Here is a 57,671-nt window from a genome sequence, read left to right as displayed (position 1 = left end):
ATCATACTTTAATGAAGAATAAAATGTAAAGATTATTCTGCTATCTTCCATATCTGTTTTCAGTTCGAAAGACCGTGATTAAAATCATGGACAGATGCCGGACAAAATGCTACATTACAAGAAATTAATGAGATTGATTATCAGTCTCTTTTGGAGGGATTATTAATGGCCTCTTCATCCTGCTCTTTACTTCACTTACAACCGGGCTCGACAGGTTCCATTTATAGAATTGAAGGTATGAATCCTATTTTGCGGCGTCGTCTTGCAGATCTTGGGGTGTCTGAAGGCGTTAAGATTTCCCTGAAAGGTAAAGGACCCTTCATGGGCCCTATCACATTGGAGTGTAACGGGCAGCTGTTTGCCATTCGCCGGAAGGAAGCTTCCCGGATTGAGGTGAACGTATCATGAGCTCAGTCGCTCTTGTAGGCAACCCTAATACCGGAAAAACCTCGCTTTTTAACACGCTGACCTCCTCTTACGAATATGTGGGGAACTGGGCAGGTGTAACCGTCGAGAAAAAAGTGGGCAGCCTGAAGAACGGCGCCGGCAAGCTGATCGATCTGCCCGGGATTTACTCCCTTCATCCGCTCTCCCGCGATGAGGGCGTGGCTGCGCAGTATTTAATCGAGGAATCTCCGGAAGCCTTGGTTAATATCGTTGATGCTTCACAGCTGGAGCGCAATCTGCTCCTCACCCTGCAGCTCCTTGAGTATGGAAAGCCTACTGTGCTGGGCCTCAATATGATTGACGTTGCCAAAGCGCGCGGTATTCAGGTCAGCCCTGAAATCCTGCAGAAGCAGCTGGGCATTCCAGTCCTTCCGCTTATCGCCAGAACCGGCAAAGGCAGCGGTGAAGTGCTTACTGTCCTGAAGGAAACCTCCAGCATTCCGCCGGTAAGCTTCCGGCTTGATTACGGGGAGCTTGTTGAGCAGGCCATTCAGGCTATCGAGCATGAGCTCAAGCAGACTGCCGGCTTGCCGAACCACCGCTGGATTGCTCTTCAGCTGATGGAGCAGAATCCGGTAGTCCTGGAGCTGCTGCGCAAACGCTTTGATACCGGACGCCTGCTCGGCATTTGTGATGCTGTGCAGAGCGAGCTGCAAAGCCGAAAGCTGGCCCTGACGCTGCCGCAATGGATCCGTTCAACCCGCAAGGAATATATTCATTCCTTATGCCTTGAAGCGATGGATACAACTGCCCAGAAACCGCATACTCTGACGGAAAGACTGGACTCCATTCTTACTCACCGTTATTTTGGACTTCCTTTGTTCCTTGTATTTATGTATGCCATGTTCAAAGCCACCTTTGACTGGGTTGGCGGTCCCCTCTCCGATATTGTTGACGGCTTTATAGCCGGCCCGTTCAGTGACGGTGCCAACTCTCTGCTCCAGAGCATCGGGGCTTCAGAATTCACCCATGCGCTGATTGTGGACGGTATTATCGGCGGTGTGGGCGGTGTAATAGTATTCGTTCCGCAGATCTTTATCCTGTTCCTGATGATATCCTTCCTGGAAGACTCGGGATACATGGCCCGTGTGTGTCTGCTCATGGACAGTACTATGGAACGGATGGGGCTGAACGGAAAGGCCTTTATTCCTTTTATTATTGGCTTCGGCTGCAACGTTCCGGCGATAATGGCTGCGCGCAGCATCGAACAGCCTAAAGACCGGATGCTGACAACCCTGCTGATGCCGCTGATGTCCTGCTCCGCCCGGCTGCCGGTTTATCTCCTGTTCGCAGCTGTATTCTTCCCGGCCCAGCAAGCTACCGCAGTACTGGCAATGTATGTGATGGGCGTTGTCTTCGCTCTGATATTGTGCAAGCTGTTCTCGAAGCACTTGTTCAAGAATGAGTCCTCCGTCTTTATCATTGAACTTCCTCCTTACCGCATGCCGCAGCTGAAGACACTCGGCCGCAGCACCTGGGAGAAAGGAAAGGGGTTCCTGCGCAAAGCAGGAACGATCATCCTGGCAGGCTCAGTCATTATCTGGCTGATGTCCTATGCAGGTCCAACCGGCTTCAATGTGGATATGGATCACAGCTTCCTGGCCAAATTCGGCGGGCTGATCGCACCGGTCCTGCAGCCGCTCGGCTTCGGAACCTGGCAGGCCGGATCGACGCTGGTTCCCGGCTTCCTGGCCAAAGAGGTGGTTGTATCCACGATGAATATCATTTACCACACTCCGGATAACGCCGGTCTGGAAAATCAAATAGCACAAGTGTTTACACCGCTTAGCTCCATCAGCTTCATGGCCTTTATCCTGCTTTATATCCCATGCTTGGCCACTGTAGGGGTAATCAAGAAGGAGACAGCGTCCTGGAAGTGGACTTTCTTTTCTATGGGCTATTCACTGGCGCTGGCGTATCTGGTGTCGCTTATTATTTTTCAAGGCGGACGGTTACTAGGATGGTCGTAAAGACCTGGGATGGTCATTAAGAAAGCGGGGAATAAATAATGATAGTCAATATCGTGATCGTAGCTGCGGTTTTCGGTTATTCCGGATGGATGATCTACCGACATGTACAGAAAGGCAAGCAAGGAGCCTGTGCGGGCTGTGACAAAAGCAAGAGCTGCTCGGCAGCCTCGCTGGATTCGCCCTTCTCCTGCAGCTCAGGGGCGGCTGACGGCAAACTCTAGGGCTTCCAACTTCATACATCAGGTTTAAACGCTTTGGTATCGGGGTATGTTTGTTATAAGCAATTGCAGCTAGACCACTACCTAAGGAGGAATAACAATGAATACGAAAAAAACGTTATTTACTACCGCAGCATTGGGAGCAGTATATTTGCTTAGAAACAAAGACACCCGGAACAAATTAATGAATGGCATCCAGTCCTTCACTAATCAGGTTAAGGCTAAACGTAACGGCTGAACCGACTCAGCCCGCATGCAGGAAGTCGTCAATCACAGCTAATGCACGCTAATAAGCCGTAAAGTCCGTCCCCCGGACTTTACGGCTTTTTGTTGGCAATTGTTCCCCTTCCTTCTCTACCTGCGCCCAGGAAGGCCCGGACCGGATTCACCGCTGAGTCCCAGCAGATATTCCAGCAGCGTCCGGACCATGACTCCCGTGGCCCCCTTGGGATTGACGCCCCGCTCCTTGGACAGAAATGCCGTACCAGCTATATCCAGATGAATCCACGGAGTCCCTTCGGCAAACTCGCCGATAAACAGCCCTGCTGTGGAAGCCCCGCCGAATCGGCCGGCAGCATTACGGATGTCGGCCACCTCGCTTCTCAGCATCTCTCGGAACTCGGGGTATACCGGAAGCTGCCAGATCTGCTCCCCTGACCTCTTGGAGGCATCCAGCAGCTCCTGTAAAAACTGTTCGTCGTTAGTAACTGCACCTGTAGCAATATCCCCCAGGATAGACAGAACAACCCCTGTAAGCGTAGCTACGTTAATAAGCCGTTCTGCTCCCCATTCCCGGGCATAGGTCAATGCATCACCGAGCACCACCCTGCCCTCGGCATCAGTGTTCAATACCTCAACTGTCTTTCCGCTCAGCGTAGGGATGATATCACCCGGTTTGAATGCTCCTGCAGAAGGCATATTCTCAGCCGCAGGAATGACCATGACTACATTGATCTGCGGACGCAATCTGCCGAGCGCTTCAATGACACCGAGCACAGCCGCTGCCCCCCCCATATCGCTGATCATATCCTCCATACCCGGGGCCCGCTTGAGCGAAATACCGCCGGTATCAAAGGTGATCCCTTTGCCTATAATACCTGTCACATTACTCCATTCACTGGCTCCCTGATAGCGGATGACAATCATCCGCGGGGGATGTACACTGCCCTTGCCTACAGCAAATAGTCCCCCCATCCCCTTCTGCTGAATCTCCCGTTCATCCAGCACCTCTGCCGGCAGTCCATGCCGCTCAGCTATTTCTATGGCAGCCGCCGCAAGCCCGGACGGGGTCAGCAGATTCCCCGGGAGATTAGTCAGCTCACGGGCCAGATTGGTTGCATCCGCAAAAGCCGATCCCCGCTGTATTCCCATACGCCAGCTCTGTTCCAGCGCATCTTCTGCAGGGAGCTGCGGCTGCATTTTAACTATTGACAGCCCCTTATAAGAAGCCTGCTCCTGCTTGTAATGCTTCCTGCGGTATTCGCCAAGCATCAGCCCTTCTGTCAGTGCCTGTGCCGCCGTTATCCCCTGAGCCAGCAGATATTCAGGAACCTCAACGGTAAGCACTGCCGCCTTCATCCGGACAGCCACCCGGGAGATATGTGCTGCAAGCACTCTGAGCTCACCCGCACCAGGAATTTCCTTTCCGCTTCCGGCCAGAATAACTGCAGAGTATTGGGATGGATCCGCTAGCGGGAGTATATAAGTCTGATTCAGCTTGCCCGCAAAAAGCCCTGCTTTGGCTACAGGCTCGATACCCTTTTTCCATTCTGCCGCAAGGCTGCCACCATCCAGCTCGGCCTCGGATACAATAATACATAACACTTCACCTTCTGGCCCGGCAGACAGGCCTCCGATATTCCATTCAATATTCATGGTCTTTCCTCCCGCTATTCATGAAGCCTGCGGATCCTGATCACGCAGATAAGGCTGACTTCCCGCACTAGCCGTGCAACACAGGAATCAGCCTCTTTAAGATCATTATATTATAATGCATGGCTCGCTCAGATAACAGCCCGTCTATTGTATAAGCGGCAGGGAGATGACGAAGCGTGTGCCCACATTAATTCTGCTGCTGACCGAAATGCAGCCTCCGTGGTTCTTAATAATCCGGTCACTGACGGACAGCCCGAGTCCCGTCCCATTCTCCTTGGTAGTGAAAAAGGGATTAAACAGCCGGTCAAGCGTACAAATATCCATTCCTTTCCCGTTATCAGAGATGAAGATGCGGACCTCTGCACCTTCTCTGCGGGCCCCGACCTCAATTTTGCCTATACAATCATCCGCTCTCTCTGTAATCGCTTCCATCGCATTTCTTATCATATTCAATACTACCTGTTTCATTTGTTTGGCATCTCCGGATATGATCATATTATCATGAAACGGATGGAGATCAATCTGGCAGCCCTTCATCAAGGCCTCGCTCTCCGTAAGCAGGACCACCTCTTTGAGCAATGCCGAAACAGGAATCAGGCTTACCTGCGGGGCAGAGGGTTTGGATGATGTCAGAAACTCATGAATAATGTCATTGGCCCGGTCAATTTCTGCGAGAATAATCTTGGCATATTCCTCCTTGCCCAGCTGATGCAGGTGGGGGTGCAGGAGTTGGATAAATCCGCGGATTGCCGTCAGCGGATTCCGGATCTCATGTGCAATAGAGGCGGATAATTTGCCCAGCATAGCAAGACTATCATTCTGGTAGGCGGTCTGCTCGATCAGCTTATAATCGGAAATTTCCTTAAACGTATACAGGTAGCTTCCCTTCATCTGTTCACCGGTATGCAGAGTCACCCGCCAGTAACGGCCATATTCATCTACAAATTCGTAATTCGGCTTACCCTTCTGCACCATTTCCCGGTATCCGCGCAGTACCTGCTTTTTCTTAAAGCGGTTCAGCTGAATATTCGCCAGCAGGTGAGTCATTGTGCAGCCCAGAAGGGAATGGCGAGGCAGCTCAAGTATGCCGTACATTTGTTTATTTAAAAAGGTCAAAACTCCATCTTCATCAAACAGCATAATTCCGCTGTCAATGTGCTCCAGCACATCCTCATATGTAGAGTTCATCATCATGGATTGAAACGTTCTCGGCAAAAGCAGGCTTTCCTGAAATTGGCTTATCACGATACGAAGTTCCCCCTTTTACTGCATTTGGCATAGACGCTTAAGCGACATCAAATTACTATGTAAATGAGTATATGACGAAGCCGCCAGAACATTCGGAAATCGTATTATATTATCCAACCGTTTCAACTATATTCCAATCATATCCAAGAGAAGAAGACAACGCAATCGGAGAAACTGTCGAATGGCAAAAAACTTGTTAAAATGATTCTAAAGGCATACTAATTTTATCGTAATTCTCACATAGCAGCGGAAAACCCGGTTTTATTTATAAATTCACGCCAAAGAGGCCCCGCTTATGCGGAGCCTCTTTGGCTATTGGACCGTAACCGGCCATAACGAAATGGAGAATGCAAATCCGGGTAGAAGGATGTCGGCCGGACTAACGTGCGAATCAGGCCTTCTGCTGCAGCCGGAGACGCCGCTGGCTCATTACAGCCAGACGTTTTTTAAGCTCCCGCTCCCATTTGCTGTCCCCGATCTGCTTGGCAACAGCCAGGAGGTCAAGCGCCATGTCGATCTGGCTCCGGATAATGGCCAGCGGGTCTTCGCTCTCCATGTTAATGACATTCTCAAAGATCGCTTCCTCGTCTTCCATCACATAATCCTGAAAATCAACGTCAGTAACACCATCGCCATGAGCATATTCCGCAAGAATCTCATACTCATTCTCGACTTTGTAATGTACCTCTACCCGGTGGCATACCGGGCAAAACAGCAGGGGAACATTATGGACTTGCGTGCGATAATGTTTAAGGGTTCCCTTCGTTCCAACCATACTCGCTCCACAGCAAAAGCTCATTATTGTTCACCCTCCTTGGTTAAGTTCCATTGATTTCTTATTATTGTATTACAAAATGATACCGGAGATTCCTCTCCTACAGGCATTATATTAACCTCAGCGCCTATTTTCAAACAACAATCCTGGAAGTTACAGGCATTTTGTTGCAAAAAACCCCCTTGGCGGAAAAAGCTTCCGGCAAGGAGGTTATAACTAATCTCTCAAAGAGCAGACAACCCTTACAGGTTCTTGTCGCCCGGTTTCCAGTTCATGGCGCACAGACCGCCGGATTGCAGAGCCTGCAGTACACGGAGTGTCTCTTCCACGCTGCGACCCACATCGTTGTGGTTAACTACCTGGTATTTCAGTTCGCCGTCCGGATCGATGATGAACAGCCCGCGGAGAGCCACGCCTTCCTCTTCGATCAGTACGCCGTAATCACTGGCCACCTTCTTAGTGATATCCGAAGCCAGCGGGAAGTTTACCTGCCCAAGGCCGTTCATATCACGAGGTGTCGTGATCCATGCTTTGTGGCTGTGAACAGAGTCAACGCTCACGCCGAGAATTTCGGTATCCAGATCAGCGAATTCTGCTGCTGCATCGCTGAGTGCTGTGATTTCAGTCGGACATACAAATGTGAAATCAAGCGGATAAAAGAAGAATACAAGCCATTTGCCGCGGTAGTCGGACAAGCTAACTTTACCAAAATCTTTACCGTCGCCAGTTACTGTTTCCATTGTGAAATCCGGCGCCGGTTTGCCTACCAAACGTTCTGCCATTGCTTAATTTCCTCCTTTAATTATGTAAGAAAAACAACCACTAGCATGATCCCCTGCCGAGGGAATGAGGCAATATGCTTTACTGATTGAATGAATTGGCCACTTACTTGTTGCTATAGACCAAATGGTATCATCGCACTAAATTAAAGTCAATATTACACTCATTACTTTTTTATAATTATTATAAATAAGCAACATTCTGTGAAGTTTATTGTCTTTCTGCTTCAAAGAAGGAATCTAGCGGCAGATTTACGCTTTGCGGATTGCCGCAACAATCAGGTCACCCATTTCGGTAGTGCTGATCGCCTTGCTCTTATCTACAGCGATATCGCTGGTACGGTGTCCGGCATCCAGCACCTCTGCCACAGCAGCTTCAATAGCTGCAGCTGCATCCTCGTAGCCGAAGGTCATGCGGAACATCAGAGCCAGCGACAGGATGGTCGCAATCGGGTTAGCCAGGCCCTGACCTGCGATGTCAGGCGCAGAGCCGTGTACCGGCTCATACAAGCCGTAGCTGCCCTCACCCAGTGATGCAGAAGCCAGCATGCCGATCGATCCGGTCAGCATTGCTGCCTCGTCACTCAGAATATCACCGAACATATTCTCGGTCACAATGACGTCGAAGCTGGACGGACGGCGCAGCAGCTGCATTGCACAGTTGTCAACCAGCACGTGTTCCAGCTCCACCTGCGGATATTCAGGAGCGATCCGGTTAACAACCTCACGCCACAGGCGGGAAGTTTCCAGTACATTCGCTTTGTCCACGCTGGCCAGCTTGTTGCGGCGTTTACCTGCAATTTCAAACGCCTGGCGCACGATGCGCTCCACTTCCGTTACATTGTATACGCAAGTATCTACTGCTTCTTCGCCGTGTTCCCCCTGCCGGCGCAGCTTGTCACCGAAGTAGATGCCTCCGGTCAGCTCACGCACAACCATCAGGTCTGTGCCTTCCAGAACTTCCGGCTTCAGGGTCGATGCATCCTTCAGGCAGTCAAACACATTGGCAGGACGCAGATTGGAGAACAGTCCCAGTGCTTTGCGGATACCGAGAAGTCCGGTTTCCGGCCGCAGCTCTTTCGGGTTGTTGTCCCACTTCGGTCCGCCGACAGCTCCCAGCAGCACAGCATCTGCACTGCGGCAGATTTCCAGCGTATCTTCCGGAAGCGGAGTTCCCCGCTCGTCTATGGCGATTCCGCCAAACAGGGCATGCTCTGTTTCAAAGGAATACCCAAATACCTCTTCCGCTTTTCTCAATACTTTTTCCGCTTCAGCCACAACCTCAGGTCCGATACCGTCCCCGGCGATTACGGCGATTTTTTTAACGTCGCTCATTTCCGTCACTCCTTAAATGATCTGCTGTACGCAGGCATAGTTCTTCTGTATATTGTTGTAACATAACGGGCGCCAAAGGACAAAGATATAGATTCTATGAAAGTGATAGGCAGAGCCTATAGGATTCTACTTTTCCTTGCGTTATTTGCTCTTCATTCCCGGGTTGGATACAATAAACATGCTGTTGTTTTCCATGAAGCACTGGTCTATTTCATAAAAGGAGTGAATGTGAAATGCAGTATACAAAGCTCGGAAAATCCGGTTTGAAGGTCAGCCGCCTCTGCCTCGGCACGATGAATTTCGGTCCGATTACGGACGAGAAGGAAGCCTTCCGCATTATGGACGCTGCACTTGATGCAGGAGTGAATTTCTTCGATACCGCCAACATTTACGGCTGGGGTGAAAACTCCGGGCTTACGGAGACCATTATCGGCCGCTGGTTCAAGCAGGGCGGCGGACGCCGCGAGAAAGTAGTGCTTGCTACCAAGGTATACGGTGCCATGAGCGACAAGCTTGACGGTCCTAACGATGAAAGCGGTCTCTCCTCCTATATAATCCGCCGCCACCTGGAAGGCTCCCTGCAGCGCCTGCAGACCGATCACATTGAGCTGTACCAGATGCACCATGTTGACCGCAGTGTGTCCTGGGACGAGCTATGGGGCGCATTTGAGCTTGCCGTGAACCAGGGCAAAGTCGGCTACATCGGCTCCAGCAATTTCGCGGGGTGGGACATTGCCATTGCCCAGTCCGAGGCGAAGGCACGCGGCTTCCTCGGCCTGGTATCCGAGCAGCATAAATACAGCCTGACCTGCCGCCTGCCTGAGCTTGAGGTGCTTCCGGCAGCGCAGAATCTCGGTCTAGGCGTTATCCCATGGAGCCCGCTCGACGGGGGATTGCTTGGCCGTAACGCCCTTATGAAGATTGAGGGCAGCCGCAGCGGCGGCAATGCCGAACGCATAGAACAGCATAAGAGCCAGCTTGAAGCCTTTGCTGAGTTAAGCCGTGAGCTTGGAGAGCCGCAGGACAATATCGCCCTGGCCTGGCTGCTGGCTAATCCTGCTGTAACAGCGCCTATTATCGGCCCGCGCACACTGGAGCAGTTCGAAAGCGCACTGCGCTGCCTTGAGGTTGTGCTGGAAGAGAGCGTGCTGAAGCGGCTGGACGAAATTTTCCCGGGTCCAGGTGGAGCAGCACCGAAGGCGTATGCCTGGTAACAAACCTGACTATTAGCGCACTCCCTTATCCTTATAGAGATCAGCAAAAAAAGGAGCAGCACCATGGGACAATGTCCGGGCGGCTGCTCCTTTTGTTATTCGGCTGTATCTACAGTAATTGCACCGTTACTGGTTGACAGGGAAACTTCATGTTTTCCAGTCCCCAGCACGGCTGTACCCTGGTTATCTTCATCGCGGTTCCAGTTAACATTTCCCTTCAATCCGCCGTTGCTCGTCTCCGCACTGATCTCAGCGTCTGTTGCCGCCGGCAGGCTGACGGTTATTTTGCCGTTGCTGGAGTCCAGCTCCCAATCGCCTGTAACTGCAGAGTTAACGGTGATTCTGCCGTTGCTGCTCTCTGCCGACACTGAGCCGTCAATATTGGTAAGCGTGATTGCACCATTGGAGCTGGACAGCTCGGTTTCCCCCTGCACATTCTGAACGGAAATGGTCCCGTTGCTGGTGTGGGCATCAACACCGCCGGTGATATCATGGATATCCAGTGTACCGTTGCTCGTATCGACCTCAATGCCTGCCGCAAGATTGGCTGCTTCAACTGCCCCGTCGCTGGTCTCAACTTCGACCGCCAGATTCGTGGGAAGGCTGATATTCAAATACGGTTCTTTAGTATAGACGCCGAAGTGAATGTTTGACAGCCAGTTCGTCTCCAGATCCAGCTTCAGAACAAGCGTATCCCCATCTTCAGATACCTTCCACTTCTTCTCCATAGCGTCCGCTGCTTCAGTTTCGTTTTTGCCGGGAAGCTCAAGCTTGCCCTCATAATTAAGGGTGTTCCCGTCTGTCCCTTGAATCATAACCTTTCCGCTGGGCAGCTCAATCTTCACGCGCTTGATCTTGGACTGAATGTCCACAGTACCGCTAAGCGGGGTCAGCTGCGTCCGGCCGAAAATTCCGCCAAGTGTTCCGCCAGCCAGCACGGTCTGCCCGCCGCTTGCCAGCACCAGCACGATAATCAGCAGAATGGCCCAGCCGCTGACACGGGTTTTGACATCGGAGCGGATGAACAGCCGGATCAGCATTTCCAGTCCGAACAGAATAAGTAATGCCGGCCACAAATAACCCAGGGTGTCGTACGAAACCACATCATATTGAGCCAGAACTATTAATACACCCACTGCGATGCAGCCGATTGCGGCAGAGAAGCTGCCGATTTTCCATCTCCCCATGGATGAAATCCCCATTTCCTATACTTTTGAATTTTTTTTGAGCATCCTGAAGCCGTATCCGATCAGGGCCAGCGACAGCAGAATGGACCCGATATTCATATCGGTAAGAATACGCCAGAGCCACGGAAAAGCGGTAGCCACCAGCAGCAGGAAGCCTGCCGCCACACAGCCGATACCCAGCCATACAGGATTTACATCACCCTGCGGATACTCCGATACCGGAGGCAAGCCCATGCTCCACGGGGCTCCATAGCTGTCCGGATGGAACATCATCCGCTCATGCTCGGCGATCGTCAGCTTCATCCAGGCCGCTTTTTGCAGGGCATCAAATAATTGATAGAACCAGAGAGCGGCAAGTGCGAACGGGAACACCGTCGGCATGGATGGAATAAATATGATACATGCCGAAGCTCCGATCATATATTGCAGTCCAAGCTTTTTGAATCCCAGATATAAATGTCCCAAGCCCGGTACAAGCGCCAGGAAAAAGGTAAGCCAGCGTTTTTTCTTAATCATGCTATATCCTCCTAAAAATTTGGTGAGTACTACTTCTTCACTTTGTCTTCTTTCAAAACGTATTTCGTATGCCAAAGCTGATTATGCTTCTATTTATGGCTGCCTTGGGCATTAAACCATGCTGTAACGGATGTCGACATCTGCCCGTTGATCTCGGTGATGCCGTAGGCCAGATTCTCAAATACTCCGAACTGCAGCAGCAGAAACGTAAGGCCCACCGCAACTCCGTAGTGCATCCAGGATGTGCCTGGTGCAGTACGGCGCCGGGCGGCGGTTGCTCTTACTGCGCGCTCACGGCGGCCTGCTTCAAGCTGTCCAATATGCTCCATTACGTCATTCGTTATATCGGGAAAATCCCATGGCTCCGGCGTTTCTAGTCCGGCTTCCATCTCATTCCACAGTGCGGATAGCGCCCTAGCCTCCTCCAGCCATGATGAGCAGCCGGGACAAGCTTCGATGTGCAGACGGAGATTCAGCTCCATCTCCGGAGACAGTGTGCCTTCGATATAATGCGGCATCCATTCTTTGACTGTTGCACAATTCATCGCCATTCCTCCCCGCTTTTTCGCATCATCTGTCTGGCTCTGTAGAGCTGTGATTCTACTGTTTTGACCGAGACGCCCTTCTGTTCGGCAATTTCCTGATAGGAGTGGTGCTGAAAATAATACAGCTGCACGACCGACCGGTACGGTTCCGTGAGGCTGTTCAGATTCTGATCCAGCTCCTCTGAGGCTTCCTTGCTCAGTGCCGCCTGCTCCGGCGTCTGCGAGGTAATCCAGTCATTCTCTGTATAATCCGCCGTACTGCGGTGGCGCCATTCCCTGTCATTGGCCCGTTTCCAGTCCAGACAGGTCCTGTATGCAATCCGGTACAGCCAGGTAGAGAATGAAGACTGTCCCCTGAAGGAGGGGAGCGCCTTGTAGGCTTTAATGAAGACTTCCTGGGCCATATCCTTGGCCGACTCGGCTTCTCCCGTTATTTTGATGCACACTCGGTATACCATGCCCTGATAACGCGTCACCAGATGTCCAAAAGCCTGGCTCTGCCCGTTAAGCACGGCTGAAATCCATTCCGCCTCTTCCAAGTCGTTCTCCCCTCCTTCTTCATAACGTTAGACGCCAGGCAATCCGGTTCCCCTGCAGGTCATAACGTTTTTTTTCAAAAAAGATTTCTTATACCTAGTTTACCGTAGAATCGCCTGCAAAAGTCCGTAAACATTCTTGAATATAAGCACAAAAAAACAACCCAACCGAAGCGTTTCATCAGATGGGTTGTTTCATTGCTATGAATGTTATTTATCGTTTGAAAAGATTATTCCTGTTTGTTGCGCGTTCTGAATCTTACGGCCAGGAAGATACCGAGAACCATAAGTCCTCCGCCTGTCAGATAGATTGGAAGCGGACTCTCTTCGCCTGTTTTGGGAAGATTGCCGGGCAGACTGTTATTGTCATTATCCGAATTAGCACTATTATCTGTACCAGCGTCATTATCAGGTACCGAACCGAGCGGAACTTCATCAATATCAACTTCAATGATAATCTCCTGCTCATTGCCATCCTCGTCAGTTACAGTGACGATGAACTTATCCTTTCCGGTAAAGCCTGGATCAGGGGTATAAGTCCATTTCCCATCCGGTGTAACCACAACCGTACCATGTGACGGCTCTTCACTGATGCTCGGAATGCCGCCCAGCGGAATCTCCCCATCAATCGGGATATCCGCAATGGTAGTAGCTGTTGTAGCTTGCGGTGTCGGGGCACTGCTCACGGCAGGTGTTCCCGGACTCACAGTTGGTCCTGGTGTTGTCAGGCCTGGTGTTGCCGTTAGACCTGGTGTTGCCGTTGCAGAAGGTCCAGGTGTAACGATTGCCCCCGGTACCGTAGAAGCAGTTGGTGTCGAAGCCGGAGTACCCGGATTTGACGATGCTGGTGCCGGTGTAGCCGTTGCCGTTGGCGCAGCTGTCGGTGCCGGTGTTGCAGGTACTGCCTTGTTGGTAATCTGCTGCTGCACATTTGGTGTAGCCACAGTCAGATTAGCACTGCGCTCGGTTCCATTCAGCACATAGCCAACCGGGGCCACCGTTTCCTTGAAGGTGTATGCTCCAAGCTTCAGATCCTTAAACTCAACAACACCGTTCGCGTCTGTTGTAGCTGTTGCGACCACAACGTCGCTGGAGTTGTAAAGCTTGAACTCTGCTCCTGAGAGCTTCTTCGTCGTATCATCCTGATCGACCTTTGTCAGCTTAAGCGAGCCCAGGATCTCTTTGTTGGTAATCTGCTGCTGCACATTTGGCAACGCCACAGTCAGGTTCGCGCTGCGCTCGGTTCCATTCAGCACGTAGCCAACCGGGGCCACCGTTTCCTTGAAGGTGTAGGTTCCCAGCTTCAGATCCTTAAATTCTACAACGCCGTTCGCGTCTGTTGTAGCTGTTGCTACCACAACGTCGCTGGCATCATATAATTTGAATTCTGCTCCTGCAAGCTTCTTGGCCGTGTTGTCCTCATCTACTTTGGTCAGCTTAATCGAGCCTAAAAGTTCATTATTGGTAATTTGCTGCACAATTTGCACAGCCGAAATAATATTAACGCTGCGTTCAGCCGAATCCAGCACGTAGCCAACCGGAGCCACCGTTTCCTTGAACGTATAGGCGCCAAGCTTCAAATCCTTAAACTCCACAACGCCGTTCGCGTCTGTAGTAGCCGTTGCTACCAAAGCCTTACTGGCGTCATAAAGCTGGAATTCTGCTCCTGCCAGCTTTTTCGCCGGGTTAGCCGAGTCTACCTTTGTCAGCTTAAGCGAGCCGAGCACTATTTTATCATTAGTAACGGTTAAAGTTTTTTGTTGTGCCGGATCAATGGTTACAGCAGTACTGCCGGCAGTAATTACATATCCGTCCGGAGCCTTCGTCTCCTTAAGAGTGTAGCTTCCACCCATTAACTTGGTGAAAATCACCTCACCGCTGGCATTCGTGGTTCCAGAACCAATCAATGTATTGGCTGAGTTATAGAGTTCAAAGACTGCTCCTGCCAGTTTAGTAGCCGCATTGTCTTTTGCCACCTTGGTTACCTTGAGCGAGCCGTTGAAATCATTGGTCACTGTTAACAGAACTGGTGTGGAGGAATTGATAGTCACCGTACGCTCTGTAGTATCGACCGCATAACCGGCTGGTGCCTTGGTTTCCTTCAATATATATTTTCCCGCACGCAAATCCTTGAACTCCAGGTTACCGCCGGAATCGCTGGTCGCATACTTCGTTTCCTTCAGTTCACTACCTACGATCCGGCCCAGGGAAAATTCGGCACCAGGCAAAATTAGCGATTGATTCGCATTGGTCTTTAGTACCTTAAGCGACCCTCTCACCCCGCTGCCCGTACCGCCCGTATCAACGATAGTAAAGCTGTTGCTGTATGAAAAAGGCTTGCTTACTGCTTTTGAGCCCGTTCCGGTGAAAGAAACTGCGTTGGTTACCGCTACAGTTCCTACAGCCGTAATAACAGTCTGGTACTTAAGCACGTATGGTTCGGATATCGTATTCTTAAAAGTCAGCTTAAAGATGTCCTTACCGCTGGAGTCTGTCAGGAATTCAATTGTATAGTCTGTTCCCTGGGCCAGTTTATCTGATGTTGCTGTTACTGCCCCGCTTGAGTTCACCGTTGTCTCAAAAAGCTGGAAGCTGGCTGGCAGCAGCACCTGATTTGTACTCGGTGTATCCACTACCTGAGCATTGCCCACCACAGACTGATTCGCGTTAATGGTCATGGTCCAGTTTATAATCGTCTGATCCGAGGAATCTCTGGTTCCGGTCTTAGTCACATATTGGCCGCCGTTCGGAACACTTACCTCTGGAGAAGTTAAGGTTTCCGACACCGCATTGGACTGTGCATCATTCAAAATTGCAGTATTGGTTACCTTATCCAGATTAATATCTCCGGCTATGAACTCTGTCTGGAAAACTACATAGAAAGCATAGTCGATATCGTTCTTAAATTTAACCTTAAGCTTACGTCCATCACTGGTTACGCCCGCTTCATACTCTGCAGCATTCACCAGGCTTCCCTGTACCGGATCCCCGTTAGAAGTATAAGTAAGCTCATATACCTTTACCGAGCCGGCATCTCCCCCCGCCATCTGCTGGCTTGTAGGCAGCGTGTCTACCAGCTCTGCACCAGCGGCCAGCGCCCTTTTGTTATAGTTCGCGCCGACTTTCCAGGTGATCGTCTTGCTTGTCGCATCATAACTGCCTGACTTGAGGCCATTCTTGATGACTTCGATTCGTGGAATGAATGTTTGAGCTGACGTTTGTGTACCTGTTGTTGTTTTTTCATCCCACACAATGGAAGCAGTATTCCTAAAGTAGCTGGAGGCGGTTTTTAATTTGTAATAATCGAATTCAGTGCTGTATGTGATCGTATAGGCCTGAGTAATGGGCTTCAAAAATTTGATCTGGAAGCCATCATTTACACTGAAATCTCCAGAACCTAAATTAGTGAATGTATAATCAACGTTTTCTACCAGCGCAGGAGAAATAACCGGTTTTCCGCTCAGCTTCAACCCTGCATTATCAAACTTGTCTGTAAGCAGCAGATTGGTCATCCTTCTGTTGTCTTCATTAACCTTAATCGTCCAGTTCACTGTTTTGTTTAAATAATTTACACCTGAAGGTGACTGTTTGTTTAGAATCCGTTGGGAAGTAGAAGCAGAAGCTTGAACAGTCTGACCGTTGTATGTAACTTTATTTACAATACTTTCACCGGAATATACCCGGTCCGCTACCTTGGTATCGTAGACAATCCGGTATGCTGACTGGATATCATTGTTGAACTGGATTTTAAAGCCTGCTGTAGTCGCTGTATCCGGCAGTGTGGTCACAGTATAATCTGTGCCTGCGGTCAACTGGCCATCATCAGTACCACTTCCATTTTGGTCCAGCTTCACTTTGAAAATTTTCAGCGATGCGGGAACATAATCCTGGCTAATGTTAAAATAGTCGGTTAGCACAGCTTTATCCGCGGTAATTGTTTTTTCATCATAATTAAATTTAATTTGCCAGCTAATCGTTTCCGTTGTTGAATTATAGCTGCCTGCGGTCTTCTCCAGCGGTTTCCCGTAACTGACTCCAACGGCTGGAGACGTTCCGCTTTGGGATGCCCCGTTGCCATTTAGAGTAGCTGTGTTAGTAAAACCGGATTTACTCGTATCTGTAATGCTGGTAGAGAACTTCACCCGGTAGGCTTCATTTATCGTATCATTAAATTTCAGGCTCAAATTCCTCGCAGTACTTGCAGACGTATCATACAGTGCCGGATCGAGCTGTCCCCCTTGACTTACGTTTCCCTTTACATCGACATTCAGACCATATACAGCTATGGAGACCGTATTCAAATCCAGACCTGCTGGAATGGTATCTGTAACGGATGCATTAGCGAGCCTGCTTAGAGATGTATTCACGTCCACAGTCCACTCAATCGTGCTTGCATTATATTTCTGCGGCAGCGGAACACCGGATTTGCTGACAGCCTTTCCGTTATTGGGCTGAATCTGGAGAGTAATTGTGTTACTCGCATTCCCTGCGATCGGAAAAGGAAGCACCTGCGTCGTACTGCCGGTAACGGTAGTCGAGCTTAGCTTGGATTCTACCCAAAAGCTTCCTTTTATATCAAACAGGCCATCAATATTTTTATTAAATTTAAATACGACTTTATTATCAGAGCCTACCGTATAAGTGCCGACACCATCAGCAAATTCACTGTTAACCAGTGTGCCCGAATAAGTTTGATCAATTTTTAACTGGGACGGAAGAGTATAGGTATACGTAGCGCCCTCTCCATATTTGGCATCCGGAAGCTCATAGGTCAAATTCAGCTTAACTGTAGAATCCAGCTTGTACACGTTCGTTGTAACCTGCGTGCCGTTCTCATAGACGGATAGGGTTACGCTTTTAACAATATCCTCTGTAATTTGAGTTTCTGCCGCATCTGCATTGACATTTGAAAAGAAACCTATTGCGGTTGCAAATGCTGTTACCAGCATAACTGCGCCAAGCCAAATGGCCCATTTGTTTTGTCTTATTACTCTCAAGATTTTCCCTCTCGCTCATCTTTTATTAAGAACAGTGTTGGATAACTACTGCGTTTCCTCCTACAAAATCCCTATAACTCGATCTTCACACAAAAAAAATGCGCGTTAGCGCAATAGCGTCAAGATACATTGTAACTATTTTCGCTGACAAACCACTGATAGATGATCTTCAGATGTCACACCCGTTTCAGCAGCACAAAAAAAGCCACACACCCGCAAAGAACACTTTGCAGAATGTATGGCTTTCATTAACTCAATTCATTTTCTTCTATAAAATAGTCTTACAGCTGTGCATGATCACGGCGCGTGTACGTCTTACGCTTCTCCAGCAGCTTGTTGAGCGCATCCAGATAAGCCCGGGCACTGGCCTCAAGAATATCCGTGCTTAGTCCGCGCCCTTGTGCAGCTACTTCCCCCTGGGACAGCACCACATGTACCTCACCCTGTGCATCCTTGCCGCGGCTTACAGCTTTGATGGAATAATCACCCAGGGTAACTTCCTCGCTTGTAGCCAGATCGATCGCATTATAAATGGCATCCACCGAACCGTTCCCCTCGGCAACTGCTACGATCGGCTCAGCTTCCTGGCCTTTAATGACTACCTTTGCTGTAGGAACGGACTCATTGCCGTAAGTGACATAAATGGTCTGCAGACTGAAAATTTCCGGCGTATCGCCAAGCTTTTCCTCCAGCAGGGCCAGAATATCTTCATCAGAGACCTCTTTTTTCTTATCAGCCAGATCCTTGAATTTCGCAAAAGCGGTATTCACTTCTTCCTCCGGCAGATCATATCCCAGATCATTAAGTTTATCCCGGAAGGCGTGACGGCCGGAATGCTTGCCCAGCACCAGCTTACTCTCTTTGAGCCCGATTGTTTCCGGCGTCATAATCTCATAAGTGGTCTTCTCCTTGAGCATGCCGTCCTGATGGATACCGGACTCATGTGCAAAAGCATTGGCCCCGACAATCGCCTTATTGCCCGGAACGGCCATCCCGGTCAGTCTGCTGACCAGACGGCTGGTACGGGAGATTTCCGAGAGCACCAGAGAAGTCTTCGCTCCGAAAAATTCGCTGCGCGTCTCCAGCGCCAGAGCCACTTCTTCAATCGCCGTATTACCGGCGCGTTCCCCGATACCGTTGATGGTACCTTCGATCTGATCCGCACCGTTCTGAATGGCCGCCAGTGTATTGGCAGTAGCCATTCCCAGGTCATTATGACAGTGGGCACTCAGCTGGACCTTCTCAATGTCAGGCACCGTATCCTTCAGGAATTTAAAGATGGCCCCATATTCGGAAGGGTTCAGGTAACCGACCGTATCGGGAATATTGACCACATTCGCTCCCTCACGGATCGCCATGGCCACCATTTCCGCCATGAAATCACGCTCGGTCCGTCCGGCATCCTCCAAGGAAAACTCCAGCTTGGAAAAATACTTTTTCGCGTAACGGATCGCAGATTGTGCGGTTTCAAGCACCTGGGCTTTTTCCATACGCAGCTTGTGCTGCCGGTGAATCGGCGAGGTGGCCAGAAAAATATGAATGCAAGGGTCCTGCGCGCCTTTCAGTGCTTCTCTGACCGCGTCAATATCAGTCTCTCTGGAGCGCGAAAGTCCGATAACAGTAACATCCTTTACTGCTTTCGCTACGGCGTTGACTGCTGCCAGATCGCCCGGTGAAGCTGCGGGGAAGCCTGCCTCCATCCGGTCAATGCCAAGCTTTTCAAGCTGGTAGGCGATTTCCACCTTCTCACGTGTATTCAGGTTCACACCCGGCGACTGCTCCCCGTCACGCAGCGTCGTGTCGAACACATAGATTTTCCGCAAGCTGAGCACCTCCTGAAAATTGTGCTAAAACCCTCAAATGCGGCCCGCAAAGTTACGGCCGCATCTGAGGATTACACTATTGTGTCTTACCAATTAAGTATATGAGCCTATTTCTTAATCCAGTGCATCATTTCACGCAGCTGGCTGCCGACTACCTCTACCGGATGAGCAGCTTCATTGCGGCGGGTAGCAGTCAGGAAGGCACGGCCGGACTGGTTCTCCAGGATAAAGTCACGGGCAAATTTACCCTGCTGGATATCAGTCAGTACAGCTTTCATTGCTTTTTTAGTTTCGTCAGTAACAATGCGCGGTCCAGTTACATAGTCACCGTACTCGGCAGTGTTGGAGATGGAATCACGCATAGTAGCAAGTCCGCCTTCATACACCAGGTCAACAATCAGCTTCAGCTCATGCAGACACTCGAAGTAAGCCATTTCAGGAGCATATCCTGCTTCAGTCAAGGTTTCGAAGCCGGCTTTGATCAGTGCGGATACACCGCCGCAAAGTACAGCCTGCTCACCGAACAGATCCGTTTCGGTTTCTTCACGGAAGGAGGTTTCGATAACTCCTGCACGTGTACAGCCGATACCTTTAGCATAAGCAAGTCCGATTGCCTTGGCATTTCCAGTAGCGTCCTGTTCGATTGCGATCAGACCAGGAACGCCGAAGCCTTCTACATAAGTACGGCGAACCATGTGGCCCGGAGATTTAGGTGCAACCAGCAGTACGTCAGAATCCTTAGGAGCAACGATCTGACCGAAATGTACGTTGAAGCCGTGGGAGAACATCAGAGCTGCGCCCTTTTTGAGGTTAGGCTCAATATCATTCTTATATACGGATGCCTGTGTTTCGTCAGGCAACAGAATTTGTACTACGTCAGCACGGGATACTGCTTCAGCTACAGGCAATACTTCAAAGCCGTCATTCTTGGCGGTTTCAAAGGATTTCCCTTCACGCAGGCCGATGACAACCTGAAGACCACTGTCGCGCAGGTTCTGTGCCTGGGCATGTCCCTGGCTGCCGTACCCGATTACTGCAACTGTCTTTCCTTTTAATACGCTAAGTTCTGCATCCTGTTCATAGTACGTTGTCACTGCCATTGTCAATATCCTCCTTTAATTTGGGACCCATCGTAAAGAGCGGGTACTTCAAGAGCGCCTGGGGCCTGCCGATTCCGCAGCTTCGTGCTGCTCCTCAAGTCCCCGCTCTTTCGCGGGCAATTCATTATAATATTATCAAATTAATGCACACAAGCAGCAATCCGTTAAAGCTGTAAATTATACCGATTAGGCATTCCCGCGGATCATTGCGGTAACTCCGGTGCGGGACAGTTCTTTGATGCCGTATGGCTTCAGCAATTCAATCATCGCATCGATCTTTTGTGTATCGCCTACGACCTGGACCAATAGGCTGTTCGTACCGATATCGACAACAGAAGCACGGAACGTCTCAACTACCCCCATAATTTCAGGACGCTCAGCCGGCTCGGCTTTGACTTTGATCAGGGCCAGTTCGCGGGCAACCATTGGTTTGGAGCCAAGATCTACAACCTTGATGACATCAATCAGCTTGTAAAGCTGCTTCTCGATCTGTTCCAGCGTGTGCTGGTCGCCGAGTGTAACGATGACCATCCGGGACAATCCGATTTCTTCGGATTGCCCGACCGTAATGCTCTCGATATTGAAGCCGCGACGTCCGAACAAGCCTGATACCCGCTGCAGCACACCCGGCTGGTCATTCACAAGCACAGAAATCGTGTGTTTCATCACTGTCATTCATCCCCCATAAGCATTTGATCAATGGTTGAGCCCTGAGTTACCATCGGGTAGACATTTTCGTCCTTTGGAACAACGAATTCTACCAGAACGGGTCCCGGCGTTTCCAGTGCTTCTTTCCACGCTGCGCCTGCTTCTTCTTTATTCGTTGCCCGCAGTCCTTTTACACCGTAGGCTTCAGCCAGCTTAACAAAATCCGGGCTGCCGGCGAGGTCTGTGTAGCTGTAGCGTTTCTCATAAATGAGATTCTGCCACTGGCGTACCATACCCAGAACCTGGTTGTTAATGACTACGATTTTGACCGGAATATTATTGATTGCACAGATCGCGAGCTCCTGGGAACACATCTGCATTCCACCGTCTCCATTAATGGAAACTACCAGCCGCTCAGGCTGAGCCATTTGTGCGCCGATTGCTGACGGGAAACCGAAGCCCATTGTTCCAAGACCTCCGGAAGTAATCCATGAGCGCGGGTGATTAAATTTATAGTACTGTGCAGCCCACATCTGATGCTGGCCAACGTCAGTAGTTACAATGGCTTCGCCTTTGGTAGTCTCATTGATCATTTCAATAACCCATTGCGGCTTGAGCTCTGTATCCGAATCGTTGTAGCGGAGTGGCTTCTCAAGCTTCCACTGGGCGATTTGCGTTCTCCAGGCATCCGCCTTGGCAGCGCGGGTAAGGTCAGGAATCAGCATTTCCAGCACCGTTTTTACATCGCCTACAATCGGAATATCAGGTGTAACGTTCTTTCCGATTTCCGCGGGATCAATGTCGATGTGTACAATCTTCGCTTTTGGAGCAAAGCCGTCCAGCTTACCGGTTACGCGGTCATCAAACCGGGCACCGATGTTAATCAGCAAGTCACATTGCTGTATGGCATTATTGGCTGTATAGGTACCATGCATACCAGGCATTCCCATCCAGAGGTCGTCTGCACTAGGGAAGCAGCCAAGTCCGAGCAGAGTTGTTGTAATCGGGATTTCGGTCCGTTTTACAAACTCGGTCATCGCTTCATGCGCTCCGGAGTAAATAACGCCGCCGCCTGCGATAATAATCGGACGTTCGGCTGCCGAGATGGCCCGGATCAGCTTATCCAGCTGAAGCTTATTAGGAACGGTACGCGGGTTATAGCCGCGGAGGTTGACTCCCTGGTTCTGTACCGGTGTGAACAGCGTTTTTGCCGCCGATACATCCTTCGGAATGTCGATCAGTACCGGACCCTTGCGTCCTGTATTGGCGATATGGAACGCTTCATGAATGATGCGCGGCAGATCTTCGACATCCCTTACGAGGTAGCTGTGCTTGGTGATCGGCATTGTGATTCCTGTGATATCCGCTTCCTGGAATGCATCTGTTCCAATCAGGCTGGAGAAGACATTTCCTGTGATTACTACGAGCGGAACCGAGTCCATAAAAGCCGTTGCAATACCGGTAACGAGATTCGTTGCTCCCGGACCTGAGGTTGCGATACAGACGCCCGGCTTCCCGCTTGCTCTGGCATAACCGTCAGCGGCATGAATCGCGCCTTGTTCGTGGCGGGTCAGAATATGCTTGAAATCATCGAATCCGTGCAGGGCATCGTAGATGTACAATACCGCTCCGCCCGGATAGCCGAATACCGTGTCTACACCTTCCAGTACCAGACTGCGCAGCAGGATTTCAGAGCCTGTTATCACCTCGGGATTTTTCCATTTCTCACGTAATTCTTCTGTAGACCGCACTTCCGGTGTTTGCGCGCTCATCAGTATTCCTCCCTTCGATTGTTAACATTCATTATGCAAATGACGGACCGTCCTTTATTCAGCAGCAGGGGCTTAAAACCAAAAAAACCTTCCGCCTCCCACGCGCCAAAGCAAAGCGCGTGAGGGACGAAAGGTTTAGCTTCCGTGGTACCACCCATGTTTGCATTGCATCTCACGATGCAACGCCTTATCAGGTAACAAAAATCCATCGATGTAGGCAGGGCCCAAATCTTTGTAACCTGAAGTCCGTAACGCGGACCAAACGATTCCCCCTAATAATTCCACCGCTCTAACTGATGGACCTTTCAGGAAAACAGCTCCGAGGTGAGCTCGTATATAAGGGATTTCGGTGGAGGTTGCAGCAGATCCTCACACTCTCTGAGCAAAAGAGCCCTTAAAACTTCGTCCTCATCATTGCCGATACAAGTATGTTCGTTAAAATGTTTAGACACATTATATGATTCCTCACATGGATAAGTCAATACCCATATTTCCTAATCTGTCACAAAACGTTGTTCTGCCCTTGCCGTAACGCCCACACCCCTGCAGGCATATGATGTACGACAATGCGTGGAAAGGGGGGCGCGCGATGATTCGTTACCGCAGACCCAGGCAGGATGACAGCGTCATTATGGACTTGATTGAGAAGCAGCTCGTCCCGTTGTCACATCTGCCGCAGACTATTATCAACCAGGTCAGAAAGGACCTGCCCCGCCGCCTGAGCCAGGGTGTAACCCTGGTTGCTTGTCCGGACTATGAGAGCGACCCGCTTGGGTTCGTCCATTTCATGCTGCACGGTGATCTGCTATACATTGATATGCTGGCCATAGCTCCGGAAGCGCGCCGCAAGCACTGGGGCAATCTGCTGATGGACCGGGCTGAACGATTTGCATTATCCCGCGGCTGTAAACGGGCCAAGGTGGCTGTGGACACCGGAAATACAGCAGGTATCTCCTTCTATGAAAAAATGGGCTACAGCGTAGCCCGTTATCAGCCGCAGAATTATTGCTATGAGTTCGAGAAGCAATTTAACTGAAATTTAAAAGAATCCGATCGGCGGGTACGGCTTACCTCCGTAATAACCCGGTCCATAGCCGCCATAACCTGGCCCTGGTCCGTAGCCGTAAGGTACGCCGCCGTAGCCATAACTGCCGCCGTAGCCGGCATATGGTGCAGTACCTACAGCAAGCAGATCAAACAGCACCAGCGGAATCAGTGCATTGGTTTGCACTTTTTTACCGCTGACCCGCTGAAGAATAAGACGGTTGCCCGACACACGCACCAGTTTGCCTGTTACCTTGGAGCCGTCTTTTTTTACAGCAACGATATGTTTGCCGACAAGCTTCATAACCATTTTCTTTGTAACCGGCTGTGCCATAATATTCCTCCTCAAAAGTTTTGTTAGCTGCGCTTCTTAGAAATAACTTCGTGCAAAACTCACTTCGGAAGCATACGCTTAGTTTTGTTAGCTGAGATTCAATCACAGTCTATTCGGGCAGAATGCCGTTCGCCTGTACAGCTGTCCCGGCATTCCGGGCGTACCGGCGGAGTATGCGAAATTATGCCGGAAAACGCAAAAAAAAAGCGTACATCCAGGAATGCCTGGACGTACGCTTTTGATGCTGCGCAGAAGAACAGCCTCGTTTATTTTAACGTTTACCCGGATCGTACGGTTCACCCAATGCTTTTGGAGCGGAGGAGCGGCCAACGGCGCTCACCAGTACGATAATAGTGAGTACGTAAGGAATCATGAAAATAAATTCCTGCGGAATGTTTTTGGACCATTCAAACAACTGTACGTAGTTGCGGATTGCCTGCGAGAAGCCGAAGAATACAGCAGCCCCAAAGGCGCCCAGCGGATTCCATTTACCGAAGATCATTGCGGCAATCGCAATAAAGCCCTGTCCGGAAATGGTGTTGTGTGCAAACGTGCCTGTGGTCGTAAGCGTGATTGTCGCTCCTCCGATTCCAGCCAGCAGCCCGCTCAGCATAACGCCGACATATCTCATCCGTTTTACGTTAACACCCAGAGTATCAGCCGCACTCGGATGTTCACCGACAGCACGGAGGCGCAGTCCGAACGGAGTTTTAAACAGGACGAAGTAAATCACGATGACGAGAATGATCGCCAGGTAGGTTGTCGGGTAGGAATTGAAAATTCCTTCACCGATCACCGGAATTTTGGACAGCACAGGAACAGACACCTTCTTGAAGCCGTCGATCAGCGGGGACTCGCCAGCCCCGTCGAAAAACAGCTTAACCATGTACAGCGTGCTCCCTGCAGCAAGAAAGTTGATTACCGTACCACTGATTGTCTGATCCGCCTTAAAGGTGATAGAAGCGACTGCATGGATCAGCGAGCCGATAACCCCGACGGCCATAGCGCAGAGTACACCAACCCATGGCGCCCATGCTCCCAGCCCGGCATCCTGGGCATAATGCCCCCCTACCGCTGCTGCAAAGGCACCGAACATCATCAAGCCTTCAAGACCGATATTGACCACACCGGAACGTTCAGAGAAGATGCCGCCAAGAGCAGCGAAAATGAGCGCCGTGGAAAAAACAAGCGTCGTATTGAGCAATTGTCCTAACGTCAGCAGATCCATCTATGACACCTTCTCTTTCTTCCGCTTGAGATAAAAGGGCTTAAGCACCCAGCGGACAATTCCTTGTGCTGCAATAAAGAATATAATCGAACCGATTACGATGCGGATCAGCTCCGGCGGAACATCCGCCCCAAAGCTCATACCCGCAGCACCGTAAGTAAGCATACCATACAAAATCGCCGCAAGAATAACACCCAGCGGGTGTGTCAGTCCCAGCAGGGCTACAGCGATACCGTTGAACCCGTAGCCTGGAGATGCAGCAAATACAGACTGGTAATGGAATACGCCCAGCACTTCACCTGCACCTGCAAGTCCGGCAAAGGCACCGCTGATGAACATGGCCTTAACAACATTACGGCCTACATTCATCCCGGCGTATTCAGCAGCATTCGGGTTGAGACCTACTGCACGCATTTCGTACCCCTGCTTGGTTTTCCACAGGTAGACATAGAAGAAAATTGCCGCACAAATTGCAATTGCCGTTCCCCAGTGAACACGGGCATTGTCGAATACCCCGTTCAGGAATGTCATGGACAACGAAGCCGGAATATCTTCGGAACGGTTCTGTCCTTTGAGGAGCAGGAAGTTCCGCACAATATAATTCGACAGATACAGCGCAATCCAGTTCAGCATAATTGTAGTTATAACTTCGTTAATGCCGCGCTTTGCCTTCAGGTAACCGGCAATACCGGCCCACAATCCCCCGGCAAGTCCGGCTGCGATTACAGCAAGCGGAACAAGCAAAAATGACGGTAAACCGGCCAGCTGGATCCCGACAAGGGTTGCTGCCGTCATGCCAATAAGCACCTGTCCGTCAGCACCAATGTTAAACATCCCTGAGCGGAATGCGAAGGCAACAGCAAGACCGGTGAACATCAGCGGAGTCATCTCGCGGATGGCCTCACCAAAGTCATACGGACTGCCGAATACCCGTTTGAACAGTGCGGAGTAAGCGGCGACAGGGTCATAGCCGCCGATCAGCATAACAATGGCCCCGACCAGGAAGCCCATTACAATCGCAACCAGAGGCACAATATAGCTGTCCGTTGCGAAGATTTTTTTAAGTCTATGCACCCGCATTTCCTCCCCGCTTCAAGCTGCCCGCCATCATCAGACCAAGCTCCTGGTCATTCGTATCCTGCGGGAATACTTCGCCGACAATCTGTCCTTCATAAATAACAGCAATTCTGTCGGATACATTCATGATCTCATCCAGCTCAAAGGAAATCAGCAGTACCGCCTTGCCTTGGTCACGCTGGGCAATCAGCTGCTTCTGCACGAATTCAATCGCCCCTACATCAAGACCGCGCGTAGGCTGTGCCGCAATAAGCAGTGTCGGATTTTTATCTATTTCCCGCGCAATAATCGCTTTTTGCTGATTACCGCCGGACAAGGAGCGGGCTTTTGTCTCAATTGAAGGTGTCCGTACATCAAATTGTTTAATTAAGTCCTCAGCATGATTGTTAATGACATCCATCTTGAGGAAGCCGCCCTGGTTGTAAGGGCTCTTATAATAAGTTTCGAGCACCATGTTCTCACTGACGCTGAAATCCAGTACCAGACCGTGTTTGTGACGGTCTTCCGGAATATGGGACACGTTCATTTCAGAGATTTTACGCGGTGAGAGGTTGGCAATCTCCTGCCCTGAAACCGTAATGGACCCGGAATCGATTTTGCGCAGGCCGGTAATAGCCTGAATCAGCTCGCTTTGCCCGTTTCCGTCTACGCCGGCAATCCCCAGGATCTCCCCTGCCCTAACATCAAAGCTGAGGCCATTCAGGACAGGTACCCCATCCTTGCTCTTGCTGTTGACATTCGTCAGTTTAAGCACACTTTCTCCTACATGCGGAACCTGCTTGTCCACTTTGAAGGTTACTCCGCGGCCGACCATTTTCTCAGCCAGCTCATTCGGATTCGTTCCGGAAGTTGTAACGGTATCAATAACCTTCCCTCTGCGGATAATGGTTACCCGGTCAGAAATCTGCATAATTTCTTTAAGTTTATGCGTAATCAGGATGATAGACTTACCCTCTGCAACGAGCCGCTTCATAATCGCCATTAATTCTGTTATTTCCTGTGGCGTCAGCACAGCGGTAGGCTCGTCGAATATAAGTATATCCGCACCGCGGTACAAAGTTTTCATAATCTCTACCCGTTGCTGCATGCCAACCGAAATATCATGAATCCGGGCATTCGGATCAACCTGGAGGCCATACTGCTCAGACAGCTTACGAACCTGTTCCGCTGCGGATTTATAGTCGATTTTAAGGCCCTTCTTCGGTTCCATCCCAAGAACGATATTCTCGGTCACCGTAAAAGGCTCAACAAGCTTGAAATGCTGGTGAACCATACCAATGCCAAGCTCAATAGCTTTATTGGGGCTATCGATAATAACCGGTTTCCCGTCGATTTCAATGCTGCCTTCATCGGGCTGGTATAGTCCGAATACGATATTCATCAAGGTTGACTTGCCTGCCCCGTTCTCACCAAGCAGTGCATGAATCTCCCCTTTTTGGAGCGTCAGACTAATGGAGTCGTTCGCGACAATACCGGGAAAGCGTTTTGTGATTTGCTTCAACTCTACGACAGGAGCCGCAGCACTCATGGAATCACCCTCATCACAGAATATATAAAACCATACAGGCACGGTTAACCGCCCTGGACAGGGCGGCTATCTGTACCTGACAAAAACCGGTGCATTAACAGGGAACAAGGCCAGCTTAAAGACCGGCCTTGTTTCTTGCTCTATGCTGTTACGCAAAAGAATTAAGACAGATATTACTCGGCAGGAACAACGATTGTTCCGTCGATGATTTGTTTTTTGTATTCTTCAACCTTAGCCAGGATTTCAGCGGAAACGTTAGCCTTGGATGTTTCAGGAAGGCCTACGCCGTTGTCTTTCAGAGTCAGTACTGTTGTAGTACCGCCTTTGAATGTTCCGTCAACCACTTGCTGGGAAACCTTTTTAACCGCTTCGTCAACGCGTTTGATCATGGAAGTCAGCGTTACATCATCACCAAACTCCAGAGATTGGTCTTTATCTACGCCGATAACCCAAACTTTGTCGCCGCCTGCATCATTGCGGGACTTAGCTTCATTGAATACACCATTACCAGTTGCGCCTGCAGCCGGGAAGATGATGTCATTGCCAGCGTTGTACAGTGTAGCAGCCAGGGACTTACCAGTATCCGGCTTGTCATAGGCACCTGCATAAGTGATGCTTACAGTTGCATCAGGATTAACCGCTTCTACGCCGGCTTTGAAACCAACTTCAAAACGTTTGATAACCGGGCTTTCCATACCGCCGATGAAGCCTACTTTGTTGGTTTTTGTAGTCAAACCTGCAACTACACCAACCAGGAAGGAACCTTCGTTCTCAGCGAATGTTACGGATTCAACGTTAGGAGCGTCAACCACGCTGTCGATGATTGCCAGGTTGGCATCCGGATTTTCTTGAGCAACCTTAAGCAATGCGTCACCAAGATCAAAACCGATACCCCAAGTCAGGTTGTAGCCACCTTTTACAAACTGGTTAAGGTTCGGCTCGTAGTCTGCACTGGAGTTACTTTGCAGATATTTAATTTCAACGCCGGCTTCTGTCTTAAGGGCTTCAAGAGCTTCCCAAGCAGACTGGTTAAACGATTTATCGTTTACTCCGCCTACGTCAGTTACAAGACCGATCTTTACATCGGACTTAGGAGCATCTGTTGCTGCAGGTGCATTAGTAGCTGTCCCGGCGTTGCCACCTGTTTCTCCGTTAGCGGCATTGCCCGAGTTCGCGTTATTGTTTCCGCATCCTGCCAGGATAGCTGTGCAAGCGGTCAACATAACGAGCGACGTTTTCAAAAACTTTTTCATCGATTGTGATCCCCCTTAAAAAATTGGATGTCTTCTGTCTTCTGCTTGGACATACCATTAGATCAAATTATACCCTCAAAAAAACTTAAAATCCAGTCTATAAATGACCTCAGGTCAATAATAATTTGCATTTTTTCACAAGAAACCGCTTTCTATGACACGGTACGTCATGTTAGCCGTCATGTTGTGTTAGAATACCTCGAATGTCTTTATTCAGGGTCCGTTGTCTATAATATTATTGCATGACAATCCGTTTTCTATTATCATGAATGCTTACATATTGTATGAAAAGGGAGTACTGAAACCATGGAAGAACATAACGAGCCTCAAACCGTCCCGCCCTTCAAGTACAGCCGCGAATCCCGCGTCTTCAAGACTGGCCGCGTCTTTCCAAACGATGTCAATAACCACAAGACGTTGTTCGGAGGCAAGCTGATGAGCACTATAGATGAAGTTGCTTCAATCTCAGCCATGCGCCACTGCCGTAAAAATGTCGTCACGGCCTCTACCGATTCCGTAGACTTCCTGCGGCCGATCCGGCCGTCCGATTCTGTCTGCTTCGAATCCTTCGTCTCCTGGACAGGCCGTACCAGCATCGAGGTATTTGTCAAAATCATCTCCGAGAACCTCTACACCGGCGAACGGGCCGTCGCTGCCACTTCGTTCCTGACCTTTGTAGCCGTCGAGGAGGACGGCACACCGGCGCCTGTACCAGCCATCATTCCGGAAACCGATGAAGAGAAGCTGATCAGCGAATCTGCAGGCGAGCGGTCCGAGCTGCGGAAGATCAGACGCGCAAGCAGCAAAAAACTCGCATCACAGCTCAGCACAACCAAGTACTGGGAATAACAGTCCGCAGGCCATAGCCGCACAAAAAAGCACCGTCACACGGGTTCCCCCGCAGGCGGTGCTTTTCGGTTAATCATAACACTTACGCGTTGATCTTCTCTTTGGCTACAACAGCCAGGGAGTTGAATGCGTTCAGGTCATTTACTGCCAGGTCAGCCAGCATCTTGCGGTTCACTTCTACGCCAGCCAGTTTCAGGCCGTGTACAAGCTTGCTGTAGGACAGGCCGTTTTGACGGGCTGCTGCATTGATACGAACGATCCACAGTTTGCGGAAGTTACGTTTAGTCTGACGACGGTCACGGTATGCGTAAACCATCGATTTCATTACTTGCTCTTTAGCAGTTTTGAAAATGCGGTGCTTGGAACCGAAATAACCCTTAGCCAGCTTCAATACTTTTTTATGTCTACGACGAACTACAAATCCGCCTTTAACTCTTGCCATATTAATAAACCTCCCAAAAATGTGTAATCAAACTATTTCAAGTTAGCAAGTCCTTGTTTCAAACGTCTAACGTCACCGGCAGCCATAACCGGATTGCCGTTCAGTACGCGCTTAGCGCGTTTGGACTTGTGGGACAGCAAGTGGTTCTTGTGGGCTTTGTAGCGCAGAACTTTACCGGATCCGGTGATCTTGAAGCGGCCTTTCAGGCTGCTGTGTGTTTTCATTTTAGGCATGGTGTTTCCTCCTTGATTATTATGCGGCGCCAAATTGCTAAGCAAGTGACTCCAGAATTATTGAGGCTTAGGAGCCAGAATCATAATCATGCTGCGTCCTTCCAGCTTAGGCTGGCGCTCAACAACAGATATGTCAGCCACTTCATTCTTAACGCGCTCCAGGATCTTCTGGCCGATATTCGCGTGAGTGATCTCACGTCCGCGGAAACGCACGGAGCACTTCACTTTATCGCCTTCGCCCAGGAACTTGACCACATTGCGGAACTTGGTCTGATAATCATGTTCCTCAATGTTGGCACGGAACCAGACTTCCTTGATGTCCACGATCTTCTGATTCTTGCGCGCTTCCTTCTCTTTCTTCTGCATTTCATAACGGAACTTGCCGTAATCCATGATGCGGCATACCGGCGGTTTCGCCTGCGGTGCTACGTTGACTAAATCGAGGTTAAGATCAATCGCCATCTGCAGCGCCTCGCGGATCGGCTTGATCCCGATTTGCTCACCTTCCGCTCCAACCAGCCGAACCTCTTTGGCCCGAATTTCATCATTGATCATATGTTCCTTACTGATAACTCTCCACCTCCGGATCTTCTTAGACAATGTATTTGCGGTTCTCCATAAAAAAGGGGCGCCGGTAACTCCCGACACCCCGTGTTTGATCAACGTTCATGAACTATAACATTCATAAAGCATTGAGATCAAAACCAGCTGACGTATTGCCAGTCAGGTGAGAAGCCGGTGCTTCTGCTTGCAATCCCTATGTTTTGCATACTTGAATACTATACATCATCATTCATAGCACTGTCAATACTTTTAACAAATTTTAAACCTGCTTGCTCTGCACTTCCTCAAGCCGGACCACCCGCGTGTGCTTGGTATGGCTCCACTGCTTGTTGTTCTGTGTGAAGAATGCATAGAACGTAATCGGATACCATGACAGCAGGTAAATCGGGAAGACCAGCAGGTACAGATACACCTTCTTGAACTTCACCTTTTCCAGCGCCATCGACAGAAGGAAGGTCAGAATATTGGCTCCGACCGCGAGATAGCTTAGCCAGATCGGCAGATGCCCGTAGATGTTGGCAATGTGCGGACCATCGAACAATGCAGTGTCGATCCACATCACTGCCGTCATCAGAAACGTCAGCAGGACAATGTAGACATTGGCTCCGTACAGGGCCAGGTCAAACTTCGTCAGGCTGCGTTCCTTGATGCTCTGCCACAGCAGCGGGAAGAAATACCTGCGGGCCACGGTGAAGTGCCCCTGCATCCAGCGCAGGCGCTGTCTGGAGGAGGCCTTAAAGGTAAGTGGCTTCTCATCGAACACCTTGGCGTCGTAGTTGAACTTCGGATAGACGCCCTTGGAGGCACTGCGCATAGTGAATTCCAAATCCTCTACCAGGCTGGTAGCTCCCCAGCCCATTTCCTTCAGCAGGGCTGTTTCGAAGCACATTCCGGTACCGCCCAGGAAGTTCGCCATCTGCAGATTGTGGCGCGAGAGCTGCCACAGGCGGTTGATGTACCAGTAGGAGACACCATAGGCTGCAGTGATCCAGGAATCCTCCGGATTCTTTGTATCAATGTAGCCCTGAATGACACGCGCGCCGGAGCAGAGGTCATTGTTCATCTCCATCAGAAATTCCGTGTGAGCCAGGTTGTCGGCGTCGAACATAACTACTGCGTCATACTGGCGCGGCATGGCCCAAAGCTCCTTGAGCATCCATTCAATGGCATACCCCTTGCCCCGCAGGTTGTTGTTGGTGCGGACACAGGCGTTCATGCCGTGCTCCCTTACGATCTTTGCCGTCCCGTCGGTGCAGTTGTCGCAGATGACAAATACATCGTACAGATCCTGGGGATAATTAAGCTGTTTCAAATTCTCCATCAGTGCGCCGACGACTTCTTCCTCATTGTGCGCGGCCACCAGTACTGCAAAAGACTTTTCCGGTGCAAAATGTTCCTTTTTCTTTTTCCTGTGCAGTCCGAACAGCGAGAACGTGAACTGATAAACTGCGATTGCCGCCAAGATCACTTGGAGCGTAACAAACAATGCGTCTGCCATGACCTTTTGATGCCCCCTTTTCCACTCTTGATATGCCACTTTTTATGTCTATGGCATGTTAAACGATGTTGCTGACCCTTTTATTGCATCCCTTACAATAGACAAGCGCTTACCCTTTTTTTGCGGCCAGGCGTTCATTTATTTATATCCCGTTTAAAAGATGTTGTAGGGTTTTCCGTAGTGTGACGGATTCCTAATTTTCTCTGTTACCTTTTAAACGCGTCCGGTCCGCTTGAATCATTGTACGGTGTCAGGGGTTCCCAAGTCAAAACTGACAAATTCCGCGCTTCACCAGAGCTTTTCCTTGAAATGGACTACCTTTAAAACGTATGATAAAGACAGCTTGGGGTATTAATTTGGATTGGCGGCAGAAGCGCCAGCTATCCTTAGCCGGACTATCGGAGGGACAAGATATGAGACATTTATTCATGAAATTACTTCTCTGGGAGCGCCGTCTTTTCAAATGGATCAACGGCCGCCTGCATAACCCTTTTCTGAACTTCTGGCTCTTCTATCTTACCCATCTGGGCGGCGCGACAAGCGCTATCGGCATCAATGTGCTGATCTGGGCCTTTGCTCCCCAGCCGCTCAGAACGACAGGCCTTCAGGCCCTCACGGCACTGGCTGTCAGCCATCTGCCCGTGGCCATCGCCAAAAAGCTGTACCCGCGCATGCGGCCCTATCTGGCTCTGCCAGGGACAAATACGTTTCACAATCCGCTAAAGGATCATTCTTTTCCTTCAGGCCATACTACAGCTATCTTCGCCTCTACGGTTCCTTATATGGCGGCTTACCCTGCCCTTACCGTCGTTCTGCTGCCGCTGGCATGCATTGTCGGGTTCTCACGCATTTATCTCGGGCTGCACTACCCGTCTGATGTAATGGCAGGAGCTGTAATCGGCAGCGGCGTTGCGGCTGGCACGGTTGTTCTGTGGTTCTGAAGCCCGCCTTGCCAAACCATTTTGGGAACAGGTGAATCAAACATTGCGCAAAAAAAGAGTATTGCTGCTGTCGGAAGGCTTCGGCGCAGGGCATACGCAGGCAGCCTACGCGCTGTCGAGCAGCCTGCGTAAACTGTCGCCGCATATCCAAACCAGGGTGCTGGAGCTGGGGAACTTTCTCAATCCCAAAATGGCTCCGCTTATAGTGTCGGCCTACCGCAAGACGGTAACCTCGCAGCCCAGGCTGATGGGGTACGTGTACCGTCACCAGAAATCATTTAACCGTCTTACCACGCTTGCCCTGCACCGCATATTTTATACACATACACAAAATATTGTGAGACAGCTGAAGCCCGATATTATCGTCTGCACGCATTTCATCCCGAGCGCCGTAGTCTCCAGATTGAAACGGCTGGACCCGGGCTTCAAGGCGCCGCTGGTCACGGTCATTACCGATTACGATGCCCATGCCAGCTGGATCAGCCCGGAGGTGGACCGTTATTTCGTCTCCACTCCCGAGGTCAAAGCCAAGCTGCGCCGGCGAGGCGTATCCGCCGCCAAAATCCGGGTGACCGGCATGCCGGTTCATCCGAGCTTCTGGGAGCATCCCGGGCGGCAGGAGATTCTGGAGCAGTTCAGCCTTCAGGATCTGCCGACTGTACTGGTCATGGGCGGCGGCTGGGGCATGATGAACGACCGCGTGGTCAACGAGGGGCTGGCCGGCTGGCGTGAAAAGGTACAGATTGTCTTTTGTCTCGGAAGAAACGAGAAGCTGCTGGATGAAATGAAGGCAGATCCCGCGTACCGGCATCCGAACATCTCACTGATTGGCTTCACCCGCGACATTGACAAGCTGATGGAGGTCTCCGACCTGCTGGTTACGAAGCCCGGCGGGATGACCTGCAGCGAAGGCCTGGCCAAGGGCATTCCAATGCTGTTTCATAATCCGCTGCCGGGACAGGAGGAGGAGAATGTCCGTTACTTCACCTCAGCCGGTCTTGGAGAGCCGATCTCCTCCCTGGCGGTAGTCGACAAGTGGATGGAGCGGCTGCTGTACCACTACGATGATGTGCAGGCCAAGCGCAAAAGCCATCTGGAGGCGATTGCCAAATTCCATCCGCTGCAAAGCGCCCAGAGCATTATTGATATGCTGGACTAGGACAGACCAGAACAAGGGGCATACATACAAATGCTGTCCCGCAATAATCAGCTCTCTTTAAAATCAAAAAAAAACGGCAGTTACAGGAAATTTCCCGTAACTGCCGTTTTTGTAAGGCCTCCCGATAGTTACCTGAACCGCCCCGGCTGCTACAGCCGGTATTTATCCAGTCGGGTTGCCTGATAGTTCGCCAGTGCTTCTGCACCGACAATGGCCTCACAGCGGTGAATGTTTACGCCGCGGTTATAAAATTTGGTCTCATATTCTGTCATTACATGCTCTTCATTGATGATGCCGTCCGTATGCAGATCCAGGGAGATGTTCTTCATCTGCAGACCGAAATCGGCAAACGCATTCAGCGAGAACTCGAACAGGCTGCGCGAATCCGTCTTCAGATGGATTTCACCGAGCGGGCTGAGCAGGCCGCGGTACTTGTCGAGGAAGCGCGGATGGGTCAAGCGCCGGCGGGCATGCTTGCTTTTCGGCCAGGGATCACTGAAGTTCAGATAGATCCGCTCTAGCTCGCCTGGTGCAAATACTTCCTCCGCATAGTCGATGTTCGCAAGTGCCACCTTCAGATTGGGCGGGGTCTCATGTCCCGCAGGCTCCCAAACCAGTCTTGCCTTTTCCGCCGCACGGCGGATCAGCTCATCATACATATCAACGCCGATAAAATTAATACCGGGATATTTGAAGCTCATCTGGCTGATAAACTGTCCCTTGCCCATCCCGAACTCCACATGAATCGGGTTATCGTTGCCGAACACTTCCGACCAGCGCCCTTTAAGGCTGCGTGGATCGAGGACGACCAGGTCGGTCTGCTCCTCCAGACTTTCACGTATTCCTTTTCTTCCGCGTAAACGCATAGTATTCCTCCGCTTGTTCTCTTATACATTACTTGAAACATTGTGCCGAACTTGTCCGCAAAAGTAAAGTGATTTACCTGAAAAACAGCAAAAAGGAATTCTCCGGGGGGCAGGAAGCGGCCGCTGGAGAATCCCTTTTCTGTTGCTTGTTGTATTTGGAATTGGGGTCCATTTTCAACAGTTCATAGTCTACCTTGCCGGCGAGTCAAAATCAAATTTCTTCTCGAATGCGTTTCTGATCTTGCGCTGTGCTTCGGTCTTGATCTTATGATTTCCGTTAAATTCAACGCCGGTAAGCGCCAGGGCCTCATCGGGAGTCAGCTGTACATCAATTGAACCTTTACCTTCAGCATAAGCTGTTTGAGAATTCATCGTGATCACCTCTTGGGTTTAGTATGGGCGGGACGACACGAAAGTATGAATTCAGGGATAGAGTTTTTAAGTTGCTGCAATCGTTTTTTACAATTTAAATATAACATAAGGTGTAAGCATTAACAAGCGAAACAGCGGGTTTTCCCTGCCTAATTTTAACGTTTTTTCCCGGTGCCATTGTTACGCTTGACGCTGAATTTTGTTACAATAGACGGGTTAGCAAGTTGAAGCGGCTTTGTCGTCCTTCAGGGAAGGCGGCAACCGTTTCTGCGAGAAATATCAGACCTGTATACGTCCTTAGACTTATACTCTCTGATAATTAATGAATAGGCAGTACTTCCTTCACCGGACCCGTGCCTGTTCGAAACAAATATAAGGATATGCCGGCCTGGCAGAGGATGCCCGGCTCTCCAAATAAACATTCTTATATTTAGGAAAGGAGCTTTACCGTGAGTCTTGTACAGTCCTCCACTCCGCTGATGTGGGGAGATAAACGGTTCCATACGTGGAACTACGAAATGCGCGGGGTTATGGATACCAAGGTGTTCAAGGTTATGCTGGACGCGGGCTTTACCTGTCCGAACCGTGACGGCTCCATCGCCAAGGGGGGCTGCACCTTCTGCAGCGCCAGAGGCTCCGGCGATTTCGCCGGCAGCCGCCGCGACGATCTGGTCACCCAGTTTAACAAGGTGCGCGACCGCCAGCACCTGAAATGGCCGAACGCCAAGTATATCGGTTACTTTCAGGCTTATACCAATACGTACGCACCGGTAGAGGAGCTGCGGGAATACTACGAGGTTATTCTGCAGCAGCCTGGCGTTGTCGGCTTGTCCATCGCTACGCGGCCGGACTGTCTGCCGGATGATGTTGTGGAGTATCTTGCGGAGCTGAACAAGCGCACCTACCTCTGGATCGAAATGGGACTGCAGACCATTCATAACTCCACTTCGGATCTGATCAACCGTGCGCATGATTCCCAGTGCTACATCGACGCTGTCGCCAAGCTGCGTGCCCACGGCATCCGCGTCTGCACCCATATCATCCACGGGCTTCCCCAGGAGACCCACGAAATGATGCTGGAAACCGTATCTGCCGTAGCCGCCATGGACGTGCAGGGAATCAAGATTCACCTGCTGCATCTCATGCGCAAGACCCCGATGGTCAAGCAGTACGAGGCCGGCCTGCTGCGCTTCCTGGAGCAGGACGAATACGTGAAGCTGATCGTAGACTCGCTGGAGCTGCTTCCGCCGGAGATGATTGTCCACCGCCTGACCGGCGATGCACCGCGCGAGGCCCTGATCGGGCCGCTCTGGAGCCTGAAGAAATGGGAAGTGCTGAACGCAATCGATGCCGAGCTGGTTGCACGGGACAGCTGGCAGGGTAAGTACTGGAGGAAGAGCTGATGGGCTTCCTGTCCGTTCTCAGCTTTGCGCATAAAGTAACGGCGGAGCGCCTGGCCTCCGGCGGCCTCGCCATTGACGCCACCGTGGGCACCGGTGCGGATACGCTTTTTCTCGCGAGGTGCGCAGGGCCGCGCGGCGCAGTGTACGGGTTTGACATCCAGCCTGCGGCGCTTGCGCTTGCGGAGGAGCGCCTGCGGCTGGCCCGGGAGGAAGCGCCGGCAGCGCTTGCTCCCGTGACGCTGCTTGCGCGAAGCCACGCAGCGATGGAAGAGGCCGTGCCGCCGCAGTGGCACGGGGCAGTCTCGGCGGTGATGTTCAACCTCGGCTATCTGCCGTCAGGCGATGCCGACAAGACCATCATCACCGAGACCGGGAGCACGCTGGCTGCGCTGGATGCCGCCCTGACGCTGCTGCGTCCGGGCGGCATCATTACAGCCGTGCTCTACCCCGGCCACGACGGCGGCGACCGTGAAGCCGCCGCCGTGGAAGCGTGGGCGGCGGGTCTGCCGCAGCGCCTGGCGCAGAGCATCATTTACCGCCAGCTGCAGCGGGCCAGCGCGCCTTATGTGGTTGCAGTTGAGAAGAAAAAAGGAGCTGAATCCCAAAATGGCAGTAAGCAAGCTTGAGCACATCGGCATTAAGGTAGCACAGCTTGAGCAGTCCCTTGCATTCTACCAGGAAGTCATCGGCCTTACCCTGCAGGACACTATCGGGGAACCGGGCGACAGCCTGCGGCTTGCCTTTCTGAGCTTCCCCGGCCAGACCAGCGTAGAAATTGAGCTGATCGAGCGCGTATGGACCGGCCTGCCGGATGAAGGCAAGGTCAGCCATGTCGCCTTCACCGTCACTGGAATCGAGGCTGAGCACAGCCGGATAGCGGCACTTCAGCTCCCCGGACTGACTGGGATCAGCACGCTGGCTAACGGCAGCCGCTATTTCTTTTTTGACGGGCCGGACGGTGAGAAGCTGGAGTTTTTTGAGTCTACACGCAGTAAATAGAGACAGGTTCAAACCAAACGGAGAGGAAGATACTATAATGACAAAAGCATATCCACTCAAGTTTCAGCCGGAGTTCAAAGAACGCGTGTGGGGCGGCCGCGCCCTGGAGAAATTCGGTCTCGACCTGCCTGAAGGCCATATTGGTGAAGGCTGGATGATCGCTGACCATCCGAATGGCGTATCCACGGTAGTTAACGGCGAGCTGGCCGGCCAAGGCCTGGATCAGATCCGCGAACAATTCGGCAAGGAATGGTTCGGCAGCAAGGGCATCACCGGAGAGGACACCCGGTTCCCGCTGCTGATCAAGCTGCTGGACTGCAACGATAACCTGTCCGTACAGGTACACCCGACAGATGATTACGAGGGATTGCCGAAGGGCGAGCTGGGCAAAACAGAAATGTGGTATGTGCTCGACGCCAAGCCAGGAGCCAAAATCATCTACGGCCTGAAGGAAAATGTCACCCGTGAAAGCCTGCAGGCTGCGCTGGAGAACGGCACCGTAATGGATACCATGCAGGAAATCACCGTTGCCGCAGGGGATGCCTTCTATATTCCCGCAGGTACTGTGCACGCCCTCTGTGCAGGAGTCGTTGTGGCTGAAATCCAGCAGAACTCGGACACTACATACCGTATTTACGATTACGACCGCCCGGGTCTCGACGGTAAGCCGCGTGAGCTTCATATTGAGGACTCGCTGAATGTCACCGCTTATGAGGGCGCAGGCGCTACTTCCATGAAGACAGACGGCGCTGTTGCCGGAGAATGGCTGCAAATCGCCTCCTCCCCTTATTTCATCGTGGAAAAAGGGATCGTGAACGGCGAATGGAAGCTCGCCACCACCCCGGACAGCTTCACCATTCTGGTCATCTGCGAAGGCAGCGGCCATCTGACCTGGGATGGCGGCTCCCAGCCTTATGCCGCAGGCGAATGCTACCTGCTGCCTTCCACGCTTGGCGCATACGGGATTGAAGGACACTCTACTGTACTCCGCTCTTATTTGCCATAAAGCGGGCATCAGTGCGGACAGGTTATAAATAGAACGAATGCTTAAACACACCACAGTATCTGTTTCGGATCTGCCCTGCACTAAGGATGGTTAGGTTTAATTTTCGAAGCAGCTTGGTATGGCATAATCTCGCAGCAAGGGTGTTCACTTCACAACATTAAGCCTATGCTTGCGGAATAGGTTCTGTCAGATGCTATCTCCGCGAAGGATTTTCTTCTACAAACTTTCAGGAGGACATGCAATGAGGGAGAACAGCTTTACCATGACCGACCCTTTAGGTGTCAATATTCATGTCTATGTATGGCTGCCTGAGCCGGAGGCCCCTGTCAGGGGGATCGTGCAGATTGCCCACGGCATGTGCGAGACAGCTGCCCGTTATGCACGCTTTGCCTCAGCACTGACCGCTGCCGGATACGCCGTTTATGCCAATGATCATCGCGGCCACGGCAAAACGGCAGGCAAGGTCAATCTGCTCGGTGACACCGGTGAGAACGGCTTCTACTGGATGCGGCGCGATCTGGTGCAGCTTGCGAATATCGCCCGCTCCCGGCATGAAGGCCTGCCGGTGTTCCTGCTCGCCCACAGCATGGGCTCCTTTCTGGCCCAGAAGCTGATGTGCGAGGAAGGCAGCAACGTGTATGCCGGTTATATTCTCAGCGGTACCAACGGCCCCCGCACCATGCTGAAGGCCGGAGAATCGCTTGCTGCGCTGCAGCTGAGGCTTCAGGGCGAACGCCACCGCAGTGTGCTGCTCAACAGTATCGTATTTGGAGCCTACAACCGCTCCTTTTCGCCGATCCGGACCGCCTTTGACTGGCTGAGCAGTGATCCGCAGGAAGTGGACCGCTTCATCGCTGATCCGTTCTGCGGGGCGATCTGCACCACCCGCTTCTTCCGCGATTTCTTCCGGCTGCTGCGTGATATCCACTCCCAGGAAACGCTGCTCAAGCTCTGCAAAGATAAGCCGGTCTATCTGTTCTCCGGTGCCAAAGATCCGGTAGGCATGAACGGCCAGGGTGTGCTGCGCCTGGCTGAACTCTACAAGGAGCAAGGCCTCAGTGATGTGGAATACCGCCTGTACCCTGATGGACGGCATGAAATGCTGAACGAGGTCAACCACGAGGAAGTCACCGCAGATGTGCTGGATTGGCTGGTGCGCCACCTTCCCGCTGAGTCTCTTCTGCTTCAGCCGGCGGCGAACTGAACGATCTGATGTGAATAAACACAAGAAGCCGTCCCTGCATCCGTTAATGGATGCTAGGGCGGCTTTTGTTGTGTGCTGCTGTTCACTGGCAACACAATCTCCACGTCAGCTTTTTTTCAGCTGTACCCCATTGTGCTCAGTCATCTTGTTTTCCGTCGCCTTAATACAGGAAAATAAAGATTCCCCGCTCTATTAGGGGTACGGGGAATAGTGAGTGATTAGTGGTTGGTGGCGAGGGCTAAGTAGTGAGTGCTGGGAGGCACGTGTTGGGGGCAAGTTCTGGATGGCGCATGCTGGGTGGTTAGTGATGAGTGGTTAGTGCTGAGTGGCGGGTGCTACGTAGCGGTGTATAGAGGGGTGACGGGTAAGTCAATTATTATTAGTCACACCGTCTCTTTAGCTAACTGCATATGCCAACCCCGTAACCCCGTCAGTCTAATCTTTAACGGACCCAGATGACCTTATTTGCTGATTTTTGACACACTTTAGGCTCTAACGGACTCAGATGCATTTATTTAGGTTGATTAGCACCAATCCATGGAGTTTTACCTGTGATAAGGTCTCCTCAGTCCGTTACAGCTCAAAATCCCCCTATTGCGGGCAAATAAAGGCTGCCCGGTCCGTTAGCCGCCCTGCCTGCCATAAGAAGAAAATGTGACCAAGGACTCGGGGCGGCTGTTCATCCCGAAGAATCTTCCCAAGGGATAATCTGCAGCTCCGGCCACTTGGAGTGCCATTTCTCTGTCTTGCTGCGATATAGCGCCTTACTAATCAGCGCCTTATTGGGTCTTACAGTCAGGCTGTATAAATCCGCAAGGCCGAAGGGTGCGTAGATTCGCCATTCTCCGGACGGCTCAAGCCTGGCTCCAAGTGAGGTTACTGTGGTCGGCCAACTGTCTATGGCTGCTTCCAGACTGGAGTATGGCTGAAGCCTGATTCCGAATTTGTCCTCGTACCACAGATGGACGCGGGCCTGATTCTTAATATCCAGCGGAACGGGAACCCCGTTAAACTGCTTCCGCCCCTCAGCTATCTGTTCACTCTCGGCCTCAAAGCTTAAATCGGACGGGTCAAAATAAACCAGATCAATATCGCTGATCCCATACTCTGCCGGGCGTCCGGTCAGCTGGTTCCACACGGTCTGTACAAGATAGCCTGCACCAACGTAATACGGCAGAGGCTCCAGAAACCGTGCCCTGCGGAAAACGTCCATCAGCAGGGGGCTCTCCGAGAACATTCCGGTCAGCCGCTTCAGATACAGATGCTCTTTCTTCACATGTCCCCACCCCGTATTCCTCTTTTTAGCCCCACTTCCCGTACAAATACCCGCTCCGCACATCCACTCCAGCCGAGCCTGCAAAGGCTGTACTTCTCCGTGCCAGGTACAGCAGCCGCCTAAGCGTTGTTATCCAGCGCATACTGCAGAATTCTCTGCGGACCCTTACCGCCCGTACGGCGCAGCCCGTGATCACAGAATCCGGCACGCAGATAGAGCGCCAGCGCAGCAGGATTCCGTTCATTGACAGTAAGCACAATTTCACGAACTTGCGGGAGTTGGATACGGACAAAAGCCGGCAGCAAAGCCATAGCAGCTTTTCGCAATCCCCCGGCCCTGGCAGGGGGAATTCACCAGGAAAGCCCGTACCAGCGCTGCCTCTGAGTAATTGCTGTAAAATTCAGCAATCCGTGCACCGGTATGGAGAATAAAAAATCCGGCAGCCTGCTCCTCCCCGGTAATTACGACAGCCAGCTTGTCAGGAGCGCGCAGCGCCTCCGGTAAGCTCTCTGCCGGCAAAGCGGTAAATTGCGCCTGCTCCGGGGGAAGCTGAAAGGCCAGCAGCTGCTCATGGAATTTGTCCTCATACAATTGCAGTGAAACCCGCAACCCGTCAGTCACCCCTGTACCTCCCTATAAGGATTCCCTAGAACTACATTAGCTCAGCGGCAAAGCATAATACTGCGCACGCTGGCTCTCATCCTGCTGATACAGCACGATCAGCAGAGTGCTGCCGTCCGTTTGCGCCGGAGCTTCAGCAACCGCAGCAGAAGGGTTGCTGTCCAAGCCTCCGGCAATCCCGGCTGCCGCATTAAAGGCCGCTGCAATCCCGGAGCTCTCCGGCTGAGATATAACAGCAGCCGCACCGGTATCATCTGCAGCCTCGCCTGCTAATGCAGGTGAAACTAACTGCACTGTATCCGCCCGCAGTCCGCTGATCGAATCCAGCACGGGTCCCAGCCGGAACGGCAGCACCTCAAGCACCATGAACTTCTGCAGCTCACGCTCACTGTATCCTGCTTCCGCCAGCGCTGCCGAGACCCGCTCCGGATGAGCGGCAACTTCTTTCATGTGTCGCGCCCACTCCGCCTTCTCCAGTGCGTTATCCCACCAGATTTTACGCGGCTTGTACTTGTGTCCCAGGAAGTAGTCCAGCTTCATCAGCCCTGTAATAATCTCCATCGAAGGGGTATTCCTGTCCGTCAGGAACGCATGCAGGCGGGTGAACAGATCCTCAAGCTGGTGCCCGATCTTTTGCCAGCCCCGCTCCTCCCAGTAATCGCCGAATTCCTGAAAGAAATCAAACGGCGACTCAAAGACATGGCGGATCAGATACTTGACCGTATGATCCAGCCGGTGGCTGTTCCAGTATTTCTCCAGCACATCCTCCAGCCGCTTCAGCCGGATAATGTCGGCAAAGGACATGACATGCGAGCTGAGAATCTCATAAGGCGCATGCTCCATGTACGTGTAGTCGTATTTGGCAGCCTGGGCGCGCAGGCCGGTGCCGCGGAGCATTTTGAGAAAGCCCAGCTGCAGCTCCTCAGGCTCCATCACGAACACATCGTTAAAGGTCTTGCGGAAGGTCGCGTAATCCTCCTGCGGCAGTCCGGCGATCAGATCCAGATGCTGGTCGATGTTGCCGCTGGCTTTGATTTTCATTACGGTGCGGGACAGCTTGGTGAAATTCTGGCGGCGCTTGACCAGCTCGTTCGTCTCGTCATTGGTCGACTGCACGCCGATTTCGAAGCGGAAGATCCCCGGCGGCGCATTTTCGGACAGAAAATCCAGCACCTCCGGCCGCATAATGTCAGCCGTAATCTCGAACTGGAACACACAGCCCTGATGGTTGTCGATCAGGAACTGGAACATCTCCATCGCATAGCTGCGGTTGATGTTGAAGGTGCGGTCCAGGAACTTGATGACCTTGGCCCCGTTGCTGATCAGATAGAGCAGATCCGACTTCACCCGCTCAATATCGTAATAGCGTACACCGACCTCAATACTCGATAAGCAGAACTGGCAGTTAAACGGACAGCCCCGGCTGGTCTCAAAATAAACAATCCGCTTGCTGAGATCCGGCAGATCATCGGCGAACCGGTGGGGCGTCGGCAGGGTGTTGAGATCGCTTTTGGGACGCGGAGGGTTGACGATCAGCTCCTCGCCCTTGCGGTAAGCGGCCCCGTAGACAAAATGGAACTTGCGCTCATCGCGCAGCTCCTGCAGCAGGTGGTGGAAGGTCTCCTCCCCGTCACCGTTTACGACAAAATCCACGCCGGGCTCGCGCTTCATCCAGTAGAGCGGCTCATAGGATACCTCCGGCCCTCCCAAGACAATCTTAACTTCCGGCAGCACCTGTTTGAGGATACCGACCAGCTTAATGGTCTCTTCAATGTTCCATATATAACAGGAAAATCCGATTACGTCGGGCTTCTTCTGGAATAAGTCGGACACGATATTCATCGCAGGATCCTTGATAGTATATTCAGCCAGCATAATATCCGGGAATTCATGCTCGCTGTATGCCTTTAGCAGGCGGATGGCCAGCGAGGTGTGGATATATTTGGCGTTTAATGTAGCCAGGACGATTCTCATGCCTTATAACCTTCTTTACATTTCATTTTGAAAAAACTCCAGAAACGGCTTGCCGTATTTCCGGTACTTCACTTCCCCGACACCCTTAACCCTCAGCATCTCCGCTTCCGTCTGCGGACAAACCACACTCATCTCGCGCAGGGTCGCATCATTAAAAATGATGTAGGACGGCACATGCTCGCGTCCCGCCAGATCTCGGCGGATCAGGCGCAGCTGCTCGAACACCGTCTCGTTGACGGCAGACGGTGAATGGTCGTAGCCCCGGCTGCGGCTCCGCCCGGAGCCGGCCCCGCCGGTAACCAGCGGCCGGGCCACCCGCTGCTGCACCTGGCGCTGGCCGCGCAGCACCTCGGCTGCCAGCGGCTGCAGCCGCACGACCGGATACTGGCCTTCCGAGAGGGCCAGATACCCCTCCGAGATCAGCACATTGATGCTCTCGGTAATTTCCTTCTCCGTTCGGCTCGACATCGCCCCGTGCGTCGGCAGCTGCTCGAAGCCGTACTGCAGCACCTTCTGGCTGCGTGAGCCCTTCAGCACCGATGCGACCAGCGCCACGCCGAAGCGCTCCCGCATCCGGTGGATGCAGGAGAATATCTTCTGCGCATCCACCGTCATATCGACCAGCTCACGCTCATCCGTGCAGTTGCTGCAGATCCCACAGGGCTTGTCTCCGTGGTCTTCGCCGAAATAGGCAAGCTGGGCACTGCGCAGGCAGCGGGTCGTGTAGCAGTAATCGATCATCTGCTGCAGCTTGCGGTATTCGTTCGCTTTACGCTCAGGGTCCTGGGGATTCTGCTCAATCAGGAACTTCTGGGTCATAATGTCCTGCGCGCTGAACAGCAGGATACACTCACTCGGCTCCCCGTCCCGGCCGGCGCGTCCGGCCTCCTGGACATAAGCCTCCATATTCTTCGGCATATTGTAATGGATAACATAACGGACGTTGGATTTGTCGATGCCCATCCCGAAGGCATTGGTCGCCACCATGACGCGGATATCGTCATACAGGAACCCTTCCTGGCTGTCCGCCCGCTCCTGGTCGCTCATCCCGGCATGGTACCGTCCGGCGGCGATTCCTGAAGCCTGCAGCCGCTGGTACAGGTCATCGACCTCTTTGCGGGTCGCGGCATACACAATCCCCGGCTGGTGTGAATGGCTGGCGGTGTAATCCAGCACGTATTCGCGCTTGTTCTCCCCGCGCAGCACCGACATCGCCAGGTTGTCCCGGCCGAGGCCGGTCATGAACACGCCCGGCTGTCGCAGGCGGAGCAGCCGGACCATGTCCTCCATAACCTCCGGCGTTGCCGTCGCTGTAAAAGCGGCAAGAATCGGCCGCTGCGGCAGCTCCTCAACGAACGGCGCCACCGCCAGATAGCTGGTGCGGAAGTCATGCCCCCACTGGGATACACAGTGGGCTTCATCCACAGCGACGCAGGAAATAGAAAGGCCCGCCATTTCCAGGCGGAACCAGTCCAGCTCCAGCCGCTCAGGGGCAACGTAGAGCAGCTTCAGCTCGCCCCGGCGTGCAGCACGGATCCGCTCGTTCACTTCCTTGCCGCTCAGGGTGCTGTTAATATATGCGGCCGGGATACCGGCCGTAGTCAGGGCGTCCACCTGATCCTTCATCAATGAGATCAGCGGTGAAATGACCAGGGTCAGCCCCGGCATCAGCAGCGCCGGAACCTGGTAACAGATCGATTTCCCCCCGCCGGTCGGCATGATGCCCAGGGTGTCGCCGCCTTCCAGCAGGTGCTGCACGATTTTTTTCTGGCCTTCCCGGAAATCCGGATAGCCGTAATATTTCTGCAGTTCAGCCTGCGCCTGTTCCATAGTAGGTGCTTGCATTTTCATCGCTATCATAACTCCTAAAAGTTTTGTGAGAATTGACTTTCTTGCATCGCTTCATACTGGCAATATCCTGTTAAGGAAGCACTGGTTTGAGTCATTCTCTCTTTAGTTTACCGGGCATCCGGCCAATGAGCAACCGCAGAACAGACAAAAAAAATTCTGTACAGGCAGTCCGTCTGCAGCTCCTTCCTGGCTGTACTTACATAAAATCGGCTGCGGTAAGCAAAACTCTATAGTGATCTTCAAAACTGCCATTCTAAAGGAGGCGGACGCTATGCAAGGCTGGAAAGAAAAGTACACTTCCTATATCAAAAAACAGCAGCCCGGCCCCCCGAAGGCTCCTGAGACAGAAGTCCTGGGCCACAGCCTTGCAGATAATCTGGAGCATCTGCAGGCTCTGCTGGGTTCTAACGGCGATTTTGTAGCCCGTGATTTCCTTCTGTTCGGTAAATATGAGGCTGTGATGATCTTTTTCTCGTCACTTGTTAACCAGGAGCAGATCCAGGAGCACATCCTGAAGCCGCTTATGGCCCGTCCGGATGATCATCAAGGTGTACCGGAAAATCTTGACGGGATTATCCATTATGTCTGGAAAATAGCGGTGCAGGTGACCCAGGGCAATTCGGAGCGGAAGCTGAGCTGCCTGCCGCCTGCAATTGTCAAAGGTAATCTGGTTCTGCTGATTGACGGCGTTCCCGAGGCCCTGCTGCTGGACATGCGGCAGATTGACCTGCGCAGCGTAGACCAGCCGCAGACTGAGCAGGTCATCCGGGGGCCGCGGGAAGGTTATGTGGAAAAGCTCGAGAACAATCTCGCTCTGCTGCGCTACCGGCTGCAAAGTACAGATCTGCGGGTCGAGATCAGTCCGCTCGGAAGCCGCACCCGGTCACGGGTTGCCCTGTGCTACCTGGACAGCATCGCTGATCCTCAGCTCGTGGCTGAAGCGATGCGCAGAATCTCCATTATTGATACCGACGGCATTATTGATGCCGGATATATTGAACAGTTCATTGAAGACCAGCCCCTCTCCCCCTTTCCGCAGGTACAGAATACGGAGCGGCCGGATAAGACCGTTGCTGCGCTGCTGGAGGGACGGGTGGCCATTCTGGTCGACGGCTCGCCGTTCGCGCTGATTATTCCAGCCCTGTTTAACCAATTTTTCCAGACGGTCGACGATTACACCGAACGGTTCATCATGGGCAGCCTGATCCGGATCATCCGGCTGATCGCTTTGGCCAGCTCGCTGTTTTTCCCGGCCCTCTATGTTTCTGTAATCTCCTTCAATCCGGAGCTGATGCCGACAGACTTCGCTGTTGCCATCTCCGGAGGCCGGGCAGGCGTTCCATTTCCCGCGGTACTGGAGGTGCTGATTATGGAGGTATCGATGGAGGTGCTGCGTGAGGCCACCATCCGCCTGCCGCAGATGATCGGCGGAGCCTTGTCCATTGTGGGAGTACTCGTCATCGGACAGGCCGCGGTAGCCGCAGGGCTTGCCAGCCCGATTACGGTGGTCATTGTGGCGCTGACTACCATCGGCTCGTTCGCTACTCCGGCTTATAATGCAGCGATTGCCCTGCGGATGCTGAGATTTCCGCTGATTCTTTTGGCCGGCATGTTCGGGCTGTACGGGGTCATGATCGGCACCATTCTCATCATCAACCATCTGCTGTTCCTGGATTCCTTCGGCGTACCTTATATGTCCCCGTTTATTCCCGGCAAATGGCGTGACTGGAAGGATGCGCTGGTGCGGGTCCCTTTGTGGTGGATGCGCCGCCGTCCCAGCTTCCTGCATGTCCGGGACAGCGCAAGGCTTCCGAGGGCAGTACCTGATGTATACGAAGACCAGATTCTCCAGCAGGGAGGTGAAGCCGGTGAACGCTACCCGTCAGATCACGACGCTGCGAACGGCCGCCGTAATCGGTAGCACAATTATTGGTGTGGGCATCCTCAGCTTTCCTCGGTATATGGCCGCTACCGGGGGAAGCAGCGCTCCATTTGTAGCTTTTAGCGGTATCGTCATCTCCATTGCCTGCTTCTGGCTGCTGGCTTCATTATGCCGTCGGTTTCCCCGGGAATCCCTGTTTGTCTTCAGCCGGCGCCTGATCGGGAAGCCGCTCTCGTTCGTGTTCGCTGTGTTGATCCTGCTGATTTTCGTCCTGCTGACAGGACTGACTGCGCGCCAGTTCGGGGATGTGGCAACCACCGTGCTTTTTAAAAAGACACCTATCGAAGCTACCGTATTTCTCATGCTGCTGATCTGCCAGCTGTCTTCCAGAAGAGATGTCATTAAATTTACCTATATTCATTTCTTCTACCTGCCGCTTATTATCGGCCCGATCCTGTTTATCACCCTGATCTCGATGCGCAATATGGACCTGCTCAATCTGCAGCCGGTGCTGGTGATGCCCTCTGCTGCTTTTTGGAGAGGTGCGGTGGAAGCCAGCTTTCTGTTCCAGAGCTCCTTTATTATCGTGCTGCTGGTTCCCTTTATGCAAAAGCCGAAGCAGGCCGTGCGGGCCGGCGTTCTCGCTATTGCTGTAGCAGGCATCATCTACCTCCTGATAGTTGTTGCCGCCATCGGTCTGTTCGGGTCGGAAGAAACGAAGCTGCTGATCTATCCCACGCTGGAATCCGCCCGCTCGGCTGCAGTAGGCGAAGGTTTTCTGGAGCGGCTGGACGCCATTTTTATTGTACTGTGGGTGATTTCAGTCTTCACCACTCTCTACAGCACCTACTATCTCGCAGCCTGCCTGCTCCAGCAGGTGTTTGCTTTCCGGGATCAGCGGATAAGCTCCACGCTTATCCTGCCGTTTACCTTCGTAATGGCTGCCTTCCCTGCGAACGTATTCGAGACTTATACCTGGTCTCTAGCTCTGGGAGCCGCCTCCATGATCCTTCTGTCGGTGTATCTCTTCCTGCTCTGGAGCATGTACCTGATCCGTCGTCCACGAAAGCGCGGGGCTGCCTGATGAGGCCCGTCCGTAAGTTTTGTTCCGCTGCGGTTGCTCTGGCTATCCTCACGCTGCTGCTGGCAGGCTGCTGGGACCAGGTGGAAATTGAGGACCGTGCACTCGTTCTCGGTCTGTCGATAGATGCAGCTACACCGGAGGAAATGGCGACAGAGGAGCAGGTAACCCATCTGGACAATATGAAGCTGCCCGGGCATGCCATCAGCGTTACAGCCCAGATTGCCGTGCCGGGAAGGGTTCCCCTCGGGCCGGGAAGCGGCAGCTCAAGCGATGGGGCAAAGGCCAGCCCGGTGTGGGTGGTTACTGTGACGGGCCACACGCTGGATGATGCGATGAACAATCTGCAGCAGCAGATCGCCGATCCCCGTTATCTTGTCCACCTGCGGGTCATCGTGATCAGTGAGACGATCGCCCGGGGCAGACTGGATGAGCTAAATGACTATCTGCGCCGCAATCCCGAGATCCGGCGCAGAACCTGGCTGCTCGTATCCGAGGGAAGAGCCTCCCGCTTCATGGACGTCGAACCGCCTTTGCAGCGGGTACCTACCCTCTACATTCTTTCCATGATGGAAAAAGCGGTAGCCTCGGGCAAATTCCCCCGTGATTATCTTGGGCGGTTCTGGTCAGCGGACTCCAAATGGGGCGAAAGCGCCTATCTGCCATACGTCGCTTTGCGCGATAAAGAGAATATTCTTATTGAAGGTCTGGCTTATTTCAGCGGCAACCGGATGGTCAATACGACAAAGCCCCTGGAAATTGGCGCCTTTATGGCGGTACAGGGCATGGACCCCGGCGGTTATTCCGCCCTGTTCAAGACCAGAGAGTATGGCAATGTGATTATCAAAACCAACCGGCGTTTCACCAAGACCACCAGCTCGATCAGGGACGGCAAACCGTACTTGAAATATGAACTGTACTTCGAAGGGGACCTGGACGAGCACTTTGACAGTAAAAAGCCGGTCAGCTCCGCGGCTGCCCTCCATAAGATTGAGCAGGAATTTAATACACAGATCAAGGGGGTCGTCAGCGGTCTTATCGGACGTACCCAAAAGGACCACTCGGACATTTTCGGTATGGGCGAGCTGATCCGCGCCCGGCATCCGGGCTACTGGAAGCAGCATATCCGCGAAAAAAAGGACTGGGAAGACATCTACAGCGGAATAACGGTGGATGTTGAGCTTCATATGCATCTGCAGAGGGTAGGACTGAAAGGCAGATAGATTATGCTGTTAAAGGAGGAGCCTGATGATCCGGTTGTTGGCCTGCACCGCCATGGTGCTGCTGTTCTCCGCACTGATACTGCTGTCTGTCGACCGGAATATCTACCGGACCAGCGGCTGGGTACGGGAATCCAAATATGCGGCTGTTCTGGGCTGGGCTTGTACAGGAGCAGCCGGGTTCATTCTGGCTGGTCTGCTGATCTATCTGTAGCGTTTATTCTACAGCTCAGCACCGGTTCCGTAGTATTTCTGAAGCGGCCGTGGTATATTGAGGAGTACTCTATTACAGGACGGAGAATGTGCGCATGAACACAAGAAGAAATCCCAGGGAAGCGTCCGGACGAGGCGCCAAGCCAGGTGCTTCCTCCCAGGCCAAACCACAGTCAAAACCGGGTACTAGAACCCGTTCCAATAAACCGGGCGGCAAGCCTGGTCCGGCAGCCAGAGCAAAGGCCGTGCCTGCGGTCAAAAGCTATACTGTAGACCGGCCGGCCGAGCTCCTGCCGTTTCTGCTGGACACGCTCAGCGGGCGTGGTCGCAATTCTGTCAAGTCCCTGCTGTCCCGAGGACAGGTATCCGTAGACGGCAAGGCCGTTACGAAGCATAATTATCCGCTGCAGCCGGGCCAGACCGTAGCTATCGACCTGGAGAAGCAGGTGCAGGCCAAGGAGATGACCGGACTAACCATTGTCCATGAGGACGATGATCTAATTGTCATCCAGAAGGATGCAGGCCTGCTGTCGATCGCTACCGGTGATGAAAATGAACAGACGGCATACCGCCAGCTGATGGAGCATGTGCGCCTCGGTAATCCGCGCAACCGCATATTTGTGGTGCACCGGCTGGACCGCGACACCTCCGGCGTTATGATGTTCGCCAAAAGCGAAGCGGTGCAGCAGAAGCTGCAGATCAATTGGAAGGACATGGTCAAGGAGCGTTCCTACGTGGCGCTTGTGGAAGGAGCCGTCAAAAAAGCCGAAGGCACCATCAGCTCCTGGCTGAAGGAAACCTCCACGCTCAAAATGTACTCCAGCCCGCATGAGGGCGACGGTCAGCATGCTGTGACCCACTATAAGCTGATCCAGGCGAATCGCCATTTCTCCCTGCTGGAAGTGCGCCTTGAGACCGGACGCAAAAATCAGATCCGTGTCCACATGGCCGACATCGGCCACCCGATCGCCGGAGACAAGAAATACGGCGCTGAAACCAAGGCAGTCGGCCGGCTCGGCCTGCATGCCCGGGTGCTCTCCTTCGTGCACCCGACAACCGGCGACCTGCTGACCTTCGAGAGTCCGATTCCCAAGACATTTCTGAAGTACACCGCACCTGCGCCAGCGAACTAAGGGAGCCGGCGGAAGACCCTGAACCGGCTGGAGGCTGAGCATGGATAAGCCGGGGACTGAGCATGATTTGGCCGGAGGCTGAGCCGCCTTCAGGGTAACAAAGCAGATAATTGTACTTTGTACAGCTATATCGCCTGTTTAATGATTGTTGTACAGAATAACTGCACTTTGTGCAGTTATTTTTGCGTTTTTTTCCGTAACTATCGCGAAATTAGCAAATATAGCTGCACAAGCTGCAGTTATTTTCTCATCTACCCGATAAATCGTCGAAATAAGTGTATAAAGTGCAGCTATCCGGTTAAGTCAGCTTAGGTCACTACTTTATACTGTGCTTAATTCACAAAAAAGGGGGGTATCCCGGCACATTACTGCCGGGACACCCCTTTTTTATCGCCGGCCTGTCCGCCGCTCCCATCCCCGGCTTAGATAAACTCGCCGGGCTCCAGCAGCGGCGCCTCCACCTGCACCGAGTCGGGATATTTGATCCCGGCGCCGGTGTTGAGTACAACTACACACTCATGCGGCTTGATCCAGCCGCGCTCTGCCAGCTTGCGCGCGGCGGCAAAAGCCGCAGCGCCTTCAGGGCAGATAAATGAGCCCTCCAGCCGGGCCAGTTTAGCCTGTTCCGCGCTCATTTCCGCATCGGATACGGCAACTGCCGCGCCATCCGTCTCATAGACTGCCTTCAGCACCAGGAAGTCGCCCAGCGCCTTCGGCACATTGATCCCGAAGGCAGCTGTCGCCGAGTCCGGCCAGAACTCCGAGCGTTCAGCCTTTTCCTCCCAGGCTTTGACGATTGGCGCGCAGCCGTCCGCCTGCACTGCCACCAGCCGCGGCAGCCGGCCCTGCACCCAGCCGATTTCCTTCAGCTCCTGCAGCGCTTTGTATATACCGATCAGCCCCACTCCGCCGCCGGTCGGGTACAGAATGACATCCGGCATTTCCCAGCCGAGCTGTTCGGCAATTTCCAGACCCATCGTCTTTTTGCCTTCGATACGGTAAGGCTCCTTCAGTGTGGAGGCATCGTAGAGCCCCTTGTCCGCTACCTCGCGGGCCACGATTTTGCCGGCATCGCTGATCAGGCCGTTCACCAGATACAGCCGCGCTCCGGCCAGCGCCACTTCGCTGCGCGTAATCTTCGGCGCATCCTGCGGCATCACAATCGTCGCTTCAATTCCTGCACGCGCTGCGTACAGCGCCCAGGCCGCTCCGGCATTGCCGTTCGTCGGCATGGCCAGCTTCGCAACACCCAGCTCCTTAGCCTTGGAGATGCCGACCGCCGCGCCTCTAGCCTTGAAGCTGCCGCTCGGCACAAGGCTTTCATCCTTCATCATCAGGCGCGCAATGCCGTAATCCGCACCGAGACGGGGCAGCTCAAGCAGCGGCGTCATGCCTTCGCCGAGTGTCACCACGTTGCCCTCGTCCGACACAGGCAGCAGCTCATGGTAGCGCCACAGATCCGCTTTTCTGCCGGACAATTCCGCCTTGCTCCATGCTTCCTTCAGCTCCTCCAGCTTATATCGTACCAGAAGCGGCGACCCGCATACGCACAGCTGCTGCACAGCGCCGGCTTCATATTGTTCCCCGCATTGCGGGCATTCCAGATGGGATAAATAACTGTAGCTCATAAGTTCACCTGATCCTGTTCCTATGAAGTATTGTAGCCGGCTTAAAACTTAATCTCCTATAGAATAAATCAGAATTATAATTTTGGGAACATTTCCGCTCTCTTTTGCGTCATGATACAATAAAAAGAAAAACGTAAGAAGGTGCGTCCTTGTTCCACCCCACTGTGTTTGACAACATCAAGATTGCCTTTGAAAACCAGCTGTACGACTATGATAATCTCGACGGCATCCTGATGATTACTGATCGCACCGACATGCTCAATCTGGCCGTAATGTCCAGAGAATTCACGCTGGCTTTCAAGCTTACGGACGGGTTCAAGGTGACCTCCGAGGTTGTCCTCCTCTCCTCCGTGAAGGAGCTCAGCGATGAAATCCTGGAAACACCGGGCAGCAATCCCGGCTGCAGCCTGCTGCTCCGCTTTTATATGGAAGTTACCGAGCCTCCTCTCCAGTGCCCAGAGGTTGAACGCATACTGGCCGGCATCTGGGGGCCTGAGCTGAAGCCCGAGCAATCTCTCAGCTTCCGCTATGGCGGAGAAGAACAGATTTACAACAACTGCATCCAGCTCACCTTCAAACGGCAGATCACCGAGGAGCAGATGGAGGATATTCCGAACCTGCTGGCCCATCTGCTGCAGAGTGCGGAAGAGCTGGAGAGCGTATAAACTGACAACGGGGTGAACCGGCTATGAGATTTTTGCCAACCGCCAAAAGCAACATCTGGTTTCGCTGGATGGCCGTCTACGGCCTTCTGTTCTGGGCAGTGCTTCTTATTTACCGTTTTGCGGTGCTCGCCGAGCCTTTTGATCTGATGATTGCCCTGCGGTTCGGCCTGCTAGCACTGGTGGTGACCGTTCTAATCAATCTGCTTGGCTGGCTCGGAGGACGGCTGGTCTGGTGCCTGTCCACGGCCGGACTGATCACCGGACTGGTTCTGATGTTCAGCTATACGTACAGGGATATGTCCGGCTGGGAGGATCTGGCGGGCTTTCTCACTTTCATAATGTTCACACTGGGCGGTTTTGCGCTGGGGCTGGCTGCAGAAGGGGTTTATTTCCTGATGAAGCGCAGGCGTCAGGGCTGAGCAAGCTTTTTACGTAACGGCATTTGCTATGGCTTCTGTTTCAGAGGATTCCAAGATGAGGTGACCCGAATGTCCACATCCCTTCTGACCAAAAGAGCGCTGGCCTGCTCCCTGAAGCAGCTGATGGAGCATACGCCGCTGAACAAGATTACAGTCAAGCTTCTGGTGGAGAACTGCGGATTGAACCGCCAGACCTTTTATTATCATTTTCAGGATATTTTTGAGCTGCTCGGCTGGATTTATCAGACTGAGGCGGTGGAGAGCATTGCCCGGTACCGCAGCTACAGTACTTGGACGGACGGCTTTTACAGAATCTTTTGCTATATCGAAAATAACAAAACCTTCTGCTGCAACACGCTGGACTCTCTCGGCAGAAGTCATCTGGACACGTACCTGTATGAGGTGACGAGCGATCTCGTTATGGGTGTCCTTCAGGAGCTGTCAGCCGGGATGGAGGTCAGCGGTGAGGACAAGGCGTTTATCGCCAATTTTTACACTCTGGCCTTTACAGGACTCATTATCCAATGGATGCGCAGCGGAATGAAGGAGCAGCCGAAGCACATGATTGAACAGCTAAGCGTAATGATCGAAGGAAATTTCACTCAAGCGCTGCATAAATATGAGAAAAAGCTGGTACAGCCTTAGGCCGTCCGGCTTTTTTTGTACATACCCGTCGTTATTATTCACCGGCTGTATATTCTTGTCAAAAAACTAGACACTTTATGGCAAATGACCAAAATCCGGACACTCCGGCAGTTTTGATTATACCTTCTGTTCCTCGCTTGGATTACATTAGGGGCAGAAAGTGAACAGCATATCAGAACCTTATGGAGGCGACCTTTGTGGCAAAAGAGTACGGTAACCGGCAGGTTTATTTTGTAGGCGGCGGCATTGCATCCCTTGCGGGTGCGGCTTATCTGGTCAGGGACTGTGATTTTCCCGGAAATAACATTCATATTATTGAAGAAATGCATATCCTCGGCGGCAGCAATGACGGCGCTGGGGACGTAGAGCAAGGTTATGTGATCCGCGGCGGGCGGATGCTTAACGATGAAGCGTATGAGAATCTGTGGGAGCTGCTGAGCACCATTCCCTCTATCGACCATCCGGGGCAATCGGTGCGAGAGGAAATTATCGCCTTCGATACCGCTAACCCCACCCATTCCAATGCCCGGCTGATTGACCGCAACGGTGAGGTTCAGGATGTGCTGTCGATGGGCTTCGATATGAGCGACCGGCTGGCGATGGGCAAGCTGATCATAACGCCGGAGGAAGCGATGGGCAAGGCACGGATTAACGACTGGTTCGGGCCGCATTTTTTCACGACAAATTTCTGGTACATGTGGGCGACCACCTTCGCCTTCCAGCCTTGGCACAGCGCTGTTGAGTTCAAGCGGTACATGCTCCGCTTCATGCATGAGTTTCCGCGGATTCAGACGCTTGAGGGGGTCACGCGCACTCCGTACAACCAGTATGATTCCATTATTCTGCCGCTGCAAAAGTATCTGGAGCCGCACGGCGTGGACTTTTCGCTAAAATGTACGGTAACCGATCTGCAGTTCAAGGACTGCGACGGCATTACCGTTACAGGCATGAATGTGACACGTATGGGCGTTGAGGAGCTGATTGAGGTAAAAGAAGGAGACCTCGTTATCGTCACAAACGGCTCTATGACTGAAAGCGCAAGCCTTGGCTCGATGACCTCGGCTCCTGAGCTGAACGGCAAGGGCAGCTCCTGGAAGCTGTGGGAGAACATCGCCGGCAAAAAGCCCGGGCTCGGCAACCCCTCCCCGTTCGCGGATTATGTGGACGAATCGAAGTGGGAGTCGTTCACCGTCACCTTTCAGGATTCCGTCTTCTTCGACCTGATGGAAAAATTCACCCGCAACCGGGCCGGCACAGGGGCGCTTGTCACCTTTAAGGATTCGAGCTGGTTCATGTCGGTTGTGCTGGCCTTCCAGCCGCATTTCCGGGGTCAGCCGGAGCATGTCAAGGTGTTCTGGGGCTACGGACTGTATCCGGACAAGGTTGGCGATTTCGTCAATAAAAGAATGTGCGACTGTACCGGGGAAGAGATTATGCAGGAGCTGATCGGCCATCTGCATTTTGAGGCCCACCGGGACGAGATCATGGCGACAGCCAACTGTATCCCGTGCATGATGCCGTACATCACCTCCCAGTTCATGCCGCGGCTTGGCACCGACCGGCCAGAGGTTGTGCCGGACGGCTCGACCAACCTAGCGTTCATCAGCCAGTTCTGCGAGATTCCGGACGATGTCGTATTCACCGAGGAGTATTCCGTGCGCGCAGCCCGGATCGCCGTCTACACCCTGCTCGGCATGGGCCGGCCCGTTGAACCGATCCACCAGTACCATTACGATGTGCGGACGCTGTTCGCGAGCTTTGTTACTTCGTTCAGGTAGGGGGCCCGGGGGCCGCTGCGAAGTTTGCTGCAGGGCCGCTGCAGGTCGCGGCGGGGTTGCAGCTGGCCGGGGCGGGGTTGCAGCTGGCCGGGGCGGGGTTGCCGCTGGCCGGGGCGGGGTTGCCGCTGGCCGGGGCTGGGTTGCCGCTGGCCGGGGCTGGGTTGCAATCGAGTAGGAGGCTACCCATTGACTGAGTAGCCGACCTCTCACACCACCGTACGTACCGTTCGGTATACGGCGGTTCAATCGCATTAGTGCAATTTACGTAATTGCTCGTACTGTGCTGGGAAGTCATAATAT

At 52.4% G+C, this 57,671-nt stretch carries 54 protein-coding genes; 23 read left to right on the top strand and 31 right to left on the bottom strand.

Translation table 11 applies throughout. The features are described 5' to 3' along the window. Window positions 1-165 precede the first annotated feature (165 nt). From BLR64_RS22745 to BLR64_RS30410, 4 genes are all read left to right on the top strand, one after another. Window positions 166-408: a FeoA family protein gene (locus BLR64_RS22745; RefSeq protein ID WP_090717884.1), complete on the top strand. Its 243-nt coding sequence runs from the start codon at window positions 166-168 to the stop codon at window positions 406-408. After that, entirely contained in the window at window positions 405-2,417 is a 2,013-nt protein-coding gene (feoB, locus tag BLR64_RS22740; protein WP_090717882.1) for a ferrous iron transport protein B, read from the top strand. Before BLR64_RS22745 ends, feoB begins: the two co-directional genes overlap by 4 nt. A 38-nt stretch (window positions 2,418-2,455) precedes the next feature. Next, the gene (locus tag BLR64_RS22735; protein WP_068721137.1) at window positions 2,456-2,638 is read left to right on the top strand and encodes a FeoB-associated Cys-rich membrane protein; all 183 of its coding nucleotides are present in this window, start codon (window positions 2,456-2,458) and stop codon (window positions 2,636-2,638) included. Window positions 2,639-2,735: 97 nt separating this feature from the next. After that, the gene (locus tag BLR64_RS30410) at window positions 2,736-2,873 is read left to right on the top strand and encodes a hypothetical protein (RefSeq protein ID WP_167360763.1); all 138 of its coding nucleotides are present in this window, start codon (window positions 2,736-2,738) and stop codon (window positions 2,871-2,873) included. Window positions 2,874-2,989: 116 nt separating this feature from the next. On the opposite strand, the gene BLR64_RS22730 is transcribed toward BLR64_RS30410, so the two are convergent. From BLR64_RS22730 to leuB, 5 genes are all read right to left on the bottom strand, one after another. Then, window positions 2,990-4,510 carry a leucyl aminopeptidase gene (locus tag BLR64_RS22730; protein WP_090717879.1) on the bottom strand — a complete coding sequence of 507 codons (1,521 nt, stop codon included), beginning with the start codon at window positions 4,508-4,510 and terminating at the stop codon, window positions 2,990-2,992. A gap of 144 nt (window positions 4,511-4,654) precedes the next feature. Continuing rightward, complete coding sequence (locus BLR64_RS22725; RefSeq protein WP_090717876.1) at window positions 4,655-5,755, bottom strand: ATP-binding protein; 1,101 nt, start codon at window positions 5,753-5,755, stop codon at window positions 4,655-4,657. Between the two features lie 394 nt (window positions 5,756-6,149). Next, window positions 6,150-6,557 (bottom strand): hypothetical protein, encoded by a 408-nt coding sequence (locus BLR64_RS22720; RefSeq protein WP_068721132.1) that lies wholly within the window; start codon window positions 6,555-6,557, stop codon window positions 6,150-6,152. A 218-nt stretch (window positions 6,558-6,775) separates the two neighbouring features. Next, window positions 6,776-7,315 (bottom strand): peroxiredoxin, encoded by a 540-nt coding sequence (locus BLR64_RS22715; RefSeq protein ID WP_090717873.1) that lies wholly within the window; start codon window positions 7,313-7,315, stop codon window positions 6,776-6,778. Between the two features lie 249 nt (window positions 7,316-7,564). Then, window positions 7,565-8,647, bottom strand: coding sequence for a 3-isopropylmalate dehydrogenase (gene leuB / locus BLR64_RS22710; RefSeq protein WP_090717870.1), 1,083 nt, complete (start codon window positions 8,645-8,647; stop codon window positions 7,565-7,567). 233 nt (window positions 8,648-8,880) lie between these two features. On the opposite strand from leuB, the gene BLR64_RS22705 reads away from it, so the two are divergent. Beyond that, the gene (locus BLR64_RS22705) at window positions 8,881-9,861 is read left to right on the top strand and encodes an aldo/keto reductase (RefSeq protein WP_090717869.1); all 981 of its coding nucleotides are present in this window, start codon (window positions 8,881-8,883) and stop codon (window positions 9,859-9,861) included. A 95-nt stretch (window positions 9,862-9,956) separates the two neighbouring features. Here the strand turns inward: BLR64_RS22705 and BLR64_RS22700 are convergent, their stop codons facing one another. From BLR64_RS22700 to ilvB, 9 genes are all read right to left on the bottom strand, one after another. After that, window positions 9,957-11,048 carry a DUF4097 family beta strand repeat-containing protein gene (locus BLR64_RS22700; RefSeq protein WP_167360762.1) on the bottom strand — a complete coding sequence of 364 codons (1,092 nt, stop codon included), beginning with the start codon at window positions 11,046-11,048 and terminating at the stop codon, window positions 9,957-9,959. A gap of 18 nt (window positions 11,049-11,066) precedes the next feature. Then, the gene (locus tag BLR64_RS22695; protein WP_090717864.1) at window positions 11,067-11,564 is read right to left on the bottom strand and encodes a hypothetical protein; all 498 of its coding nucleotides are present in this window, start codon (window positions 11,562-11,564) and stop codon (window positions 11,067-11,069) included. 89 nt (window positions 11,565-11,653) lie between these two features. Beyond that, window positions 11,654-12,109 (bottom strand): zf-HC2 domain-containing protein, encoded by a 456-nt coding sequence (locus tag BLR64_RS22690; protein ID WP_167360761.1) that lies wholly within the window; start codon window positions 12,107-12,109, stop codon window positions 11,654-11,656. After that, window positions 12,106-12,648: an RNA polymerase sigma factor gene (locus BLR64_RS22685; protein WP_090717858.1), complete on the bottom strand. Its 543-nt coding sequence runs from the start codon at window positions 12,646-12,648 to the stop codon at window positions 12,106-12,108. Before BLR64_RS22685 ends, BLR64_RS22690 begins: the two co-directional genes overlap by 4 nt. A 227-nt stretch (window positions 12,649-12,875) precedes the next feature. After that, window positions 12,876-17,642, bottom strand: a complete 4,767-nt coding sequence (locus BLR64_RS22680; RefSeq protein WP_090717852.1) for a SpaA isopeptide-forming pilin-related protein — start codon at window positions 17,640-17,642, stop codon at window positions 12,876-12,878. Between the two features lie 281 nt (window positions 17,643-17,923). Further along, the gene (locus BLR64_RS22675; protein WP_068721113.1) at window positions 17,924-19,465 is read right to left on the bottom strand and encodes a 2-isopropylmalate synthase; all 1,542 of its coding nucleotides are present in this window, start codon (window positions 19,463-19,465) and stop codon (window positions 17,924-17,926) included. A 107-nt stretch (window positions 19,466-19,572) separates the two neighbouring features. Further along, the gene (gene ilvC, locus BLR64_RS22670) at window positions 19,573-20,565 is read right to left on the bottom strand and encodes a ketol-acid reductoisomerase (RefSeq protein ID WP_090717849.1); all 993 of its coding nucleotides are present in this window, start codon (window positions 20,563-20,565) and stop codon (window positions 19,573-19,575) included. A 186-nt stretch (window positions 20,566-20,751) separates the two neighbouring features. Then, complete coding sequence (gene ilvN, locus BLR64_RS22665; protein ID WP_039870626.1) at window positions 20,752-21,240, bottom strand: acetolactate synthase small subunit; 489 nt, start codon at window positions 21,238-21,240, stop codon at window positions 20,752-20,754. Beyond that, the gene (gene ilvB, locus BLR64_RS22660; protein WP_068721109.1) at window positions 21,237-22,985 is read right to left on the bottom strand and encodes a biosynthetic-type acetolactate synthase large subunit; all 1,749 of its coding nucleotides are present in this window, start codon (window positions 22,983-22,985) and stop codon (window positions 21,237-21,239) included. The genes ilvN and ilvB overlap by 4 nt, the downstream gene beginning before the upstream one ends. A 589-nt stretch (window positions 22,986-23,574) precedes the next feature. Between ilvB and BLR64_RS22655 the strand changes: the two genes are divergently transcribed. After that, a complete protein-coding gene (locus BLR64_RS22655) occupies window positions 23,575-24,021 on the top strand; it encodes a GNAT family N-acetyltransferase (protein ID WP_090717846.1) in 447 nt (148 codons plus the stop codon). 3 nt (window positions 24,022-24,024) lie between these two features. Here BLR64_RS22655 and BLR64_RS22650 read toward each other — a convergent pair whose 3' ends face one another. From BLR64_RS22650 to BLR64_RS22630, 5 genes are all read right to left on the bottom strand, one after another. Continuing rightward, entirely contained in the window at window positions 24,025-24,363 is a 339-nt protein-coding gene (locus BLR64_RS22650; RefSeq protein WP_090717843.1) for a hypothetical protein, read from the bottom strand. A 271-nt stretch (window positions 24,364-24,634) separates the two neighbouring features. Continuing rightward, window positions 24,635-25,591, bottom strand: a complete 957-nt coding sequence (locus BLR64_RS22645; protein ID WP_090717841.1) for an ABC transporter permease — start codon at window positions 25,589-25,591, stop codon at window positions 24,635-24,637. Further along, window positions 25,592-26,665 carry an ABC transporter permease gene (locus tag BLR64_RS22640; RefSeq protein WP_090717838.1) on the bottom strand — a complete coding sequence of 358 codons (1,074 nt, stop codon included), beginning with the start codon at window positions 26,663-26,665 and terminating at the stop codon, window positions 25,592-25,594. Next, window positions 26,658-28,196 carry an ABC transporter ATP-binding protein gene (locus tag BLR64_RS22635; RefSeq protein WP_090717835.1) on the bottom strand — a complete coding sequence of 513 codons (1,539 nt, stop codon included), beginning with the start codon at window positions 28,194-28,196 and terminating at the stop codon, window positions 26,658-26,660. Before BLR64_RS22635 ends, BLR64_RS22640 begins: the two co-directional genes overlap by 8 nt. Window positions 28,197-28,369: 173 nt before the next feature. Continuing rightward, window positions 28,370-29,449 (bottom strand): BMP family lipoprotein, encoded by a 1,080-nt coding sequence (locus BLR64_RS22630; RefSeq protein ID WP_090717832.1) that lies wholly within the window; start codon window positions 29,447-29,449, stop codon window positions 28,370-28,372. A 306-nt stretch (window positions 29,450-29,755) separates the two neighbouring features. Between BLR64_RS22630 and BLR64_RS22625 the strand changes: the two genes are divergently transcribed. Beyond that, the gene (locus tag BLR64_RS22625; RefSeq protein ID WP_090717830.1) at window positions 29,756-30,298 is read left to right on the top strand and encodes an acyl-CoA thioesterase; all 543 of its coding nucleotides are present in this window, start codon (window positions 29,756-29,758) and stop codon (window positions 30,296-30,298) included. An 82-nt stretch (window positions 30,299-30,380) separates the two neighbouring features. Here BLR64_RS22625 and rplT read toward each other — a convergent pair whose 3' ends face one another. The 4 genes from rplT to BLR64_RS22605 all read right to left on the bottom strand — a co-directional run bounded on the left by rplT (window position 30,381) and on the right by BLR64_RS22605 (window position 33,035). Next, window positions 30,381-30,740 (bottom strand): 50S ribosomal protein L20, encoded by a 360-nt coding sequence (gene rplT / locus BLR64_RS22620; protein ID WP_068721095.1) that lies wholly within the window; start codon window positions 30,738-30,740, stop codon window positions 30,381-30,383. 32 nt (window positions 30,741-30,772) lie between these two features. After that, the gene (gene rpmI / locus BLR64_RS22615) at window positions 30,773-30,973 is read right to left on the bottom strand and encodes a 50S ribosomal protein L35 (RefSeq protein WP_062320217.1); all 201 of its coding nucleotides are present in this window, start codon (window positions 30,971-30,973) and stop codon (window positions 30,773-30,775) included. 57 nt (window positions 30,974-31,030) lie between these two features. Then, window positions 31,031-31,528, bottom strand: a complete 498-nt coding sequence (infC, locus tag BLR64_RS22610; RefSeq protein ID WP_068721093.1) for a translation initiation factor IF-3 — start codon at window positions 31,526-31,528, stop codon at window positions 31,031-31,033. 268 nt (window positions 31,529-31,796) lie between these two features. Continuing rightward, window positions 31,797-33,035, bottom strand: a complete 1,239-nt coding sequence (locus tag BLR64_RS22605; protein WP_090717824.1) for a glycosyltransferase family 2 protein — start codon at window positions 33,033-33,035, stop codon at window positions 31,797-31,799. A gap of 413 nt (window positions 33,036-33,448) precedes the next feature. Here BLR64_RS22605 and BLR64_RS22600 point away from each other — a divergent pair, with 413 nt between their 5' ends. Both BLR64_RS22600 and BLR64_RS22595 read left to right on the top strand, forming a co-directional pair. Then, window positions 33,449-33,976 (top strand): phosphatase PAP2 family protein, encoded by a 528-nt coding sequence (locus tag BLR64_RS22600; protein ID WP_090717821.1) that lies wholly within the window; start codon window positions 33,449-33,451, stop codon window positions 33,974-33,976. A 43-nt stretch (window positions 33,977-34,019) separates the two neighbouring features. Beyond that, window positions 34,020-35,135 carry an MGDG synthase family glycosyltransferase gene (locus tag BLR64_RS22595; protein WP_090717818.1) on the top strand — a complete coding sequence of 372 codons (1,116 nt, stop codon included), beginning with the start codon at window positions 34,020-34,022 and terminating at the stop codon, window positions 35,133-35,135. A gap of 149 nt (window positions 35,136-35,284) precedes the next feature. Here the strand turns inward: BLR64_RS22595 and trmB are convergent, their stop codons facing one another. Then, complete coding sequence (gene trmB, locus BLR64_RS22590) at window positions 35,285-36,001, bottom strand: tRNA (guanosine(46)-N7)-methyltransferase TrmB (RefSeq protein WP_090717815.1); 717 nt, start codon at window positions 35,999-36,001, stop codon at window positions 35,285-35,287. Window positions 36,002-36,190: 189 nt separating this feature from the next. After that, window positions 36,191-36,373 carry a hypothetical protein gene (locus tag BLR64_RS22585; protein ID WP_039870595.1) on the bottom strand — a complete coding sequence of 61 codons (183 nt, stop codon included), beginning with the start codon at window positions 36,371-36,373 and terminating at the stop codon, window positions 36,191-36,193. Between the two features lie 479 nt (window positions 36,374-36,852). On the opposite strand from BLR64_RS22585, the gene mnmL reads away from it, so the two are divergent. The 5 genes from mnmL to BLR64_RS22560 all read left to right on the top strand — a co-directional run bounded on the left by mnmL (window position 36,853) and on the right by BLR64_RS22560 (window position 40,985). Further along, window positions 36,853-37,776: a tRNA modification radical SAM protein MnmL/YtqA gene (gene mnmL, locus BLR64_RS22580; RefSeq protein WP_090717893.1), complete on the top strand. Its 924-nt coding sequence runs from the start codon at window positions 36,853-36,855 to the stop codon at window positions 37,774-37,776. Next, window positions 37,776-38,402, top strand: a complete 627-nt coding sequence (mnmM, locus tag BLR64_RS22575) for a tRNA 5-(aminomethyl)-2-thiouridylate-methyltransferase MnmM (protein WP_090717813.1) — start codon at window positions 37,776-37,778, stop codon at window positions 38,400-38,402. Before mnmL ends, mnmM begins: the two co-directional genes overlap by 1 nt. Next, window positions 38,383-38,775 carry a VOC family protein gene (locus BLR64_RS22570; RefSeq protein ID WP_090717810.1) on the top strand — a complete coding sequence of 131 codons (393 nt, stop codon included), beginning with the start codon at window positions 38,383-38,385 and terminating at the stop codon, window positions 38,773-38,775. The genes mnmM and BLR64_RS22570 overlap by 20 nt, the downstream gene beginning before the upstream one ends. A 37-nt stretch (window positions 38,776-38,812) precedes the next feature. Beyond that, the gene (locus BLR64_RS22565; RefSeq protein WP_090717808.1) at window positions 38,813-39,781 is read left to right on the top strand and encodes a type I phosphomannose isomerase catalytic subunit; all 969 of its coding nucleotides are present in this window, start codon (window positions 38,813-38,815) and stop codon (window positions 39,779-39,781) included. 241 nt (window positions 39,782-40,022) lie between these two features. Then, window positions 40,023-40,985 (top strand): alpha/beta hydrolase, encoded by a 963-nt coding sequence (locus BLR64_RS22560; protein WP_090717805.1) that lies wholly within the window; start codon window positions 40,023-40,025, stop codon window positions 40,983-40,985. 679 nt (window positions 40,986-41,664) lie between these two features. Here the strand turns inward: BLR64_RS22560 and BLR64_RS22555 are convergent. The 5 genes from BLR64_RS22555 to recQ all read right to left on the bottom strand — a co-directional run bounded on the left by BLR64_RS22555 (window position 41,665) and on the right by recQ (window position 46,707). After that, window positions 41,665-42,261, bottom strand: coding sequence for a nucleotidyltransferase family protein (locus tag BLR64_RS22555; RefSeq protein ID WP_244157822.1), 597 nt, complete (start codon window positions 42,259-42,261; stop codon window positions 41,665-41,667). 119 nt (window positions 42,262-42,380) lie between these two features. Further along, the gene (locus tag BLR64_RS30910; RefSeq protein WP_244157821.1) at window positions 42,381-42,518 is read right to left on the bottom strand and encodes an N-acetyltransferase; all 138 of its coding nucleotides are present in this window, start codon (window positions 42,516-42,518) and stop codon (window positions 42,381-42,383) included. Between the two features lie 4 nt (window positions 42,519-42,522). Then, window positions 42,523-42,882, bottom strand: coding sequence for a hypothetical protein (locus BLR64_RS22550; RefSeq protein ID WP_244157820.1), 360 nt, complete (start codon window positions 42,880-42,882; stop codon window positions 42,523-42,525). Window positions 42,883-42,918: 36 nt separating this feature from the next. Further along, window positions 42,919-44,856, bottom strand: a complete 1,938-nt coding sequence (locus BLR64_RS22545; RefSeq protein WP_090717802.1) for a B12-binding domain-containing radical SAM protein — start codon at window positions 44,854-44,856, stop codon at window positions 42,919-42,921. Window positions 44,857-44,871: 15 nt separating this feature from the next. After that, the gene (gene recQ, locus BLR64_RS22540; protein ID WP_090717800.1) at window positions 44,872-46,707 is read right to left on the bottom strand and encodes a DNA helicase RecQ; all 1,836 of its coding nucleotides are present in this window, start codon (window positions 46,705-46,707) and stop codon (window positions 44,872-44,874) included. Window positions 46,708-46,978: 271 nt separating this feature from the next. Here recQ and BLR64_RS22535 point away from each other — a divergent pair, with 271 nt between their 5' ends. The 5 genes from BLR64_RS22535 to BLR64_RS22515 all read left to right on the top strand — a co-directional run bounded on the left by BLR64_RS22535 (window position 46,979) and on the right by BLR64_RS22515 (window position 52,236). Beyond that, a complete protein-coding gene (locus BLR64_RS22535) occupies window positions 46,979-48,628 on the top strand; it encodes a spore germination protein (protein WP_090717798.1) in 1,650 nt (549 codons plus the stop codon). Beyond that, window positions 48,576-49,673, top strand: a complete 1,098-nt coding sequence (locus tag BLR64_RS22530; RefSeq protein ID WP_167360760.1) for a GerAB/ArcD/ProY family transporter — start codon at window positions 48,576-48,578, stop codon at window positions 49,671-49,673. Before BLR64_RS22535 ends, BLR64_RS22530 begins: the two co-directional genes overlap by 53 nt. Next, entirely contained in the window at window positions 49,673-50,893 is a 1,221-nt protein-coding gene (locus BLR64_RS22525) for a Ger(x)C family spore germination protein (protein ID WP_090717793.1), read from the top strand. Before BLR64_RS22530 ends, BLR64_RS22525 begins: the two co-directional genes overlap by 1 nt. Before the next feature lie 25 nt (window positions 50,894-50,918). Continuing rightward, window positions 50,919-51,104, top strand: a complete 186-nt coding sequence (locus BLR64_RS22520; protein WP_090717790.1) for a CLC_0170 family protein — start codon at window positions 50,919-50,921, stop codon at window positions 51,102-51,104. Between the two features lie 94 nt (window positions 51,105-51,198). Further along, the gene (locus tag BLR64_RS22515) at window positions 51,199-52,236 is read left to right on the top strand and encodes an RluA family pseudouridine synthase (protein ID WP_090717788.1); all 1,038 of its coding nucleotides are present in this window, start codon (window positions 51,199-51,201) and stop codon (window positions 52,234-52,236) included. 422 nt (window positions 52,237-52,658) lie between these two features. Here the strand turns inward: BLR64_RS22515 and BLR64_RS22510 are convergent, their stop codons facing one another. After that, complete coding sequence (locus BLR64_RS22510; RefSeq protein WP_090717785.1) at window positions 52,659-53,864, bottom strand: threonine synthase; 1,206 nt, start codon at window positions 53,862-53,864, stop codon at window positions 52,659-52,661. A 149-nt stretch (window positions 53,865-54,013) separates the two neighbouring features. Between BLR64_RS22510 and BLR64_RS22505 the strand changes: the two genes are divergently transcribed. From BLR64_RS22505 to BLR64_RS22490, 4 genes are all read left to right on the top strand, one after another. Beyond that, a complete protein-coding gene (locus tag BLR64_RS22505) occupies window positions 54,014-54,529 on the top strand; it encodes a hypothetical protein (RefSeq protein WP_090717783.1) in 516 nt (171 codons plus the stop codon). Between the two features lie 23 nt (window positions 54,530-54,552). Then, entirely contained in the window at window positions 54,553-54,948 is a 396-nt protein-coding gene (locus tag BLR64_RS22500; protein WP_090717772.1) for a hypothetical protein, read from the top strand. 69 nt (window positions 54,949-55,017) lie between these two features. After that, window positions 55,018-55,593 (top strand): TetR-like C-terminal domain-containing protein, encoded by a 576-nt coding sequence (locus BLR64_RS22495; protein ID WP_090717770.1) that lies wholly within the window; start codon window positions 55,018-55,020, stop codon window positions 55,591-55,593. 197 nt (window positions 55,594-55,790) lie between these two features. Then, window positions 55,791-57,371, top strand: coding sequence for an oleate hydratase (locus BLR64_RS22490; protein WP_090717768.1), 1,581 nt, complete (start codon window positions 55,791-55,793; stop codon window positions 57,369-57,371). Window positions 57,372-57,671: the final 300 nt, after the last annotated feature.

It is taken from the genome of Paenibacillus typhae (genome assembly GCF_900099765.1).
GTDB classification, from domain to species: domain Bacteria; phylum Bacillota; class Bacilli; order Paenibacillales; family Paenibacillaceae; genus Paenibacillus_AQ; species Paenibacillus_AQ typhae.
The sequence above is the reverse complement of the archived record's forward strand: the minus strand, read 5'-3'. Positions and strand labels throughout refer to the sequence as shown.

Coding starts and splice junctions, on each gene's coding strand:
- BLR64_RS22745 (WP_090717884.1), top strand. CDS start 166: ATGGCCTCTTCATCCTGCTCTTTACTTCACTTACAACCGGGCTCGACA.
- feoB (WP_090717882.1), top strand. CDS start 405: ATGAGCTCAGTCGCTCTTGTAGGCAACCCTAATACCGGAAAAACCTCG.
- BLR64_RS22735 (WP_068721137.1), top strand. CDS start 2,456: ATGATAGTCAATATCGTGATCGTAGCTGCGGTTTTCGGTTATTCCGGA.
- BLR64_RS30410 (WP_167360763.1), top strand. CDS start 2,736: ATGAATACGAAAAAAACGTTATTTACTACCGCAGCATTGGGAGCAGTA.
- BLR64_RS22730 (WP_090717879.1), bottom strand. CDS start 4,510: ATGAATATTGAATGGAATATCGGAGGCCTGTCTGCCGGGCCAGAAGGT.
- BLR64_RS22720 (WP_068721132.1), bottom strand. CDS start 6,557: ATGAGCTTTTGCTGTGGAGCGAGTATGGTTGGAACGAAGGGAACCCTT.
- BLR64_RS22715 (WP_090717873.1), bottom strand. CDS start 7,315: ATGGCAGAACGTTTGGTAGGCAAACCGGCGCCGGATTTCACAATGGAA.
- leuB (WP_090717870.1), bottom strand. CDS start 8,647: ATGAGCGACGTTAAAAAAATCGCCGTAATCGCCGGGGACGGTATCGGA.
- BLR64_RS22705 (WP_090717869.1), top strand. CDS start 8,881: ATGCAGTATACAAAGCTCGGAAAATCCGGTTTGAAGGTCAGCCGCCTC.
- BLR64_RS22700 (WP_167360762.1), bottom strand. CDS start 11,048: ATGGGGAGATGGAAAATCGGCAGCTTCTCTGCCGCAATCGGCTGCATC.
- BLR64_RS22695 (WP_090717864.1), bottom strand. CDS start 11,564: ATGATTAAGAAAAAACGCTGGCTTACCTTTTTCCTGGCGCTTGTACCG.
- BLR64_RS22690 (WP_167360761.1), bottom strand. CDS start 12,109: ATGAATTGTGCAACAGTCAAAGAATGGATGCCGCATTATATCGAAGGC.
- ilvC (WP_090717849.1), bottom strand. CDS start 20,565: ATGGCAGTGACAACGTACTATGAACAGGATGCAGAACTTAGCGTATTA.
- ilvN (WP_039870626.1), bottom strand. CDS start 21,240: ATGACAGTGATGAAACACACGATTTCTGTGCTTGTGAATGACCAGCCG.
- ilvB (WP_068721109.1), bottom strand. CDS start 22,985: ATGAGCGCGCAAACACCGGAAGTGCGGTCTACAGAAGAATTACGTGAG.
- BLR64_RS22655 (WP_090717846.1), top strand. CDS start 23,575: ATGATTCGTTACCGCAGACCCAGGCAGGATGACAGCGTCATTATGGAC.
- BLR64_RS22650 (WP_090717843.1), bottom strand. CDS start 24,363: ATGGCACAGCCGGTTACAAAGAAAATGGTTATGAAGCTTGTCGGCAAA.
- BLR64_RS22645 (WP_090717841.1), bottom strand. CDS start 25,591: ATGGATCTGCTGACGTTAGGACAATTGCTCAATACGACGCTTGTTTTT.
- BLR64_RS22635 (WP_090717835.1), bottom strand. CDS start 28,196: ATGAGTGCTGCGGCTCCTGTCGTAGAGTTGAAGCAAATCACAAAACGC.
- BLR64_RS22630 (WP_090717832.1), bottom strand. CDS start 29,449: ATGAAAAAGTTTTTGAAAACGTCGCTCGTTATGTTGACCGCTTGCACA.
- BLR64_RS22625 (WP_090717830.1), top strand. CDS start 29,756: ATGGAAGAACATAACGAGCCTCAAACCGTCCCGCCCTTCAAGTACAGC.
- rplT (WP_068721095.1), bottom strand. CDS start 30,740: ATGGCAAGAGTTAAAGGCGGATTTGTAGTTCGTCGTAGACATAAAAAA.
- rpmI (WP_062320217.1), bottom strand. CDS start 30,973: ATGCCTAAAATGAAAACACACAGCAGCCTGAAAGGCCGCTTCAAGATC.
- infC (WP_068721093.1), bottom strand. CDS start 31,528: ATGATCAATGATGAAATTCGGGCCAAAGAGGTTCGGCTGGTTGGAGCG.
- BLR64_RS22605 (WP_090717824.1), bottom strand. CDS start 33,035: ATGGCAGACGCATTGTTTGTTACGCTCCAAGTGATCTTGGCGGCAATC.
- BLR64_RS22600 (WP_090717821.1), top strand. CDS start 33,449: ATGAGACATTTATTCATGAAATTACTTCTCTGGGAGCGCCGTCTTTTC.
- trmB (WP_090717815.1), bottom strand. CDS start 36,001: ATGCGTTTACGCGGAAGAAAAGGAATACGTGAAAGTCTGGAGGAGCAG.
- BLR64_RS22585 (WP_039870595.1), bottom strand. CDS start 36,373: ATGAATTCTCAAACAGCTTATGCTGAAGGTAAAGGTTCAATTGATGTA.
- mnmL (WP_090717893.1), top strand. CDS start 36,853: ATGTGGGGAGATAAACGGTTCCATACGTGGAACTACGAAATGCGCGGG.
- mnmM (WP_090717813.1), top strand. CDS start 37,776: ATGGGCTTCCTGTCCGTTCTCAGCTTTGCGCATAAAGTAACGGCGGAG.
- BLR64_RS22570 (WP_090717810.1), top strand. CDS start 38,383: ATGGCAGTAAGCAAGCTTGAGCACATCGGCATTAAGGTAGCACAGCTT.
- BLR64_RS22565 (WP_090717808.1), top strand. CDS start 38,813: ATGACAAAAGCATATCCACTCAAGTTTCAGCCGGAGTTCAAAGAACGC.
- BLR64_RS22560 (WP_090717805.1), top strand. CDS start 40,023: ATGAGGGAGAACAGCTTTACCATGACCGACCCTTTAGGTGTCAATATT.
- BLR64_RS22545 (WP_090717802.1), bottom strand. CDS start 44,856: ATGAGAATCGTCCTGGCTACATTAAACGCCAAATATATCCACACCTCG.
- recQ (WP_090717800.1), bottom strand. CDS start 46,707: ATGAAAATGCAAGCACCTACTATGGAACAGGCGCAGGCTGAACTGCAG.
- BLR64_RS22535 (WP_090717798.1), top strand. CDS start 46,979: ATGCAAGGCTGGAAAGAAAAGTACACTTCCTATATCAAAAAACAGCAG.
- BLR64_RS22525 (WP_090717793.1), top strand. CDS start 49,673: ATGAGGCCCGTCCGTAAGTTTTGTTCCGCTGCGGTTGCTCTGGCTATC.
- BLR64_RS22520 (WP_090717790.1), top strand. CDS start 50,919: ATGATCCGGTTGTTGGCCTGCACCGCCATGGTGCTGCTGTTCTCCGCA.
- BLR64_RS22515 (WP_090717788.1), top strand. CDS start 51,199: ATGAACACAAGAAGAAATCCCAGGGAAGCGTCCGGACGAGGCGCCAAG.
- BLR64_RS22510 (WP_090717785.1), bottom strand. CDS start 53,864: ATGAGCTACAGTTATTTATCCCATCTGGAATGCCCGCAATGCGGGGAA.
- BLR64_RS22500 (WP_090717772.1), top strand. CDS start 54,553: ATGAGATTTTTGCCAACCGCCAAAAGCAACATCTGGTTTCGCTGGATG.
- BLR64_RS22495 (WP_090717770.1), top strand. CDS start 55,018: ATGTCCACATCCCTTCTGACCAAAAGAGCGCTGGCCTGCTCCCTGAAG.